Consider the following 57,671-nt stretch of genomic DNA (forward strand, 5'->3'; position numbering starts at 1 on the left):
GGGACACCCCGGGGGTGTTGTCCACGAAATTGGTGATCAGCCAGTTCAGGTTCTGTGCGGCCTGGCTCATCTGAGTCAACTCAACGCTCCTGGTGATCTGCGCCGTTGCCGTCGGTCCGGCCACCGAAACTATCGAATCCCGGCTGCTGGGCACCATGCGGGAAGCCCTGCTGGTTGGAGCCCTGTTCGGCCCCGGCCCGGCGGCCCTGCTGGATGCCGCGGCGCAGGTTGGTCAGCCGGCCGCGGACCTCCTCGGGGGCCCGGGAGACCTGGGGCCCGGTCAGCGGCGACGCCTCGGCGGTGCCGGAGACCAGGTTGGCCTGCGGGGTCCGCCGGGGCAGGCCCGACATGGTCACGCCGTTGGTCGAGGGCTCGCGCACCTGCTCGGCGCGGCGCCAGCGCTCGTCGTTCGCGGACGGGCGCCACGGCGCGTCGTCGGGGCTCGGCTGCTGCGGGGCCTGCGGCTGCTGCGGGGCCTGCTGCCGGGCGGCCTGCTGCTGCGGAGGCTGCTGGGCCTGGCCCTGCTCCTGGAGCTCCGGCGCGGAGGTACCCGGCCGGCGCGGCTGGTAGGAGCGCGGCCGCGCCTGCTGCTGGGCGTCGCCCTGCGGGTACCAGGCCTGCTGGTCGGCGGGCTGCTGGCCGGCGGCCGCGGACGGGCCGGTCGGCAGCGCCATCGGCTCCTGGTACGGCAGCGGCTGCGGCTGCTGCGGGGCCTGCTCCTGGCGCACCGGCTCCGGACGCGCCGGGTTCGGCACGTTCGGCAGCACCGGCTCGACCAGGCCGAGGCCCAGCGGGTCGCGCGGGTCGATCTGGCTGGCCTCGAAGCGCGGACGCGCGAACTGCTGGGTGCTCTCCACCGGCGCGGGCTCGGCCGACGGCAGCGGCTGGGGCTGGGGCTGGGGCTGGGACTGCTGCTGCGGCAGCTGCGGCTGACGGTCACGCTGCGGCGCGTCCGGGCCGGGGCGCTGCGGACGCCGCGGACCCTGGGCGGCGCCGGGCCGACCGGGGGCACCCGGGGCACCCGGGCCCTGACGGCCGGGGGCTCGCTGCGGCAGGCCGTCCTGCGGACGGTTGCCCGGACGGGCGCCCTGCTGCGGAGCACCGGGACCGCCGGGGCGGCCGTGCTGGGGCTGCTCGCCGGTCCGGGGGCCCGGACCGCCGTCGAACTCGCCACCGGGGCGCTGCCGTTCCTGGCCGGGCTGCTGCCGACCCGGCTGGGGCTGGCCGGCCTGGGGCTGGCTGGGCTGCTGCTGGCGGCCGCGCCGGGGCAGGCCGTTCGCGCCGGTCTGGCCGGTCTGGCCGGTCTGGCCGGTCTGCGGCGGACCCTGGCGGCCCGGGGTGCGCTGCGGCAGGCCGCCCTGCGGCGACTGCTGCTGGGGCTGCTGGGGAGCCTGCTGCTGGGGCTGCTGGGGCTGCTGCGGAGCCTGCTGGGCCTGCTGCGGCTGCGCGGGCTGTCGACCCTTGCCCTTGCCCTGCGGCATCGGGTTCTCGCGCAGGGCCTTGCCGACCTGGCGGGTCGGCAGACCACCGGCGCGGCCACCGGGCGCACCCGGACCGGCCTGCGCACCCGGGCCGCCGGGCGCACCCGGAGCACCGGGGGCACCCGGAGCACCCGGGCCCGCCGGACCGGCCGGACCGCCCTGGCCGAGCTGCGGACGGCCGCCCTGCGGGGCACCGCCGGCCGGACCCTGGCCGAGCGCGGCCGGACCGGCCTGGCGGCCGGGCGGCATCTGGCGCTGCTGACGCGGCGTCGGGGTGACCCCGCGCTGCTGCTTGCCCTGGGCGGAGCCGGGGCGGCCGGCGCCGCGGCGGTCGCCGGAGTTGGTGACGTCCACCGGGAGCATGACCAGCGCGGTGGTGCCGCCGGAGTCGCTGGGACGGAGCTGGATGCGGATGCCGTGACGCAGCGACAGACGGCCGACCACGAAGAGGCCCATGCGGCGGGAGACGGAGACGTCCACCGTCGGCGGGTTGGCGAGGCGCTCGTTGATCTCGGCGAGGTCGTCGGGGCTCAGGCCGATGCCGGTGTCGTGGATCTCGACCAGCACGCGGCCGTCCGGCAGCGCGTGGCCGGTGACCCGGACGCGGGTCTGCGGGCTGGAGAACGAGGTGGCGTTCTCCAGCAGCTCGGCGAGGAGGTGGACGAGGTCGTTGACGACGCGGCCGGCGACCTCGGCCGACGGGACGGCGGCCAGCTCGATGCGCTCGTACTGCTCCACCTCGGATGCGGCGGCGCGGAGCACGTCGACCAGCGGGACGGGGCGGGTCCAACGGCGGCCCGGGTCCTCACCGGCGAGGACGAGGAGGTTTTCGCCGTTGCGGCGCATGCGGGTCGCGAGGTGGTCCAGCTTGAAGAGGTTGGCGAGCTGGTCCGGGTCCGCCTCGCGGCTCTCCAGTTCGGAGATGAGCGACAGCTGGCGCTGGATGAGGCCCTGGCTGCGGCGCGAGAGGTTGGTGAACATCGCGTTGATGTTGCCGCGGAGGAGGGCCTGCTCGGCGGCCAGGCGGACGGCCTCGCTGTGCACCATGTCGAACGCGTGCGCCACGTGGCCGATCTCGTCGGTGGAGTCGACGGCGACCGGCTCGACCGTGGTGTCGACGTCGTGCGGGTCGCTCTCCGAGAGGGTCTTGACCAGCTCGGGCAGGCGGCGCTCGGCGACGTCCTCGGCCGCGGCCTGCAGACGGGTCAGCGAGCGCACCATCGAGCGGGCGATCAGACCGGCGCCACCGAGGGCGACGAGCATCACCAGGGCGACGGCGACACCGATGATCAGGGCGTCCGTGTCGGCCTGCGACTGCAGGTCCTGGGCCTTGCCGTCGAGGTTCTCGATGAGCTTGGACTCGATCCGGCGCTCAGCGGTGATCTTGGCGCTGGACTTCTCGTACCAGTCCTTGTAGCTGACCGCCTCGGTCTGGTGGATACCGCCCTGGATGAGGATCGTCTGGGCGTAGCGGTCGGCGTCGGCGACCACCGAGTTGTAGCTCAGCTGGCTGCGCAGGTTGTCCAGGTCGTGCGCGGTGTAGATGTTGTTGAAGCTGGCGACCGCGTTCTCGTACGAGAGGCGCAGGCGGATACCGAAGGACTCGTCGCTCAGGCTGAGGTCGGGTGCCTTGGGGTTGGCGAGCGCGGCGCTGATCAGGGCCCGCTGCTGCGAGGTCGCGTTCTTGGCGAGCGAGAACTGCTGCAGTGCGCGGGTGGAGACGACCAGGTCCTTGTTGTTCGACGCGAGCGCGATGTCCTGGGAGATGGACAGCAGGTCGCGGATGATCACGTCGTAGGCGGTGATCGTCGACTGGATGTTCTGGTTGTTCTGGTACGGCAGGCTGCGGGTGTCCGAGACCGAGTTCAGGTCGCGGCGGATCTGCAGCAGCAGCGCCTTTCCGCCGGACAGTTCGAGGTTCTCGAACTTGTCGGAGGACGCGGTGAAGGTGCGGCTCAGCTCGTCGGTGGCCTTGCGGGCGGCGACGATGTCGTCGTCCAGCTGGGCGTTCGGCTCGTGCGTCATCGGACCGGCGCTGATGTCGCGCTCGGTCTGCAGCGCGTCCGCGAGGTTGGTCGCCTTCTTGGCCAGGTCGGACAGGTTGGCCATCTGGGCGAGTTGCTGCGAGTTCTCCATCGAGCTCTGGATGCGCAGGCCACCGAGGACCAGCGAGACCAGGACGGGGAGGGCGAGCAGGGCGATCAGACGGGTGCGGATGCGCCAGTTGCGCATCGCGAGCCGGTTCAGACCGGTGGCCCGGCGTCGGGTCAGGGAGGTGCGGAGTTTGTCGCGGGTGGACTTCCGCTCCTGACCGTCCTCCTCCGGTCGGCCTACGCCCTCGGGCGTCATCGGATCGGCCGGGCCGCCCGGCGCCGCCGCCTGCTGGGGGGCTGCCACAGGCTCGCGCGACTCCGGGTTACCCGCGGCGCCGCTACCCCTTTTGAAACGTCCCTGCACTGGCGTCGCAACCTCTGGACCGGGCGTCCCGCCGCGTTGCCACGGCCTGGACGGTGTCGAGTTTCCATCCGCACCCCGGCCGGTCCGGGAGAGCGGGTCACCGGGGTGGACCACTCCCTACCCACGGTCCGTCGCATTCCAGCACAGCCGGGGAATCCCAACAAGGGCCGCAGGAACCGGGCGCCCGGCGCTACCGACCGCTTGCGGAATCTCACGGACTGTGCGGTAACCGGACCGGAATACCGCCTTTTTCGGACACTCGCCGGATACATGCCAACCCGACCGTAGATCGAAAAGAGTCACAGACCTTCCGGAATGCCCCTTATCGGCCGGATGTCGGAAAATTCCGGTACGGCGATATGTCGGATATCTGAGTTTTGCTCGATATATTGTGACCAAAATCACAGTCTAATGTGTAGCTTTGGTCACGGTCTCTATGGAAAGAGATCTCGTAACCTGGGCAGTCTCCGGAGCACGGCCCCGATCAGCCTGCCCAGAACCCCTCCGAATCAATCGGAATCACTCAGGCCGGTGCCGATCCGCCGCGGATCGCCCGGCCACGACCACGAGGTGCTCTCGATGTCCCAGGCGAAGAACGCCACCAAGTCCACGCTGTCCTGCCGCTCCACCGCGAACCCGCGCCGGACGACGCTGGCCTCGGTCGAGGACTTCAGCAAGATCCCCGGCGCCCGCAAGCCCGAGGACGTCGTGACCTACGGCGCCGAACTGCCGGCCAGCACCGCCAACCCGCGCCGCATCCAGCTGATGGTCGCCCCGGTCGTCGTCCTGGCGGACTGACCGCACGCGCGTACGCCGGAAGGCGCCGTCGCCACCGACGTGGCGGCGGCGCCTTCTGCTGTTCGCCTCCGGGGCGGGTGCACGTCCGCTCGCCGCTTTCGCCCCAACCGCGCTGAACAGGGGCAAAGCGGTCAGGCGGGGCCCCACGCGATAGCCTGGAGGCCGATTGACGGGGCCGCGCCCACCGTGGGCGGGGCGCCCACCAGCGCCCGGGCGCGCCCCGGGCGGCCGACGAAGCGAGGGGTATCCCAGCCGTGCGCATTGCCAGGTTTTCCGTCCGGGAAGGAAGCCCTGCCGCCGGCAGCGTCTCCTTCGGCGTGGTGGAGGGCGATCCTTCCCAGCCCGACTCGCTGGTCGTCCACGCGCTGGCCGGCCACCCGTTCGGCCAGCCCCAGCCCACCGGCGAGAGTTACCGCTTCCAGGACGTCCGGCTGCTCAGCCCGATGCTCCCCAACAAGATCGTGGCGGTCGGCCGCAACTACGCGGCGCACGCCGAGGAACTGGGCAACCGGGTCCCGGACGTCCCGCTGACCTTCTTCAAGCCGTCCACCGCGGTGATCGGCCCGACCGAGAGCATCGCGTACCCGCCGTTCTCCTCGGACGTCCAGTACGAGGCCGAACTCGCCGTGGTGATCGGCCGGATGTGTCGCGAGGTCCCGCTGGACCGGGTGCCCGAGGTGATCCTCGGCTACACCTGCGCCAACGACGTCACCGCCCGCGACGTGCAGCAGCGCGAGGGCCAGTGGGCCCGGGCCAAGGGCTTCGACACCTCCTGCCCGCTGGGTCCGTGGATCGAGACCGACCTCGACCCGGCCGACCTGGCCGTCACCTGCACGGTCAACGGCGAGCTCCGCCAGACCGGCCGCACCTCCCTGATGGTCCGCTCGGTCGCCGAGCTGATCGTCCACATCTCCGAGGCCATGACGCTGCTGCCCGGCGACGTCATCCTCACCGGCACACCCGCAGGGGTGGGCCCCCTCAACGTCGGCGACGAGGTCGCCGTCTCCATCGAAGGCATCGGCACTCTCGCCAACAAGGTGATCAAGCGTGGCTAACACTGACCCGGCCGTCCGGGTTCGCTTCTGTCCGTCCCCGACCGGCAACCCCCACGTGGGCCTGGTCCGCACCGCCCTCTTCAACTGGGCCTTCGCCCGCCACAACGGCGGCACGCTGGTCTTCCGGATCGAGGACACCGACTCCGCCCGCGACTCCGAGGAGTCGTACGGCCAGCTGCTCGACGCCATGCGCTGGCTCGGCTTCGACTGGGACGAGGGCCCGGAGGTCGGCGGCCCGCACGAGCCGTACCGCCAGTCGCAGCGGATGGACATCTACGCCGACGTCGCCCGGCGCCTGCACGAGGCCGGCCACGCGTACCACTGCTACTGCAGCACCGAGGAGCTGGACGCCCGCCGCGAGGCCGCCCGCGCGGCCGGCAAGCCGTCCGGCTACGACGGGCACTGCCGGGACCTGACCGACGACCAGGTCGCGGTCTACAAGCTGGAGAAGCGCGAGCCGATCCTGCGCTTCCGGATGCCCGACAAGACCATCTCCTTCGACGACCTGGTCCGCGGCACGCTCACCTTCGAGCCGGAGAACGTGCCGGACTACGGCATCGTCCGCGCCAACGGCGCCCCGCTGTACACCCTGGTCAACCCGGTGGACGACGCCCTGATGGGCATCACCCACGTGCTGCGCGGCGAGGACCTGCTGTCCTCCACCCCGCGGCAGGTCGCGCTGTACGCCGCGCTCGCCGAGATCGGCGTCGGCAGCGGCACCACCCCGCGCTTCGGCCACCTGCCGTACGTGATGGGCGAGGGCAACAAGAAGCTCTCCAAGCGCGACCCGCAGGCCTCGCTCAACCTGTACCGCGAGCGCGGCTTCATCCCCGAGGGCCTGCTCAACTACCTGTCGCTGCTGGGCTGGTCGCTGGCCGAGGACCGGGACCTCTTCGACATCGACGAGATGGTCGCCGCTTTCGACATCGCCAAGGTGAACGCCAACCCGGCCCGCTTCGACCTGAAGAAGTGCGAGGCGATCAACGCCGAGCACGTCCGCAAGCTGGCCCCGGAGGACTTCGCCGGGCGCCTGGTGCCGTTCCTGCAGGCCGCGGAGCTGCTGCCGGCCGAGCCGACCGCGGAGCAGCTGGACGTGCTCGCCAAGGTCGCGCCGCTCACCCAGGAGCGGATGGTCGTGCTGAGCGAGATCGTGAACATGGCCGGTTTCCTGTTCGTGGCGCCGGAGAAGTTCGCCGTCGACCCCGACGACGCCGCCAAGGTGCTGACCGCGGACGCCCGCCCGGTGCTGGAGGCCAGCATCAAGGCGCTGGAGGACCTCGCGGACTTCACCCCGGAGCCGATCCAGGCCGCGCTGCGCGCTGCGCTGGTGGACGGGCTGGGCATCAAGCCCAAGTTCGCCTTCACGCCGCTGCGGGTGGCCGTCACCGGCCGCCGGGTCTCGCCGCCGCTCTTCGAGTCCATGGAGCTCCTCGGCCGCCCCGAGACGCTGCGCCGCCTGCGCTCGTCCCTGGACGCCCTGCCGGCCGCCTGAGCGGGTGGCCGTGCAGGCCGCGGGCCCGGCTTCGTGCCGGGCCCGCGGCGCACCCGGAGGCCGTCCGCCGGCCTCCTGGCCGCTGCCTGGGGTTATCGATTTTGGAGCCAGGGCAGACGTCGGGTAATGTTCTTTCTGCGCCGCCCGGGAGGGAACGGACGAGGGAGCGAAAGCCCCCCGGCCGGGACCGAACGAGAGGCGCAACGCCTGAGAAGGGCCCGACGAGGGTTCAACTCTGGTGGGGTATGGTGTAATTGGCAGCACGAGTGATTCTGGTTCATTTAGTCTAGGTTCGAGTCCTGGTACCCCAGCGCAGTACCGCAGTAACAGCAGTACGGCAGTACAAATGAAGATCAAGCCCCCGTTGTGTAGCGGCCTAGCACGCTGCCCTCTCACGGCAGTAGCGCCGGTTCGAATCCGGTCGGGGGTACGGATCCCGCAAGGGATCACCTGGAAAGCCCCCGTTGTGTAGCGGCCTAGCACGCTGCCCTCTCACGGCAGTAGCGCCGGTTCGAATCCGGTCGGGGGTACGGATCCCGCAAGGGATCGCCAGGAAGCCCCCGTTGTGTAGCGGCCTAGCACGCTGCCCTCTCACGGCAGTAGCGCCGGTTCGAATCCGGTCGGGGGTACTCTCAGAGCAGGAAGCCGGTGGGCTCGCCCATCGGCCCTTGCTTTGTGTTGGGGTATGGTGTAATTGGCAGCACGAGTGATTCTGGTTCATTTAGTCTAGGTTCGAGTCCTGGTACCCCAGCCAGTCAGAGGAAGGCCCCGGTTTCCGGGGTCTTTTTTGTTTTCCGTGAGGAAAGCGCCGAAGGGCCCCGCTCGATTCGAGCGGGGCCCTTCCGGCTTTCGTGGGGGCGGTCGGTGGGGGGCGGGTGGGGGAACGCCGGGGCAGCGGGAGGGGGTCAGCTGCGGCGGAGGGCCTCGGTGAGCCGGTTCGCAGCCTCGATGATGGCCTGGGCGTGCAGGCGGCCGGGGTGGCGGGTCAGCCGCTCGATCGGGCCGGACACCGACACGGCGGCCACCACGCGGTTGGAGGGGCCGCGGACGGGCGCGGAGACCGACGCGACGCCGGGCTCGCGCTCGCCGATCGACTGGGCCCAGCCGCGCCGCCGGACGCCGCTCAGCGCGGTGGCGGTGAAGCGGGCGCCCTGCAGGCCGCGGTGGAGCCGCTCGGGCTCCTCCCAGGCGAGCAGGACCTGGGCGGCCGAGCCGGCCTTCATCGGCAGGGTGCTGCCGACCGGGACGGTGTCCCGGAGGCCGGAGAGCCGCTCGGCGGCGGCCACGCAGATCCGCATCTCGCCCTGGCGGCGGTAGAGCTGTGCGCTCTCGCCGGTGACATCGCGCAGGTGGGTCAGGACCGGGCCCGCGGTGGCGAGCAGCCGGTCCTCGCCCGCCGCGGCGGAGAGTTCGGACAGGCGGGGGCCGAGGATGAAGCGCCCCTGCATGTCCCTGGTGACCAGGCGGTGGTGTTCGAGTGCGACGGCGAGTCGGTGGGCCGTGGGGCGCGCCAGACCGGTGGCGGCGACCAGCCCCGCCAACGTGGCGGGGCCCGACTCCAGTGCGCTCAGCACCAGAGCGGCCTTGTCGAGAACGCCGACGCCGCTAGTGTTGTCCATGCCCTAAGACTGCAGTCTCATTCCGCGAGACGCAAGTTCAATCTTCCGGGAAAAGCGCCACTCTGGATGCAGCAGCCCGGGAGACATCCAGGATGTGGCCTCCTCCGAGTGTCCGCATCGTGGACAGCGATCCGGCGTGCAGGTCGCGCGAACGAGCCCCGCAGCGGGGGCGGAGCGCGCAGCGACCTCGACGACACGAGAAGGCCGGCAACGCGGCCGGCTGGAGGGAATCCGATGGGACGGACACTCGCAGAGAAGGTCTGGGACGACCACGTCGTGCGGCGTGCGGAGGGCGAGCCCGACCTCCTCTTCATCGACCTGCACCTGCTCCACGAGGTCACCAGCCCGCAGGCCTTCGACGGACTGCGACTGGCCGGGCGCGCGGTCCGCCGCACCGATCTGACGATCGCCACCGAGGACCACAACACCCCCACCCTGGACATCGACAAGCCGATCGCGGACCCGGTCTCCCGGGTGCAGCTGGAGACCCTGCGCCGCAACGCCGCCGAGTTCGGCGTCCGGATCCACTCGCTCGGCGATGTCGAGCAGGGCGTCGTGCACGTCGTCGGCCCGCAGCTCGGCCTGACCCAGCCCGGCATGACCGTGGTCTGCGGTGACTCCCACACCTCCACCCACGGCGCCTTCGGCGCACTGGCGTTCGGCATCGGCACCAGCCAGGTCGAGCACGTGCTGGCCACCCAGACCCTGCCGCTGGCCCCGTTCCGGACCATGGCGATCACCGTCGAGGGCGAACTGCCCGAAGGCGTCACCGCCAAGGACCTGATCCTGGCCGTGATCACGCGGATCGGCACCGGCGGCGGCCAGGGCTACGTCCTGGAGTACCGCGGTTCGGCGATCCGGGGCCTGTCCATGGAGGCCCGGATGACCATCTGCAACATGTCGATCGAGGCCGGCGCCCGGGCCGGCATGATCGCCCCGGACGAGACCACGTTCGACTACCTCCAGGGCCGTCCGCACGCCCCGCAGGGCGAGGACTGGGACGCCGCCGTCGAGTACTGGAAGACCCTGGTCACCGACGAGGACGCGGTCTTCGACCACGAGATCTTCATCGACGCGAGCGAGCTGAGCCCGTTCGTCACCTGGGGCACCAACCCCGGTCAGGGCGCCCCGCTGGGCTCGAACGTGCCGGACCCGGCGTCCTTCGCCGACCCGCAGGAGCGCGCGGCCGCCGAGAACGCCCTGGCGTACATGGGCCTGGAGGCCGGCACCCCGCTGCGCGAGGTGAAGGTCGACGCCGTGTTCGTCGGCTCCTGCACCAACGGCCGGATCGAGGACCTGCGGGCCGCCGCCGCCCTGCTGGAGGGCCGCCGGGTCGCCGACGGCGTGCGGATGCTGGTGGTCCCGGGCTCCGTCCGGGTCGCCCTGCAGGCCGTCGAGGAGGGCCTGGACAAGGTGTTCACCGCGGCCGGCGCCGAGTGGCGCCACGCGGGCTGCTCGATGTGCCTGGGTATGAACCCCGACCAGCTCGCCCCGGGGGAGCGCTGCGCCTCCACCTCGAACCGCAACTTCGAGGGCCGGCAGGGCAAGGGCGGCCGCACCCACCTGGTCTCCCCGCAGGTCGCCGCCGCGACCGCCGTGCTGGGCCGCCTCGCCGCCCCCGCGGACCTGCCCGCCGACACCCACTCCCCGAACCAGTACAGCGTGGAGGCCTGAGCCATGGAGAAGTTCACCACCCACACCGGCCGGGCCGTCCCGCTGCGCCGCAGCAACGTGGACACCGACCAGATCATCCCCGCCCACTGGCTCAAGAAGGTCACCCGATCCGGTTTCGAGGACGGGCTGTTCGAGGCCTGGCGCAAGGACGACTCGTTCATCCTCAACCGGCCCGAGCGCCGGGGCGCCACGGTCCTGGTGGCCGGCCCGGAGTTCGGCACCGGCTCCTCCCGCGAGCACGCCGTCTGGGCACTGCAGAACTACGGCTTCCACGCGGTCGTCTCGTCGCGCTTCGCCGACATCTTCCGGGGCAACTCCCTCAAGAACGGCCTGCTGACGGTCGTCCTGCCGCAGGAGACCGTGGAACGGCTCTGGGCGCTCACCGAGAGTGACCCTTCGGCCGAGATCACAGTTGACCTGGAGGCACGCGAAGTGCGCGCCGAGGGCATCACCGCGGCCTTCGAACTGGACGACAACGTCCGGTGGCGGCTGCTCAACGGGTTGGACGACATCAGCATCACGCTGCAGAACGAGGCCGACATCGCGGCCTTCGAGGCGACCCGTCCGGGCTTCAAGCCCCGTACTCTGCCGGTCGCCTGAGTTCCCCTCAGAACAAGCATTCTGACGATCCACCGGATGGCCCGCGCCCCCCTCGGGGGGGCCGGGCCATCCGTCGTTCCGGAGCGCGAGTTAGCGCCGCGGCCCGCCCCGGATTGCCCATTTGGCTTTGCGGAAGAGGGCCCCGCGCAAGTACAACTGCGGGTAGATGGCACAATCAGTACATGCACCGGCACCATGAACCTCCGTACGCGGGCGGCGAACCCGCGGCTGAGGACTCCATGGGCCGGCCATCCGAACGCCGAATTGACGACCGGCCGGACGTCACCTCCGCGCCAGCTGAGGGGCCGGACGACCAGGAAGTCGCAGCGCTCTACGCGCTCGTGGCCGAGCGGTTGAAGCAAGCTCACGCCCGCGTGCATGCGCTGAACGTGTCTGCCGATGCAAAGACCGCTCTCACTCGTCAACTCCTCATCGTCACCGAGACCGCCAAGCGCGATCTTCCGGAGGCGGCAAGGCGGTTGAGTCGCTTTGTACATGACCTCGACGAGGGGCGCCCGCCGCTCGGCTGAGGTCGCCGACGCGCAAATCCATTGCGACACTAGGGTGATTCGCGCGTTTGGTAATTGAAAGTCCGCAGATACATACCTAACGTGCGAAAAGAACGGATGGAATCATCCGGCGCCCGTTTCCGAAGGGGAAGACGTGAACAAGGCTCAGCTTGTCGAAGCGGTGGCCGAGCAGCTGGGCGGTCGCAAGGCTGCCGCAGAGGCCGTCGACGCAGTGCTCGACACCATGGTCCGTGCCGTCGTGGCCGGCGACCGGGTTTCGGTCACCGGTTTCGGCACCTTCGAGAAGGTGGAGCGCTCCGCGCGCTTCGCCCGCAACCCGCAGACCGGCGAGCGGGTCAAGGTCAAGAAGACCTCGGTGCCCCGCTTCCGTCCGGGCCAGGGCTTCAAGGACCTGGTCAGCGGCAGCAAGAAGCTGCCGAAGGAGGGCCCCTCGGTGAAGAAGGCCCCCAAGGGCTCGCTCACCCCGGGCAAGACCGGTGTGGCCGCCACCCCGGCCGCCAAGCGCGCCGCCACCAAGCGCGCCGCCACCGCTGCCGCCGCCGCTCCGGCCACCAAGAAGGCCGCCGCCAAGAAGACGGCCACCACGGCTGCCGCCAAGAAGACCACGGCCACCGCCGCGAAGAAGGCGACCACCGCCAAGAAGACCGCCGCCAAGACCACGGCCGCGAAGACCACGGCCGCCGCCAAGAAGACCACGGCGACCGCGACCAAGAAGACGGCCGCCGCCAAGAAGGCGACCACCACGGCTGCCGCCAAGAAGACCACGGCCACCGCCAAGAAGGCGACCGCCACGGCCAAGAAGACGGCTCCGGCGAAGAAGACCGCCACCCGCAAGACCACCGCGCGCAAGACCTCTGCCAAGTAAGTCCCGCGCGACCGTCCTCGGACGGCCTTCGGCCAAGAGCCGCGGCACCCTCCCGCGAATTCGCGGAGACCGGTCGCCGCGGCTCTTTCGATTTCCGGGCGCTTAGTCAGGATTCGACGGCGCAAGGCGGGACCGGATGGTCGGTGCCCGGAGGATTTCCGCGGACGGGCGCCGGTGCGGGCGTCAGCCCTCGGCGGGGTCGGGGAAGGTCTGCAGCGTCACGAAGACCACCCGGCGGGCCCCGCCGGTGCCCTCGGTGCGGATCCGCACCCGCTGTCCGGGCCGCAGCAGCCGCAGGCCGCCGGCGTCGAAGGCGGCCGCGTCGAACGGCACCGGGGTCCCGTCGTCGAGCAGCACGGAGCCGGCCCGGGTGGCGGGGTCGAAGGTGAACGCGGTGGCCTGCATGTCAGCAGCATAGCGAGCGGTCCGGGCCCACCCCGGGACCGGACCCGGGCCCCGAACCCGGTCAGGACGGGTTCAGACGGGCAAACAGCGCGCTGGTGTGCGGACCGAGGCCGAGCAACGCGGCCTGGCTGAGGTCGGCACCGGTGTCGACGTCCCGGCGCACCGACTCCACGTCCGCGAGGCGCAGTTCGAGCGCCCCGCCGGCCGCGTGCCGGGCCCGCGAGCCGTCCCCGAAGGCCGGGGACAGCGGACGCCCGGAGGTGCAGGCGAGCAGGGTGGTGCCGAGGCCGGGAGAGTCCGGCAGGAAGGCCCGGCCGTCCGGCGGCACCGAGCCGAGCACCCGGGCCAGTTCGGCCGGGCGCAGGGCCGGCAGGTCGGCCGAGAGCGCGGCCAGCGGGGCCGCCGGGGCGAGCGCCCGGGCGGCCGACGCGCCGTGCGCCAGCGCCCGGTTGAGACCGCCGCCGGGTTCGTCGGCGACCACCAGTGCGCCCAGCGCGGCCAGCCGGGCGCCGGCGACGGCGTCCGGGGTGACCACCAGGACCCGGGCGACGCCCGGGGTGGCCAGTGCCGCGGTGACGGTGTCCAGCGCGAAGGACAGTGCCAGGTCCGACCGGTGCGGTCCGGCGTACGGGGCGAGTCTGCTCTTCGCCAGGGGAAGCGGCTTGAGCGGAAGCACCAGCGACCAGCCGGCGGTGGGTGCGGCGGGCGCGGCGGGCCTGCTGGGGCGTACGGTGTCCTGGGTCATCGGCGTCATTGTGTCGCCGGTCCCGGAGCCCTCGCCAGGCCGTCCGAACTGTGCGGACGTGCGTTTGATCACGCCCGCCCGGCGGGCGGGCGCGGCCGCTCGACAGTCGGCGAGCGGGCGGGCGACACTGGTCCGCGCCCGTGGCCCGGGCACCACCGGCACCGGTGCGCGGCACCGGGAGGCCATGACCGCGGCACTCCACGTGCCGCCGCATCGGATGAGAAGGAGCTGGGGTGGCCCGCCGCTCGTACGCCAAGTTCGGCAACGCCGACTACGGCATCTGGTACCGCTTCGCGGCCGTGCTGGTGAAGCCGGTGACGACCGCCCTGGTGAAGCCCGACTGGCGGGGCTGGGAGCACATTCCCGAGCAAGGCGGCTTCATTGCCGCGGTGAACCACAATTCGATCATCGACCCGGTGATCTACGCGCACTGGCAGTACAACAGTGGTCGCCCGCCGCGCATTCTCGGCAAGTCCTCGTTGTTCTCCATTCCCTTCATCGGATTCATGCTGCGCAAGACCGGTCAGATTCCGGTGTTCCGCGAGTCGACCGATGCCGCGCAGGCGTTCCGGGCCGCGATCGACGCCGTCGACAGCGGCCAGTGCGTGCAGTTCTACCCGGAGGGAACGCTCACCCGCGACCCGGACCTGTGGCCGATGACCGGCAAGAGCGGTGTCGCCCGGGTCGCGCTGATGACCGGCGCGCCGGTCATCCCGGTCGCCCACTGGGGCGCGCACGAGATCATCCCGCCGTACGGCCGGTCCGGCTTCGGGAAGGGCAAGTTCAACCTCTTCCCGCGCCACCGCGTGACCGTCGCAGCCGGTCCGGCGGTCGACCTGAGCAAGTACCAGGGCCAGGAACTCACCGCCCAGGTGCTCTCCGACGCCACCGAGGACATCATGACCGCGATCACCGCCGTGCTGGCCGAAGTCCGCGGCGAGCAGCCGCCGGCCGAGCGCTACGACATGCGCAAGGCCGCCCGGGAGCGCGCCGCCACCGCGCTGGCCGAGCGCCGGCGCGCCAAGGGCGAGCGGGGCACGGGCACCGAGGAGGCCGGCAAGTGACCCGCTGCGCCGTGATGGGGACCGGTTCCTGGGGCACCGCGTTCGCGATGGTGCTCGCCGACGCCGGCTGCGAGGTCGTGCTCTGGGCCCGCCGCCAGGAACTGGTGGACGCCGTCAACTCCACCCACGAGAACCCGGACTACCTGCCGGGCGTCCGGCTGCCCGACACGGTGCGGGCCACCACCGACGCCGCCGAAGCGCTGGCCGGTGCCGACTTCGCGGTGCTGGTGGTGCCCTCGCAGACGCTGCGCGACAACCTGGCCGCCTGGACGCCGCTGATCGAGCCGCAGACCGTGCTGGTGAGCCTGATGAAGGGCATCGAACTCGGCACCGCCAAGCGGATGAGCGAGGTGATCGACGAGGTCACCAAGGTCGGCCCGGAGCGCGTCGCGGTGGTCAGCGGACCCAACCTGGCGAAGGAGATCGCCAACCGGCAGCCCGCGGCCAGTGTCGTCGCCTGCAGCGACGAGGCGGTCGCCAAGCGCCTCCAGGCGGCCTGCCACACACCGTACTTCCGGCCGTACACCAACACCGACGTGGTGGGCTGCGAACTCGGCGGCGCGGTCAAGAACGTGATCGGCCTCGCGGTCGGCATGGCGGCCGGCATGGGCCTGGGCGACAACACCAAGGCGACGCTGATCACCCGCGGACTGGCCGAGACCACCCGGCTCGGCGAGGTGCTGGGCGCCGACCCGCACACCTTCGCGGGGCTCGCCGGGATGGGCGACCTGGTCGCCACCTGCTCCTCGCCGCTGTCCCGCAACAACACCTTCGGCATGAACCTCGGCCGCGGCATGTCGCTCGCGGAGACCATCGCGGCCACCCGGCAGACCGCCGAGGGCGTCAAGTCCTGCGAGTCCGTGCTGGACCTGGCCCGGCGCAACGGCGTCGACATGCCGATCGTCGAAGCCGTGGTGGACGTCGTGCACAACGGGCGGCCGACCCAGGAGGCGCTGCAGACGCTGATGTCGCGCTCGGCGAAGGCGGAGCGGCGGCGCTGACCGGGGAGGCGCCCGGGCCGCCGCGACCCGGGCGAGCGGGGACACCGGGGCGGCTGACGTCCCGGAAACACGTCGCACGGTAGTCTCAAACCCGATATGAGCATCGAACAGTCCTCCCCGAATCCGTCCGCCCCGAAGCCGCGCGTCGCGCTGGTCTTCGGCGGGCGCAGCTCCGAGCACGCCATCTCGGTCTCCACCGCGGGCAGTGTGCTCAGGGCGATCGACCGCGACAAGTACGACGTGCTGCCGATCGGCATCACGCACGAGGGCCGCTGGGCGCTGACCAGCGACGAGCCGGCCCGGATGGCCATCACCGACGGCAAGCTGCCCGACGTGGCACACGTCGCCGAGTCCCTCGACGCGCAGGTCGCGCTGCCGGTCGCCCCGGGCAACCGGGAGGTGCTGCTGAGCGAGCCGGGGAGCGCCCCCAAGGCCCTCGGTGACGTCGACGTGGTGTTCCCGCTGCTGCACGGCCCGTGGGGCGAGGACGGCACCGTGCAGGGCCTGCTGGAGCTCTCGGGCGTCCCGTACGTCGGCAACGGCGTGCTGGCCAGCGCGGCCGGCATGGACAAGGAGTTCGCCAAGCGGATCCTGGCCTCGCACGGTCTGGGCGTCGGCCACTACACCATCGTGCGCCCGCGCGACTGGGAGACCGAGGCGGGCCGCGCCGCCGTGCGCGAGCGGGCCGCCGAGCTGGGCCTGCCGCTGTTCGTGAAGCCCTGCCGGGCCGGTTCCAGCATCGGCATCACCAAGGTGAAGGACCTGGCCGACCTCGACGCCGCGATCGAGGAGGCCCGCCGGCACGACCCCAAGCTGATCATCGAGGCCGGCGTGACCGGCCGCGAGATCGAGTGCGGCGTGCTGGAGTTCGAGGACGGCCCGCGGGCCAGCGTGGCCGGCGAGATCCTGGTCGGTGACGGCTTCGACTTCTACGACTTCGAGGCCAAGTACATCGACTCCTCCGACGTGCAGATCCCGGCGAAGCTCACGGCGGAGGAGACCGCCGAGATCCAGCGCCAGGCGATCGAGGCGTTCGAGGCGCTCGGCTGCGAGGGCCTGGCCCGGGTGGACTTCTTCCTGTTGGAGGACGGCACCTGGATGATCAACGAGATCAACACCATGCCCGGCTTCACCCCGATCTCGGCCTACCCGAAGATGTGGGAGGCCAGCGGCGTCTCGTACCCGGAGCTGATCGACCGGCTGCTGCAGACGGCGCTGCGGCGCTCGACCGGGCTGCGCTAGCGGTCCGTACGGCCGGAGGGCGGGCCGGGGTCTTCCCGGCCCGCCCCCAGTACGCCCTGTCCGGCGCTCCGCGCGTGCCGGCCGTCGTCGGTCCCGCCCGTCGCGTCCTGCTCCCCGGTTCAGCCGGGGACGTTGTCCCTGACCAGCGGGCTGAGCAGGGTGGCCGGGTCGAACGGGTTCTTCGCGGCCCCGGACGGAACGGTCAGCTCGACGTAGGCGGCGCGCATGGTCGTCACGAAGCGGTAGCCGCCGTCGTCGAGCTTCTGTGACCACCAGGTGACGTCGTCGACGGCCGGGGACAGGTCCGTGGCGTGCTCCCCGTCCAGTTCCTCCGGCCGGTCGACGCCGCAGCGCATGACCGTCCGGGGCGAACTGTCCCAGACGGCCACGTACGGCGAGGCGGGCGACGGGTCCTTGCGGGCGTGACCGAGCAGGTCCTGCGGCAGCGCGGCGGCCAGGGCCCTGCAGTACTCCGCTGCCTTGCCGCTCGGGCTCGGGACCTCGATCTTTCCGTCGTCCGAACCCCAGGCGCCGACCAGCACCACGACGGTGCAGGCCAGCGCGACGGGCAGGGCCAGCCACCGCACGGGCGCCGGCAGCGCGGTCAGTGCCCGGGGGAGGCGGGGTTCTCTGGTCACGCGCCGATGGTAGCCGGGACTTACAGGTGGACCACGGGACAGGTGAGGGTGCGGGTGATGCCCTCGACCTTCTGGACCTGGGCCACGACCATGCGGCCCAGGTCGTCGACCGTCTCGGCCTCGGCCTTGACGATCACGTCGTAGGGGCCCGTGACGTCCTCGGCGGTGAGCACGCCGGGGATCTCGGAGATCAGCTCGGCCACCGCGGTGGCCTTCCCTACTTCGGTCTGGATCAGGATGTATGCCTGTACCACGAGGACCTCCCGGCGGCCGGTTACGGGGATCGCCGCCGTGATCGCCCGGTCAGGCGTCGGGGGGTGGAACGGGCTCACCGGCAGTCTGATCACCACGCTACCGCGCAGCGGGCCGGGGAGGGGAGACTTCTGCACCCCCGAAGGGCGTACGCTGCGCGCGGGGGAGCGCGACGGGGACCGGATCGGATGAAAACGCGAGAGGACGGCAGATGCAGGGGACCGTGGGCGAACTCGGCGAGTTCGGCCTCATCAGGGAGCTGACCGCCCGGGTACCGCTCACCGATGCGGTCGACCTCGGCCCGGGTGACGACGCCGCGGTGGTGCGGGCTCCGGACGGCCGGGTGGTGGCGACCACGGACGTCCTGATCGAGAACCGGCACTTCCGCCGGGACTGGTCCACCGCGTACGACGTGGGCCGCAAGGCCGCCGCCCAGAACCTCGCCGACGTGGCCGCGATGGGGGCGGTGCCGACCGCGATACTGCTCGGTCTGGTCGCCCCCGCCGATCTGCCGACCACGTGGGCGACCGAGCTGATGGACGGGCTGCGCGACGAGTGCCAGGTCGCCGGGGCGACGGTGGTCGGCGGCGACGTGGTGCGCGGCGACACCGTCACGCTCGCCATCACGGCGCTCGGTGACCTGCAGGGGCGCGCGGCGGTGACGCGCTCCGGCGCGCAGGTCGGCGACGTGATCGCGGTGACCGGCTGGCTGGGCTGGTCGGCCGCCGGGCTGACCGTGCTGCAGCGCGGCTTCCGCTCCCCGCGCGCCTTCGTCGAGGCGCACCGCCGGCCCGAGCCGCCGTACCACGCGGGCCCGGCGGCGGCCGAGTTGGGCGCGACCTCGATGATCGACGTGAGCGACGGGCTGGTCGCCGACCTCGGCCACGTGGCCCGGGCCAGCGAGGTCGACATCGACCTGAAGGCCGCCGACTTCGACGTCCCGGCGCAGATGGCGGACATCGGCCAGGCGGTCGGGGTGGACCCGATGGTCTGGGTGCTCTCCGGCGGCGAGGACCACGCGATCGTGGCGACCTTCCCGCGCGGGGTCCAACTCCCGGCCCGCTGGCGGGTGGTGGGCGAGGTCACCGGCCGTCCGACGGGCAGCCGCAGCGGCCGGGTGACGGTGGACGGCGCGCCCTGGGACCGGGTCGGCGGCTGGGACCACTTCGCCGAATGACCTACGGCGTACGGCCGATGGGCACTGGACGCCGGTGCGTCGGATGACGCTCCGGGCGTGCGGCGGACGGGATTCGGGGGTGCGTTTTGCGTAGGCTTGCGGCATCCGAGCCCGCCCGCCCGTCCGGCGCGGGCGGCCCGAACCACTGCGAGCGGGAGCACACCTGACATGCGCATCGGTGTACTGACCAGCGGCGGCGACTGCCCCGGCCTCAACGCGGTGATCCGTTCGGTGGTGCACCGGGGCACGGACGTCCACGGCGACGAGATCGTCGGCATCCTGGACGGATTCCTCGGCCTGATCGAGGGCCGCACCCGGACGGTCTCGCACGACGACGTCACCGGTCTGCTCACCCTCGGCGGCACCGTCCTGGGCTCGGCCAGGGTGCGGCGCGACCGGATCGACTGGGCGGTGGAGAACGCCGAGGTGCTGGCCAGGGACATCGGCATCGACGCGCTGATCGCGATCGGTGGCGAGGGGACGATGACCGCCGCCAAGCTGTTCAGCGACGCCGGACTGCCGGTGGTCGGGGTGCCCAAGACCATCGACAACGACATCGACGCCACCGACGTCACCTTCGGCTTCGACACCGCGGTGCACGTCGCGACCGAGGCGATCGACCGGCTGAAGACCACCGCCGAGTCCCACCAGCGCGTCATGGTGGTCGAGTTGATGGGGCGTCACACGGGCTGGATCACCCTCACCGCGGGCATGGCCGGCGGTGCGCACGGCATCCTGATCCCGGAGAAGCCCTTCGACATCGAGGGGGTGGCCCGGATGGTCGAGGACCGCTTCTCCCGCGGCAAGAAGTTCGCCATCATCGCCGTCGCCGAGGGCGCGACCCCGATGCCCGGCACCATGCGCTTCGACCACGGCGCCGTCGACCAGTACGGCCACCGGACCTTCGGCGGGATCGGCAACCGGCTCGCCCACGAGCTGGAGGACCTGCTCGGCAAGGAGGCCCGCCCGGTCATCCTCGGCCACACCCAGCGCGGCGGCACCCCGACCGCCTACGACCGGGTGCTCGCCACCCGCTTCGGCTGGCACGCGGTGGAGGCCGTCCACCGGGGCGCGTTCGGGCACTTCACCGCGCTGCGCCGGACCGGGATCGAACTGCTGCCGATCGCCGCCGCGGTGACCCGGCTGAAGACGGTGCCGGAAGACCGCTGGGTGGAGTCCGAAGCCGTGCTGTGAACCGGCGCGGGTAGGTTGGGGGCATGGTCCACCCGTCTCCCGCCCCCGCCGCCGGCCGGCCCGCTCCGCACGGCCCCTCCGGTGCTCCTCCCCGCGTGCTCACCGTCGCCGGCTCCGACTCCGGCGGCGGCGCCGGCATCCAGGCCGACCTCAAGGCGATGCTCGCCCTCGGCGTCCACGGCATGAGCGTGGTCACCGCCGTCACCGCGCAGAACTCGCTCGGCGTCCAGGGCTACTGGGAACTGCCCGCCGAAGCCGTCCGGGCGCAGTTCCGCAGCGTGGTGGACGACATCGGGGTGCAGGCCGTGAAGACCGGCATGCTCGCCTCGATCGAACTGGTCGAGACCGTCTCGGAGCTGCTGGCCGACGTGGACGCCCCGGTGGTGGTCGACCCGGTCGGTGTCTCCAAGCACGGGGACGCGCTGCTGGCCGCAGAGGCCGTCGGCACCGTCCGCGAGAAGCTGCTGCCGGTCGCCACCCTGGCCACCCCCAACCTGCACGAGGTGACGCAGCTCACCGGACGGACCGTCGAGGACGAGGGGCAGATGCTGGACGCCGCCAAGGCGCTGCTCGACCTCGGACCGCGCTGGGTGCTGGTCAAGGGCGGCCACCTGGAGGGCGAGGCCGCCGACCTGCTGTACGGCGGGCCGGGGGAGGAGCACTGGTACCGGGCGCCGCGCTACGACAACCGGCACACCCACGGCACCGGCTGCACCCTGGCGAGCTCGATCGCGGCCGGCCTGGCCAAGGGCGAGCCGCTGCCGGAGGCGGTGGGCTCGGCCAAGGAGTACATCACCGGCGCGATCGCCGGGGGCTTCGCGCTGGGCGCCGGGATCGGGCCGGTCGACCACGCCTGGCGCTGGCGCTGAGGGCCGGGACGGAAACGACCCCGGACGGAAACGACCCCGGACGGAAACGAGCCCGGACGGAAACGAGCCCGGACGGGAACGGACGCACCCGGACGGAAGCACCGACCGGACGAAAACACTGGTGGGCGGGTCCCCGAAGGAGCCCGCCCACCAGTGGTGAGTCCGGAATCGGCGTAGCCGGTCATGGAAACAGCGAAGCCGGTCCATCCGGGGATGAACCGACTCACTGGAGGACCGGCATGCCGGTCTGCGCGTCAGCGCGAGACCTTACCGGCCTTGATGCACGAGGTGCAGACGTTGAGCCGCTTCGGCGTCCGCCCAATCACAGCGCGCACCGTCTGGATGTTGGGGTTCCAACGACGGGGGGTACGGCGGTGAGAGTGGGAGATGCTGTTGCCGAAGCCCGGCCCCTTGCCGCAGACGTCGCAGTTGGCAGCCACAGGAGTCACTCCAAGACTTCAGATCAGATACTTTCGAAAACCCCGCTCACCCACCGGAGCACTCGCGTGAACCAGACCGGACAAGGGGGTGAGCCTGGACGGTTCCAGGCAACCGGAAGAGCATACAACGCTTGCTTCCGTCCCACGAAACTACCATGACCGGCTGAGTGATCGCTCCGGTCGCCGGGTCCGGACGGCCCTCCCCGCACCCCGATAACCTGCCGGTATCACCCCTCGCCGCAGCCGTGACCGTGCTGCCGCCCCACAGGCCATCGCGGCCCACCCGGAGGAGCCCTGGTGCTGCACACGCTCGACGCCCCGGCCGTGCGCACCTGGTGCCAGCTCGCGCTGCGCGCGCTCGGCCAGGCCCGCGAGGAGATCGACGCGCTCAACGTCTACCCGGTCCCGGACGGCGACACCGGCACCAACCTCTACCTGACCGTCGAGTCCGCCGCCGCCGAGGTGGAGAGCCGTTTCGCCGACCCCGCCGCCGAGCCGGCCCCCGGACTGGCCGACGCGGTCCGCGCGATGGCCCGCGGCGCGCTGGTCGGCGCCCGCGGCAACTCCGGCGTGATCCTCGCCCAGTGGCTGCGCGGCACCGCCGAGACGCTGGCCGAGGGCGGCGGCGCCGACCAGCTGCGGGCCGCCCTCCAGCGGGCCGCCGACTCCGCCTACCAGGCCGTCGCGGAGCCCGTCGAGGGCACGCTGCTGACCGTCGCCCGGGTCGCCGCCCGGGAGGCCGTCCGGGCCGGGGACGGCCTCTCGCAGGTCGCCGACACCGCGTACCGGGCCGCCCGGGACGCCCTGCGGCACACCCCCGAGCAGCTCGCCGTGCTGGCCGAGAACGGCGTCGTGGACGCGGGCGGGCGCGGCCTGGTGGCCGTCCTCGGGGCGCTCGCCGACGCCGTCGCCGGGCAGCAGCCGATGGGGCCGGTCGCGCTGCGCGGGGACGTCCGGGCCGTCGAGAGCTGCGAGGTGCACGTCCGGCCGCCGGGTCCCGGGCACCCCGCTTTCGAGGTCATCTACCTGCTGGACGCGCCCGACGAGGCGCTGCCCGAGCTGCGCGGGCGGCTCGCCGGGCTCGGCGACTCGCTGGTGATCGGCGGCGGCGACGGCCTGTGGAACGTGCACGTCCACGTGGACGACGCGGGCGCCGCGGTGGAGGCCGGGGTCGGGGCCGGGCGACCGCACCAGATCCGGATCACGCACTTCGCCGAGGCCGCCGCCCGGGCCGGCAGTACCGCGCCCGAGCACGGCGAGCGCGAGGAGCGGGCCCGCGCGGTGCTCTCCGTGGTCTCCGGCGGGGGCCTGGCCGAGCTGTGCGAGCAGGCCGGCGCCGTAGTCCTGCACGCCGACCCGGACCGCCCGCCGGCCAGCGCCGAACTCGCCGCCGCCGTGCGCCGCTCGGCCGCCCGCGAGGTCGTCCTGCTGCTCAACGACCCGGAACTGCGCGCCGCCGCCGGGGCTGCCGCCGACCAGCTGCGCGAGGAGGGCGTGAGGATCGCCGTCCTGCCCACCCGCTCGCCGGTGCAGGGGCTGGCGGCGCTCGCGGTGCACGAGGGCGGCCGCCGCTTCGACGAGGACGTGGTCGCCATGACCTCCGCCGCCGGGGCCACCCGCTACGCCGAACTCGCCGTCGCCGAGGGGGAGTCCTGGACGATGGCCGGGGTCTGCCAGGCCGGGGACGTGCTCGGGCTGATCGACGGCGACGTCGCGGTGATCGGCGGCGGACTGGAGGAGGTCGGCGAGAGCGTGCTGGACCGGATGCTCGGCGCGGGCGGCGAACTCGTCACCCTGATCCTCGGCGAGGGCACCGACGAGGCGCTCGCCGACCGGCTGGTCGCGCACGTGCGGCACCGGCGGCCCGAGGTGGACGCGGTGGTCTTCCACGGAGGACAGGAACCGGCACCACTGCTCATCGGCGTGGAGTAGCGCGGCGGCACGTCGCCCGGGCGGGGCGGCGGGCGGCGGGAGGCCCGGTTTGTCGGTCCCGTGGTGTAAACAGGGCGCTGATGGGCGCTCTCGATGAACCACTGACCAAACTCGTCGGCGACCGCACCGCGAAGGTGCTCGCCGACAGCCTCAAGCTGCGCACGGTCGGGGACCTGCTGCACCACTACCCGCGCCGCTACGTCGAACGCGGCCAGCTCACCAGCCTGGACGAGCTGGACGTCGACGAGCACGTCACGGTGCTGGCCCGGATCGAGAAGGTCACCCTGATCCCGTTCCGGGGCCGCAAGGGCGACCGCCTGGAGGTCGTCGTCACCGACGGCCGCAGCCGGCTCTCGCTGGTCTTCTTCAACCAGGGCTGGCGGCAGAAGGAGCTCAAGGCCGGCGCCCAGGGCCTGTTCGCGGGCAAGGTCGGCGTCTTCAACCGCTCCCGCCAGCTGGTCTCCCCGGACTACCAGCTCCTCGACGAGGACACCGGGTCGGACGCCGCGCGGCAGTTCGCCGGTCGGCTCATCCCGGTGTACGGGGCCAGCGCGCAGATGCCCAGCTGGAAGCTGTCGATCTGCATCGAGACCGCGCTCACCAAACACCTCGGCGACGTCGGGGAGCCGCTGCCCGCCGAACTGCGCGAGCGGCACGACCTGGTCCCGCTGCCCGAGGCGCTGGAGCTGATCCACCGACCGCGCAGCCAGGCCGACCGCGAGCGGGCCCAGAGCCGGCTGCGCTGGGACGAGGCCTTCGTGCTCCAGGTCGCCCTGGCGCAGCGCCGGGCCGCCGACTCCGCGCTGCCCGCCAAGCCGCGCCCGGCCCGCGCGGGCGGCCTGCTGGACGCCTTCGACGCCCGGCTGCCGTTCACCCTCACCGAGGGCCAGCAGAAGGTCTCCGCCGAGATCGCCGCCGACCTGGCGACCGAGCACCCGATGCACCGGCTGCTCCAGGGCGAGGTCGGCTCCGGCAAGACCCTGGTCGCGCTGCGCGCCATGCTCGCCGTGGTGGACGCGGGCGGCCAGGCCGTCCTGCTGGCACCCACCGAGGTGCTCGCGCAGCAGCACCACCGCTCGATCGTCGAGATGATGGGGGACCTGGCCGAGGGCGGCATGCTCGGCGGCTCCGACCACGGCACCCGGGTGGTGCTGCTGACCGGCTCGATGGGTGTCGCCGCCCGCCGTCAGGCGCTGCTCGACATGGCCTGCGGCGACGCCGGCCTCGCCATCGGCACCCACGCGCTGATCGAGGACAAGGTCCAGTTCCAGGACCTCGGCCTGGTCGTGGTCGACGAGCAGCACCGCTTCGGCGTCGAGCAGCGGGACGCGCTGCGCGCCAAGGGGGAGCAGCCGCCGCACCTGCTGGTGATGACCGCGACGCCGATCCCGCGCACCGTCGCGATGACCGTCTTCGGGGACCTGGAGACCTCCGTCCTGGACCAGCTGCCGGCCGGCCGCTCGCCGATCTCCACCCACGTCGTCCCGGCGCTGGAGAAGCCCAACTTCCTCACCCGGGCCTGGGAGCGGGTCCGCGAGGAGGTCGGCAAGGGCCACCAGGCGTACGTGGTGTGCCCCCGGATCGGGGACGACGAGGAGCCCGCGGCCCCGGCCAGGGGCGACGCGAAGAAGAAGCGGAAGCCGGCCGAGGAGGACTTCGAGGAGGTCGCCGACCTCGGCGCCGCGAGCGACGAACGACGGCCCCCGCTCTCGGTGGTGGAGACGGCCCGGAAGCTGGTCGAGGGCCCGCTCTCCGGGCTGCGGGTGGAGATCCTGCACGGGCGGCTCGCACCGGAGGCCAAGGACGACGTGATGCGCCGGTTCTCGGCCGGCGAGGTGGACGTCCTGGTCGCCACCACCGTCATCGAAGTCGGCGTCAACGTCCCCAACTCGACCGCGATGGTCATCATGGACGCCGACCGCTTCGGCGTCTCCCAGCTCCACCAGCTGCGCGGCCGGGTCGGCCGCGGCAGCGCGGCGGGCCTGTGCCTCCTGGTCAGCGAGATGCCCGGGGGCAGCGCCGCCCGGGCCCGGCTGGACGCGGTGGCGGGCACCCTGGACGGCTTCGAGCTGTCCCGGATCGACCTCGAACAGCGCCGCGAGGGCGACGTGCTGGGCCAGGCGCAGTCCGGGGTGAAGTCCTCGCTCAAGGTGCTCTCGGTGCTGGAGGACGAGGAGGTCATCCTCACCGCGCGGACCGAGGCCACCCGGCTGGTCGCCGAGGACCCGGAGCTGGCCGCCCACCCGGAGCTGCGCACGGTGCTGGAGAGCCTGATCGACGAGGACCGGGCGGCCTACATGGAGAAGGGCTGAGCCGGTCCGGTCGCACCCGTCCGGCCCGGGAATTGTCAGACCCCCGCGAGAGAATGAAGGTGTTCAGGACGCACCCTCAAGGTGCGCACCTGGCACGACACTTGGGGGTCATGCCATGGCATTCCGTCATCTCAACGAGCTCCCGCTGGGCGACAAGGTCTTCCGGATCGAACTCGCCAGCGACGACGACCGCGAGGTCACCCTCACCCTGACCGGCTGGCGCGAGGGGGCGGCCGCCGCACCGCTCGCCTCGGGCAAGCTCCGCCTGCCGGTCGAGGACGTCGCCTCGCTGCGGATCGCGCTCAACCGCGCGCTGCGGGCGCTGGCGATCGTCGCCGACGTCTCCGAGCCCATCCCCGACCGTGACGTGCTGCGCGAGCTGTACCCCGGCCACGGTGCCCCCTGGGTGCCGCAGCACGAGGAGGAGCTGGTCCGGCGCTTCCACGACGGCGAGACCGTCGCCCGGATCGCCGCCCGCTTCGGCCGCACGCCCGACTCCGTCCGGACCAAGCTGCGCGAGCTCGGGCACGACCCTCGCCGCCCCGAGTTCTGCCCGCCCGACGGCTGCCTGTCCTGGTCCCGCTACGCCTCGCCGGCCCTGCTCGGTGCGACCGTTCCGGCCCAGTCGGCGGGCTCCGAGGCGAGCTGACCGTCCGGGTGTGCGGGCGCGGACCGGCGGGCGCACCCCGCCGGGCCGCGCCCGTTCGGCGTGAGCGCGGTGATCGGGTCGGCGGTGGTCGGGATAGCGTGGTCGGGCAGCGACGAAAGGACCTCCCACCACCATGACCCGCGTGATCGCCGGGGCGGCCGGCGGCCGCCGACTGGCCGTACCGCCCGGCCGGGGCACCCGACCGACCTCCGACAAGGCCCGCGAGGCGATGTTCTCCACGCTGGAGGCACTGCGCGGCACCCTGCACGGGGCCCGGATGCTGGACCTGTTCGGCGGATCGGGCGCGGTCGGTCTGGAGGCGCTGTCGCGCGGCGCCGAGCACGTCCTGCTGGTCGAGGCGGACGGCCAGGCGGCCAGGGTGATCCGGGAGAACGTCCGCACGATCGGCCTGCCGGGCGCCGAGGTGCGGGCCTCGAAGGCGGAGAAGGTGGTCGTCGGCCCGCCCCCGCAGAGCCCGTACGACCTGGTGTTCCTCGACCCGCCGTACGCCGTGACGGACGAGGAGCTCCGGGAGATGCTGATCACACTCCTGGCCGGGGGGTGGCTCGCGGAGGACACACTCGTCACCGTGGAGCGCAGCACCCGCGGCGGCGAGTTCGGCTGGCCCGAGGGCTTCGAGGGCCTGCGCTCCCGTCGCTACGGCGAGGGCACGCTCTGGTACGGTCGCGCCGCCGCGGCCGACCCACAGGAGTAGCGGGCCGCGGGCCCGCACGAGCCGTCACCCCACGAGGGAGCACACACGCCATGCGCCGAGCCGTCTGCCCCGGATCGTTCGACCCGATCACCAACGGTCACCTCGACATCATCGAGCGGGCCTCGAAGCTCTACGACGTGGTGCATGTCGCGGTCCTGATCAACCGGAACAAGCAGGGCATGTTCACCGTCGAGGAGCGGATCGGCCTGATCGAGGAGGTCACCGCGGGCTTCGGCAACGTGGTGGTCGAGTCGCACCACGGCCTGCTGGTGGACTTCTGCCGGGAGCGCGGCATCCCCGCGATCATCAAGGGCCTGCGGGCGGTCAGCGACTTCGACTACGAGCTGCAGATGGCCCAGATGAACCACGGCCTGACCGGCGTGGAGACGCTGTTCGTGCCGACCTCGCCGACGTACAGCTTCCTCTCCTCGACGCTGGTCAAGGAGGTCGCCTCGTACGGCGGCGACGTCTCGCACCTGCTGCCCGAGATGGTGCACCGCCGGCTGGTCGAGCGGATCGCGGAGCGCAAGGCCGAGCAGTAGGCGGCCGGTTGTCCTTTTCTGCCGGTTCGTCACGCCTTGTCCTTCGGCCCGGAGGCCCGTTCGGCTCGGGCGTTGTGACCCGGCCCCGGGGTGGCCGTACAGTCTGTATTCCTGCCCTGCGGTGAGGTCCACCGCGCCGGGCCTGCCTCCGCCGGACCGTCGGCGGCACACGGAAAGACGAAGCCCCGTGGACGTGCAGAACAAGGTCGACGAGATCGTGGCGGCAGTGGAGAACGCCCGCTCGATGCCGATGTCGGCCTCCTGCGTGGTGAACCGGGCCGAGCTGATCGGCCTGCTCAACGACCTCAAGGCGGCCCTGCCCGCCGAACTGGCCCAGGCCCAGTCGGTGATGGCCGACCACGAGCAGGTGGTGGCCGGCGCCCAGGCCGAGGCCGACCGGATCATCCAGGGGGCGCACAGCGAGCGCGGCTCGCTGATCTCGGACACCGAGGTGGTCCGCCAGGCGCAGTCCCAGGCCGACCGGATCCTCGCCGAGGCGCGCTCCGAGGTCGACGCCAAGCGAGCCGAGGCCGACGACTACGTGGACAGCAAGCTCGCCAACTTCGAGGTCGTGCTGACCAAGACCCTCGGCGCGGTCGGCCGCGGCCGCAGCAAGCTGCGCGGCGACACCGGCGTCTTCGAGGCCGAGCACGACGGCGAGGGCGACGGCGAGGAGTTCCGGCCGCAGCGGCTCAGCCCGAGCCCCGAGGTGGACGAGTACGTCGACGTGAAGCTCGCCACCCTGGAGGGCGTGCTCGGCGCGACCCTGGAGGCGGTCGGCAAGGGCCGCGACAAGCTGCTCGGCAAGCGGCCGATCGACGAGCTGGGCGCCTACCTGGCCGCCGCGGACGAGGCCCAGCAGGCCAAGGAGCGGGCCGAGGCGGTGGCGGCGGGCTTCGCCGCGGACGCCGACGGCGAGGACATCGCCTGGTACCGAGAGGACGTCCCGCAGCAGCAGACCTGGCCCGAGCAGACCCCGGCCGCGGCCGGCTGGCAGACCCCCGGGTCCGATCAGTACGCGGCCGCCCAGCAGCAGGGCGGGCAGTACGCCGAGGTGTACGGGGGCGGCTACGACCCGGCCGGCCAGGGTGACCCGTACAACACCCAGTGGGGCCAGCAGCAGACCGGCGACTACCAGCAGCACGGCTACCCGGCCCAGCAGCAGGACGGCTACGGCTACCAGCAGCAGCAGCCCCAGCAGGGATACGGCGCGCAGTCGTACGACGGCTACGACTATCCGCAGCCGCCCGCCGCCCCGCCGGCCGTGCCGCAGCAGCAGCAGGGCCTGGACGAGACCAGCTTCTTCGACACCAGCATGATCGACATGACCAGGCTGCGGGAGCTCGGCGGCCGCTGAGCGGACCCGCGCGACCGCTCGGCGGACCTGCGCGGAGCCTCCCGCCGGGACCGAAGTTGGGCCTGGCGGGAGACTCCGGTAGTCTGACCACTCCGGCATCCCCATGTCCGGCTTTTCGCTTGCCCGCGCGACGCCGACGTGATGGAGACGCCACCGATCACTCAATCCGATGGAAGTCAGGACACCGTGAACCGCCTCGACCACCGCGACCCCCTCGTGTTCGACACGCACGAGCTCGGCCGTCGTCCGGGTGCGATGCGCAAGGTGAGCCGGACTCTGGAGGCCCCCGAGGGCTTCGGGATCATCGACGTGATCGCCGTCCCGGAGAAGAGCCCGATCGAGCTGGAGCTCCGCCTGGAGTCCGTGGTCGAGGGCGTGCTGGTCACCGGCACCGCCGGGGCCCACGTCGAGGGCGAGTGCGTCCGGTGCCTGGAGCCCGTCGACTTCGACATCGACGTGGACTTCCAGGAGCTGTACTACTACCCGGAGTCCGACGAGCGCCACCGCGCCCGGACCACCGGGACCGAGGACCTCGACGAGGACTCGGAAGAAGAGACTTACCGTCTGGAGGGCGATTTCTTCGACCTCCAGCCGGTGCTGCGTGACGCGGTGGTGCTCGCACTGCCGCTGCAGCCGGTGTGCCAGGAAGACTGCCTGGGCCTGTGCTCCGAGTGCGGAGCGCGCCTGAGTGACGACCCGGCGCACCACCACGATGCCGCCGACCCCCGGTGGGCGGCACTGCAGGGACTCTCCGCCGCCCCCGGCGACGAGGGTGACGGAACCAAGACCAGCGACACCCGTGAGGGTCTCGCCGAGAACCAGGAGAAGTAGCCGTGGCTGTTCCGAAGCGGAAGATGTCGCGCAGCAACACGCGCCACCGTCGGTCCAACTGGAAGGCCGTCGTCCCGGCCCTCGTGGCGTGCGACCGCTGCCACGAGCCGAAGCTGGGCCACATCGCGTGCCCGAGCTGCGGCACGTACAACCGTCGCCAGGTCCTCTCGGTCTGATCGGCGGGGTGCACGGATCGATGTCGGACGGTAACTCCACTCGCAAGGCGTCCACCGCCCCGAAGGTCTCTTCGGGCGGAGGCAAGGCCGGCGGGCCGGCTTCGACCGAATACGACGTCCTGGAAGGGCGCCTCGGGTACACGCTCGAGCGCGCCCTTCTGGTGCGTGCCCTGACTCACCGCTCGTACGCGTACGAGAACGGGGGTCTGCCCACCAACGAGCGCCTGGAGTTCCTCGGCGACTCGGTGCTGGGCCTGGTGGTGACCGACACCCTCTACCGCGTCCACCCGGACGTGCCGGAGGGCACGCTCGCCAAGCTGCGCGCCGCGGTGGTCAACTCCCGCGCGCTCGCGGACGTCGGCCGCGGCCTGGAGCTCGGCACGTTCATCCGCCTCGGCAAGGGCGAGGAGGGCACCGGCGGCCGCGACAAGTCGTCGATCCTCGCCGACACCGTCGAGGCCGTGATCGGCGCCGTCTACCTGGACCGGGGTCTCGACGCCGCCACCGAGTTCGTCCACCGCCTGTTCGACCCGCTGATCGAGGAGTCCTCTCAGCTGGGCGCCGGACTGGACTGGAAGACCAGCCTCCAGGAGCTCACCGCCTCGGTGGGCATCGGGGTTCCCGAGTACGTGGTCATGGAGTCCGGTCCGGACCACGAGAAGACCTTCACCGCGGCGGCCCGGGTGGCCGGCGAGGACTTCGGCAGCGGCGTCGGCCGCTCGAAGAAGGAAGCCGAGCAGAAGGCCGCCGAGAGCGCGTGGCGCGCGATCAAGGAGAAGTACGCCGACCGCCTGCCGGCCGGCGCCCAGGGCTAGCACAGCGGGCGGCCGACCGGTGGCCGCCTGAAGTAGCCTTCTCCTGCTGATCGTTCCTGCAGGAGGCGTTTCCCGTGCCCGAACTCCCCGAGGTCGAGGTCGTCCGACGTGGTCTGGCCCGCTGGGTCGCCGGGCGGACCGTCGCCGACGTCCAGGTGCTGCACCCGCGCGCGGTGCGCCGCCAGCCGGCCGGTGCGGTCGACTTCACGGCCCGACTGACCGGCACCACCCTCGGCACCGCGCAACGGCGCGGCAAGTACCTGTGGGTGCCGCTCGCCGGTGGCACCGGCGCGGGCTTCTCACTGATCGGCCACCTCGGGATGAGCGGCCAACTCCTCGTCCAGGACCCGTCGGTGCCGGACGAGACGCACCTGCGCGTCCGGCTGCGCTTCACCGACGGCGGCCGCGAACTGCGCTTCGTCGACCAGCGGACCTTCGGCGGTCTGGCCGTCGAGGAGGCCGAGGACGGCGACCCCGAGGGCACGCCCGTCTCCATCGCGCACATCGCCCGCGACCCGCTCGACCCGCGCTTCGACGACGGGGCCTTCGTGACCGCGCTACGCGCCAAGCGCACCACCGTCAAGCGCGCGCTGCTCGACCAGACCCTGATCAGCGGCGTCGGCAACATCTACGCCGACGAGGCGCTGTGGCGCTCCAGGCTGCACTACGACCGTCCGACCGCGACGCTGACCCGCCCGCAGGGCGCCCTGCTGCTGGCCAACGCCCGGGACGTGATGACGGCGGCGCTCGCCGTCGGCGGCACCAGCTTCGACAGCCTCTACGTCAATGTGAACGGCGAGAGCGGCTACTTCTCCCGGGACCTCGACGCCTACGGCCGCGAGCACGAACCCTGCCGCCGGTGCGGCACCGCGATCCGGCGGGCGGCCTGGATGAACCGCTCCAGCTACTTCTGCCCCCGCTGCCAGCGCGTGCCGCGGGCCCGCAGCGGGGACTGAGTCGACGCTAGGCCCTGTTCCGGCCAGCGAGTTCGGGCTGCTCGGCGCCGGTGTCGCCGGGCGTGCCGTGGGTGTCCTGGCCGAAGTAGGCGACCCCGACCGCGGACACCACCGCGAGCAGGAAGCCCAACACGCCGAGCCAGCCCAGGCCGGCCTTGGAGGAGTCGCCGAGCCAGATCACGCCGACCGCGCCGGGCAGCACCGTCTCGCCGACCACCAGTGCGGCCGTCGCCCCGTTCACCGAGCCGATCTGCAGCGCCACCGTGTGGATGTACATGCCGCCGAGGCCGCCGACCAGGATCGCGTACAGCGCCGGGTCGGAGAGCAGTGAGCCGAGGTCGAACGGCTGGACGCCGTTCAGGATGCGCACACCGACGCCCAGGGCGCCGAAGCCGAGGCCGGAGAGCAGACCGGCGACGATCGCGCCGCTCGCGCCCATCCGCCGCACCAGCAGACTGCCGCCGACCAGCAGCACGGTGGTGATGATCAGCAGCCACCAGTGGAAGGACATGGCCGCGTGGTGGCCGCCCTCCGGGCCCGCCGAGACGGCCAGCAGCACCAGCGCCGAGCAGAGCACCCCGATCGAGGCCCACTCCAGCTGCTTGAGCCGCAGGCCCAGCAGCTTGATGCTGAGCAGTGCGGTGATCACCAGGTTGGCGCTGATGATGGTCTGGGAGAGGAACAGCGGCAGCAGCCGTGCGGCCAGCGCGCCGAGTCCGAAGCCGATCAGGTCGAGCACCGTGCCGAGGATGAACTCCCAGGTGACGGCGGCTTTCGCGGTCGAGGACAGGCTCGGTCCGCCGTGCTCGGTGGTCGAGGTGGTGGCGCCCCTGGCGGCTTCCTCGCGGGCGGAACGGCGGGATCCGACGGCCTGCAGGACCGAGCCGGTGCCGTAGCAGGCGGATGCCGCCACTGCCGTGACGAGGCCGATGATCACCAGGTGCTCCGATCGGGAGTTGGGTCAAGAACAGGTCATGGGACCGGCGGTCCGGCACCACTATGCCCGTCCGCGCGGTACGGTCGGCACGCCCCCCGGAGCGCCCCGGAATCGGGCCGGACCCGCCGGGACGTACGTGCGGGCGCCTCCTGCGGTTCCCGCGCCCCGTCCGCCTCAGGGTCGGTCGGGGGAAACATCATCCCCGAGAAGGGGAGCGGCCCCGGCGGACGGCGGGGAGCCTTGTCATAACCAGTATGCGAAGGGTATGGCGTGCTCCGGCGCCGCTCACGGTAGCGTCGGGGGCATGAGAACCCTTGCACGACCTTCCCGGGGCGCCGGGCCGCTTGCCCTGGTGGTGGCGCTGCTCGGGCTGTTGCTCCTGCTGGCGCCGGCCGCGTCGGCCGCCGGCGGACTGAGCGACGCCTCCGCCACCCTGAAGAAGGGCAAGGTCTATGTCGACCCGGCGATGGCCGACCGCTTCAGCCAGGACCAGGCCGACGCCCTGACCAAGAAGATCGACAAGGCCGACAAGCCGATCTTCATCGCCGTCGTCCCGGACTCGCCGGCCTACGGCAAGGACACCGTCTTCAAGGACCTGCGCACCATGGTGGGCGTCGACGGCGTATACGGGATCTGGCGCGGCAACCAGTTCGCGGCCCGGGCGGACCGCGGCGCACTGGGCGCCGGCCTCCCGGAGCGGATCTCCGGCGCGGCCTTCCGCTCCCACAACGGCGACATCGACGCCACCCTGAACGACTTCGTGGACCAGGCCGCCCCGCAGACCAAGGGCGAGGGCGTCAACCACAGCACCTCGATCGCCTGGGTGGTCATCCCGCTCGTGCTGGTGGCGCTGGCCGGGGCCGGCGTCTTCCTCCTCTTCCGCCGTGCCAAGAAGCGCAAGGAGGAGCAGGCCCGCGCCGAGCTGGACCAGCTGCGCCGGGTGGTCGACGAGGACATCACCGCCTTCGGCGAGGAGCTGGACCGGCTCGACTTCAACCCCGCCGCGGCCGACGCCGACGACGCCCAGCGCACCGACTACACCCACGCCCTGGACTCCTACGAGAAGTCCAAGCGCCTGATGGACGAGGCCAAGCGGCCGGAGGACGTCAAGCAGGTCACCGAGGCGATCGAGGACGGCCGCTTCGCGCTCGCCACCCTGAGCGCCCGGCGGGACAAGCGTCCGCTGCCCGAGCGCCGTCCCCCGTGCTTCATGGACCCGCGCCACGGCCCGTCCGTCAAGGACGTCGACTGGGCCCCGGCCGGCGGCTCCCCCCGTTCCGTCCCGGTCTGCCAGGCCGACGCGGACCGGGTGGCGGCCGGCCTCGACCCGGCCGTCCGCACGGTCGACACCGACCAGGGCCCGCAGCCGTACTGGAACGCCGGCCCGGCGTACGCCCCGTACGCGGGCGGCTACTACAGCAGCTTCGGCGGCGGCCTGCTGCCCGGCCTGCTGGTCGGCACCATGCTCGGCTCGATGATGAGCTCCCCGGCCTACGCCGCGGCGCCCATGATGGACGGCGGCCACCACGGCTACCAGGACCAGCACGAGGGCGGCGACTACACCGGCGCCGACTTCAACGGCGGTGACTTCGGCGGCTTCGGCGGAGGTGACTTCGGCGGCGGCGGTGGCGACTTCGGCGGTGGCGGTGACTTCGGCGGCGGCGGGGACTGGTAGCCCGACCCGAGCGCCCCACCCCGTGCGGCCCCGCCGGTCCTTCCGGCGGGGCCGCACCCGTGTCCGGGCCCGCACACCCCGGCCCGCGCGCCCGGGCCCGAGCTGTGGCCGGACACCCGGGCCGCTAGGGTCGGGGCATGCACGGTCGCGACGCCCACAGTGAGGAACCGGTCCGGGTCACCGCCTGGGTGCGGGGGAAGGTCCAGGAGGTCGGGTTCCGCTGGTGGACCAGGGCACGGGCGCTGGAGATCGGCTTGACCGGCTACGCCGGGAACCTCGGCGACGGCCGGGTCCAGGTGGTCGCCGAGGGGCTCGCACCCGACTGCGAGCAGCTGCTGGCCCTGCTGCGAGGCCCCGGAACCCCGGGCAGAGTGAGTGGTGTGACCGAGATCTGGACGGCCGTCGGCCCTGGTTACGCGGGTTTCGAGATCCGCTGAGCCGCCCCCCGGAGGACCACCGCCGGAGCGCCCGGGAAAAGATCCGGAACTGTCGGTGTCACGAGGTTGCCATCCGGGCAGACTCGTGGTTGACTCCGCATCGAACGATGATCCACGAGCACCAGGTGGACCCGTCCCGAAGGCCCCCAGGCGTGACCACACCGCCGGGCAGGTGACACGGGCGCGGTAGCGTGCGGTGATCGTGTTGACCCTTTCCGTCTTTGGTGAGACGCTGGAAACCCGCGCACACGACCGCGTTTATCCGGCAGGCGCATGCCCTCGTGAGCCCAGCTCACGGTGGTTGTGCCGTAGTGCCCAGCCAGCACTTCCGGTGGCGCGCCGCGCGTGCGTCCCCCTTCCCCCTAGACCTGGACCGTTCCGGTTCGGTCACTCAGCGTGGAGGACCATTCATCATGGCAAAGGCGCTTCTCGGGTACGTCGGCGGCCCCGACCCGCGAATGCTCTCCGAGATGCGACGGCTTCAGCAGCGCGTCCAGGACCTCGAAGCCGAGCTTCTTCGGATTCAGGCCGAGAACGACGCTCTCACCGCTGTCGCTGACGAGCACTCGCTGCTCAACAGCATCGATCTGGATCAGCGGGAGCCGGCTCTCACCTGAGTCCCGCCCGGTCCTCGCAGATCGACGCCGCTGTGCACTGAGCCGCCCCGAAAGGGACGCAGCTTGCAAGGGACGCCCTGATGTGGCGTCCCTTCGTCGTGTCCGGCTCCGGATACAGTCGCACGCTGGGGCCCTGGCGAGCGACGAGGAGACCGGCCGCGTGCACCTGAAGAGTCTGACGCTGCGCGGGTTCAAGTCCTTCGCCTCCAGCACCACGCTGCGCTTCGAACCGGGCATCACCTGCGTGGTCGGCCCGAACGGCTCCGGCAAGTCGAACGTGGTCGACGCGCTGTCCTGGGTCATGGGCGAGCAGGGGGCCAAGTCGCTGCGCGGCGGCAAGATGGAGGACGTCATCTTCGCCGGGACCAGCGGGCGCGCCCCGCTCGGCCGCGCCGAGGTCAGCCTCACCGTTGACAACACCGACGGAGCCCTGCCGATCGACTACTCCGAGGTGACCATCACCCGGACCATGTTCCGCAACGGCGGCAGCGAGTACGCGCTGAACGGCGAGACCTGCCGCCTGCTGGACATCCAGGAACTGCTCTCCGACTCCGGCATCGGCCGCGAGATGCACGTCATCGTCGGGCAGGGCCGGCTCGACTCCGTCCTGCACGCCGACCCGATGGGCCGCCGCGCCTTCATCGAGGAGGCGGCCGGCGTCCTCAAGCACCGCAAGCGCAAGGAACGGGCGCTGCGGAAGCTGGACGCCATGCAGGCCAACCTCAACCGGGTCCAGGACCTGGTGGCCGAACTGCGCCGCCAGCTCGGCCCGCTCGGCCGGCAGGCCCGGATCGCCCGCCGGGCCGCCGGGATCCAGGCCGACCTGCGCGACGCCCGGCTGCGGCTGCTCGCCGACGACCTGTCCACGCTCCGCCGGGCTGTCGAGGCCGAGGTCGCGGACGAACTCGCGCTGCGGCTGCGCCGCACCACCGTCGAGCAGGAACTGGCCCGCGCCGTCCAGCGCGAACGCCTCCTGGAGGCCCAGGTCCAGCAGCTCGGACCGAGCCTGGAGACCGCTCGGCAGACCTGGTACCGGCTCTCCGCACTCGCCGAACGCACCCGCGGCACCATCGGCCTGGCCGGGGCCCGGGCCCGGCACGCCACCGCCGGGGGCCAGGTCGAGGAGCGGCGCGGCCGCGACCCGGAGGAGCTGGAACGGGAGGCGGAACGGGTCCGCGAGGAGGAGGCCGCGCTGGCCGAGGCGCTGGAGGAGGCGCAGTATTCGCTGGCCGAGGCCGTCGAACGCAAGGGCGAGCTGGAACGGGCGCTGACCGCCGAGGAGCGCCGGTTGCGGGACGCCGCCCGGGCCATCGCCGACCGCCGGGAGGGACTGGCCCGACTGCAGGGACAGGCCGGCGCCGCCCGCTCCAAGGCCGCCGCCGCACAGGCCGAGATCGGGCGGCTCACCGAGGCGAGGGACGACGCGCTGCTGCGCGCCGAGGCCGCGCAGGGCGAACTGGACGCGCTCCAGCAGCAGGTCGACGGGGCGGCCGGGGACCACGACCGGGCCGAATCCGGCTACCGGGAGGCCCGCGAGCGGCTGGCCACCGTCGAACGGGAGCTCACCGCCGCCCGGGAGGCGGCCGGCGCCGCCGAGCGCGAGCGGGCCGGGCTCACCGCGCGGCACGAGGCGCTCGCGCTCGGACTGCGCCGCAAGGACGGCACCGGCGCGCTGCTGGCGGCGGGGGAGCGGCTGGGCGGACTGCTCGGCCCGGCGGCCGCGCTGCTGCGGATCGAGGCCGGGTACGAGGTGCCGGTGGCCGCGGCGCTCGGCGCGGCGGCCGACGCGGTCGCCGTCGACTCGCCGTCCGCCGCCGCCGAGGCGCTGCGGCTGCTGCGGGCGGACGACGCCGGGCGGGCCGCGCTGCTGATCGCCGGTGCGGCCGACGGGCCCGACGGGACCGCGGAGTTGCCGGAAGGGGCCCGCTGGGCCGCCGAACTGGTAGACGGCCCGGCCGAGTTGCTCGCCGCCGTCCGGCAGCTGCTGGCCGGGGTGGTGGTGGTCGCCGACCTGGACGCGGCGCTGCGGCTGGTCACCGCGCACCCCGGGCCGTCGGCCGGGGGCCCCGGGCTGTCCGCCGTCACCGCCGACGGGGACCGACTGGGCGCCGGCTTCGCGCACGGCGGCTCCGCCGGAGCGCCGAGCCTGCTGGAGACCCAGGCGGCCGTGGCCGAAACGGCCCGGGCGATCGAGCAACTCACCGTCCGCTGCGCCGAGTCGTCCGGGCTGCTGGCCGAACTCACCGCGCGCCGACGGGAGTCGGCCGCCGAGGTGGATCGGCTCGGCGAGCTGCGGCGGCAGGCGGAGAAAGGGCGGGCCGAGGTCGCGGGAGCGCTCGGCCGCCTCGGCGGGCAGGCCCGCGCCGTGGCCGGGGAGGCCGAACGGCTGTCGGCCGCCGCCGCGCGCGCCGACCAGGGCCTCGCCGATCTGCTGGACACCGCGCAGGAGTTGTCGCAGCGGCTGGCCGCGGCCGAGGAGTCGGCGGACGCGGGGGAGGACGAACCGGACACCGCGGAGCAGCAGCGGCTCGCGGAGGCCGCGAGCACGTCCCGGCAGGCCGAACTGGAGGCCAGGCTCGCGGTGCGCACCCACGAGGAGCGGGTCCGCGCGCTGACCGGACGTGCCGACCAGCTGGACCGGGCCGCCCGTGCCGAGCGTGAGGCGCGCGCCCGGGCCGCCGAGCGCCGCCGGCGGGCCGAGCACGACGCCGGGGTGGCGAACGCCGTCGCGGCGGGTGCCCGGCAGCTGCTGGCCTGTCTGGAGGTGTCGCTGGCGCGCGCGGACGCCGGGCGGGCGGCCGCCGAACGGGCGCGCGCCGAGCGCGAGGAGGAGCTGCGCGAGCACCGCGAGCACGGCCGCGGCCTCAAGGAGGAGCTGGACAAGCTGGTCGACGCCGGGCACCGGGACGAGGTGCTGCGGGCGGAGAAGCGGCTGCGGATCGAACAGCTGGAGTCCCGGGCCCTGGAGGAGTTCGGCATCGACGGCGGCGAACTGCTCGCCGCGTACGGACCGGACACTCCCGTCCTGCCCGCGACGCCCGAGGAGGGGCAGGAGCCGGGGGAGCCGTACCCGTACGTGCGGGCCGAGCAGGAGAAGCGGCTGAGGGCCGCCGAGAAGGCGTACCAGCAACTCGGCAAGGTCAATCCGCTGGCGCTGGAGGAGTTCACCGCGCTGGAGGAACGGCACAGGTTCCTCGGAGAGCAGCTGGACGACCTCAAGCGCAGCCGGCGCGACCTGCTGGACATCGTCCGGGACGTGGATCAGCGGGTCGAGCAGCTGTTCACCGCGGCGTACCACGACACCGCCGCCCAGTTCGAGGGCGTCTTCGCCCGGCTCTTCCCGGGCGGGGAGGGCCGGCTGGTGCTGACCGACCCGGACGACATGCTCGCCACCGGGGTCGAGGTGGAGGCCCGCCCGCCCGGCAAGAAGGTCAAGCGGCTGTCGCTGCTGTCCGGCGGCGAGCGCTCGCTGACCGCGGTCGCGCTGCTGGTGGCGATCTTCAAGGCCAGACCCAGCCCGTTCTACGTGATGGACGAGGTGGAGGCGGCGCTGGACGAGACCAACCTGCGCCGGCTGGTCGGCATCATGGAGGAGCTGCGGGAGAGCTCCCAGCTGATCGTGATCACCCACCAGAAGCTGACCATGGAGTCCGCCGACGCGCTCTACGGGGTGACGATGAAGGGCGACGGCATCTCGCAGGTGATCAGCCAGCGGCTGCGCCCGGGAGCCGGTCCGGGGCGACGGTCCGACGGGGAGCGCCGGGAGCCGCCGACAGGGGTACGCACCGCGTCGGTGTAGGGCGGATGCGGTCCATCCGGGCTCCGGTCGCGGATACTGGAGCGGTTATGGAATACGTGATCCTTGCCGTAGTCATCGCCGTGATCGCCGTCGGCGCGATCGCGGGCCTCGTCGTTTCCGGCAGACGACGCCAGCAGCTGCCCCCGAAGTCGCAGGCGCCGGTCATCACGGCGCCGAAGCCCACTCCGCAGGAGCCCCAGGTCGGCGAGGAGTCCGCGCCGCCGACCGAGGAGCCCCGCCGCACCGTCGAGGAGGTGGAACTCCCGGCGGAGCCCGAGGCCCCGGAGGCCCCCGAGGTCGTCGAGGTCGAGCCCGCCGAGGCCGAGGCGGTTCCCGCCGTCGAGGTCCCAGAGCCCACCGCCGGCCGGCTGGTCCGGCTGCGCTCGCGGCTCTCCCGCTCGCAGAACTCGCTCGGCAAGGGCCTGCTCTCGCTGCTCTCCCGGGAGCACCTGGACGAGGACACCTGGGAGGAGATCGAGGACACCCTGCTCACCGCCGACGTCGGCGTGGCCCCCACCCAGGAGCTCGTCGAGCGGCTGCGCACCCGGGTGAAGGTGCTCGGCACCCGTACGCCCGAGGAACTGCGCGCCCTGCTGCGCGAGGAGCTGGTCGAGCTGATCGGCAGCGACTCCGACCGCACCGTGCGCTCCACCAAGCACGAGGAGGGCCCGGCCGTGGTCCTGGTCGTCGGCGTCAACGGCGTCGGCAAGACCACCACCACCGGCAAGCTGGCCCGCGTTCTGGTTGCCGACGGCCGCAGCGTGGTGCTCGGCGCCGCCGACACCTTCCGCGCCGCCGCCGCCGACCAGCTGCAGACCTGGGGCGAGCGGGTCGGTGCGCGCACCGTGCGCGGCCCGGAGGGCGGGGACCCGGCCTCGATCGCGTTCGACGCGGTGAAGGAGGGCATCGCCGAGGGCGTGGACACCGTGCTGATCGACACCGCGGGCCGACTGCACACCAAGACCGGTCTGATGGACGAGTTGGGCAAGGTCAAGCGGGTCGTCGAGAAGCACGGCCCGGTGGACGAGGTGCTGCTGGTGCTGGACGCCACCACCGGCCAGAACGGCCTGATCCAGGCCCGGGTGTTCGCCGAGGTGGTCGACATCACCGGCATCGTGCTGACCAAGCTGGACGGCACGGCCAAGGGCGGCATCGTGGTCGCGGTCCAGCGCGAGCTGGGCGTGCCGGTCAAGCTGATCGGTCTGGGCGAGGGCGCCGACGACCTGGCGCCGTTCGAGCCGGGCGCGTTCGTGGACGCGCTGATCGGGGACTGAGGTTCCCCGGCGGCCCCCCGGGGCCGCTCCGGGCCCGTCGGGTCCGGCCGTACGAAGGGTCCGCTCCGCTCGGGGCGGGCCCTTCGGCGTCGGATCAGGGCTGCCCGGGGGCGAACGGGCGGGTCAGGAGGCGATCCAGGCCGGTTCGGCGGTGCGCTCGCGGCCGCGGTGGCAGGCGTAGGCGAGGGTGCCGAGCAGCAGCCGGGCCTCGGGCGGGCAGCCGGCGTTGTCGCGGGTGGGGCGGCGCAGCCAGCGGACCGGGCCGAGGCCGCCGAGGACGGTGGGCGGCGCGGCGACGTAGCCGCCCTCGCCGTGGCAGGTGAGGTCGAGCGCGGCGTCGTCCCAGCCCATCCGGTACAGCAGGTCGGGGAGCCGGCGGGCGGTGCCGGCGGCGACCAGGAACTGAAGGCGGCCGGTGGGGGCGGTGAGCACCGGGCCGACCTGGGTGCCCATCCGCTCCAGGCGGACCAGCGCCTGCAGACCGGCCTGCTCGGGGACGTCCAGGACGTCGAACGCGCGGCCGGTGGCGAACAGCACCGAGCCCTCGGCGCGGCCGGCGCGGGCCCGGGCCCCGCTGCCCGGCACCGGGTGCAGGCCGGGTGCGCCGCAGCGGGCGGCGCCGCAGGGACAGCGGGTCGGGGCGGTGGCGGCGTCGGCCGGTTCGCCGGTGGCGACCGCCCAGCCCCAGCGGCCGGTGTACTCCGCGGCGGCCTGGGACGCGCTGACCTTGGTGCGGCGGCGCGCGCCCAGCGGTGCCAGCCGCAGGTGCCCCAGTCGAAGTTCGCCGAACAGGTTGTCCATGCCTCCCCCAACAGGTTCTCGTTGCCGATGGTTACGCGATGGTGACTGTGTGTCGATTGTCAGCTGCGTGGTGCGTAGTGCGGTGGCGGCGCGCAGCGCGTGGCGTGCGCCTGTTCCGGTGGTGCGCTTCGGGCGCCGCCTTGTGGGGGCGGCGCGGATGCCGGATCGTCATGTGCGCGAGACTGTTGCCGCCCGGAGTGGGTGGTGAACTCCCCTGTGACTGCGGTGGATTGCGAGTGCTGCCGGGTCTTCCGGGGTGGTCCGGGCGACTTGGCGGCCCGCATATGCCGGACCGTCGGGACTACCCAGTGAAGCGTGTGCCCCCTGACTTCGGTTCACTCCTGGGGGTGGCGAAAGGTGGCGTTTCGCCAGGGTCGCTCCCGCGGGCACCTCGTGGGGCATTACGTTCAGCAGGCGGATGTCCGCCAGCGCCCGCTCCGGGCCGCCGGAGAACGGGAGTTGGGAATCTGACGGGTCGTCCGCGACGATGGCACACCAGTGCGAGGGCGCGGCGCGGCACCACCTCAGGCACGGCACGTCTGGTAAGAGCCCGCAACCGTCGGGCGGTCACGATCGGGGGCCCCGCGAGGGGCCGGGCGGGATGGGGCGTTCCCATGGCAGAGAAGCAACCCAATGAGAAGCTGACCACGTGGTTCGCCCGCAGCGGCTGGTCCAAGGGAGAGCTGGCCCGCCAGGTCAACCGGCGGGCCCGGCAGATCGGCGCCCACCACGTGTCCACCGACACCTCCCGGGTGCGCCGCTGGCTCGACGGCGAGCAGCCCCGGGAGCCGATCCCCAAGATCATGTCGGAGCTCTTCTCCGAGCGCTTCGGCTCGGTGGTCTCGATCGAGGACCTCGGCCTGCGCGCCGCGATCCCGGTCTCCACCGTGGGCGGCGGCGTCGACCTGCCATGGAGCGGCCCGCAGACCGTCCAGCTGATCAGTGACTACTCCCGCAGCGACCTGATGCTCAACCGCCGGGGCTTCCTCGGCACCTCGCTGGCGCTGACCGCCGGCGCCGCGCTGATCGAGCCGATGCAGCGCTGGCTGACCCCCGGCCCGACCGGCATCCCCACCCCGATCCTCACCGCGGCCAACGGCGGCGAGGCGTTCACCGGCCGGCTCTCCGAGCCCGAGCTGGAACTGCTCGAGCAGACCACGGTCATATTCCGCCAGTGGGACGCGCAGAACGGCGGCGGGCTGCGCCGCAAGGCCGTCGTCGGCCAACTTCACGAGGTCACCGACCTCCTCCAGGAGACGTACAGCGAGGACACCACCCGGCGGCTGTTCCGGCTCACCGCCGAACTCGCCCACCTGGCCGGGTGGATGTCGTACGACGTCGGGATGCACCCGAGCGCGCAGAAGTACTACGTGCTGGCCCTGCACGCCGCCAAGGAGGCCGGTGACCGCCCGTTCGGCGCGCTGATCCTCACCGACATGAGCCGCCAGATGATCCACCTCAACCGGGGCGAGGACGCCCTGGAGCTGATCCACCTGGCGCAGTACGGCAGCCGGGACACCGCCACCCCGCGCCAGCAGTCCCTGCTGTACGCGATGGAGGCGCGCGCCTACGCCACCATCGGGGAGATCAACCGCTGCGCGCGGGCGATCCGGCTCTCCGAGGACACCTTCACCGACATCCGCGAGGGGGACGACGAGCCGGACTGGCTGAAGTTCTTCTCGCCCGCGGAGCTGAACGCCGAGAACGCGCACTCCTTCCGCGACCTCGCCTACCACTCCGACAACGCCCAGCTGTACGCCTCGCTGTCGGCGCCGGTCATGGAGCGCGCGGTGGACCTGTTCCGCCAGGACGGCGACCACGTGCGCTCGTACGCCTTCAACCTGATCGGCATGGCCAGCGTGCACCTGCTGCAGAAGGAGGCGGAGCAGGCGGCGGTGATGGCCGAGCAGGCGGTGGACATCGCGACCAAGGTGCGCTCGGAGCGGCTGAACTCCCGGGTGCGCAAGACAACGGAGGCCGCGGCGGCCCGGTTCAAGGGCGTGGACGCGGTGAGCCGGCTCAAGGAGCGGGTCGTCCAGGACATCCCGGAGTACGTCTCGGTGGTCTGAGCACGGGCTCGGCCCCGGACTCCACCGACCGTGGCGGCCGCCGCCGTCACGGTCGGTGGCATGTCGCCACGACCGTCACGGTCGGTGGTGCGGGCCCGCCGGGGGCGCGCCAGGGGCCGGCCGCGCCGGCGCACGGTAGCCCGTCCGGGTGGCCGCAGGGCTGCGGTTCACGCAGCCGTAACCCGCACGTCGCACGCGTCACGGTGGCGAAACAACCGGCCGCACTGGCCGAAACCAGCCTTCGGCACTCTCCTCTTCATCGCCGACACCCCGGGTGGCACGGGACAGGTACCCGGGTGCGGATCGGCTTGGACGCAGAGGAGACGCCGATGCCGGACGGCTTCAGCGCGGGCGACACCGCCTTCGTGCTCATCAGTGCGGCCCTGGTCATGCTCATGACCCCGGGGCTCGCCTTCTTCTACGGGGGCATGGTCAGGGCGAAGAGCACACTGAACATGCTGGCGATGAGCTTCCTCTCGCTCGGCATCGTCACCGTGCTCTGGGTCCTCTACGGGTACTCGCTCAGCTTCGGGCCGGACGCCTTCGCCGGTCTGATCGGCAACCTGGACTTCCTCGGGATGCGCGGCATCGGGCTGAACGAGCTCACCGGGACCATCCCGGTCACCGCCTTCGCGGTCTTCCAGCTGATGTTCGCGATCATCACCCCGGCGCTGATCAGCGGCGCCGTCGCGGACCGGGCCAAGTTCGCCGCCTGGGGCCTGTTCATCGCGCTCTGGGTGACGATCGTCTACTTCCCGGTCGCGCACTGGGTCTTCTTCTTCGACGGCGGCCACGGCGGCTGGCTGGGCGACAGAAACGGCGTGATCGACTTCGCCGGCGGAACGGCCGTGCACATCAACGCCGGCGTCGCCGGCCTCGCGCTCTGCCTGGTGCTGGGCAAGCGGGTCGGCTTCAAGAAGGACCCGATGCGCCCGCACAGCCTGCCGCTGGTGATGCTCGGCTCCGGGCTGCTGTGGTTCGGCTGGTTCGGCTTCAACGCGGGCTCGGCGCTGGCCGCCAACGGGGTCGCCGCGATGGCGATGGTCAACACCCAGGTCGCCACCGGCGCCGCGCTGGTCGGCTGGCTGGTCTACGAGAAGCTCAAGCACGGCGCGTTCACCACGCTGGGCGCCGCCTCCGGCGCGGTGGCCGGACTGGTCGCGATCACCCCGGCCTGCGGCTCGGTCAGCCCGCTCGGCGCGGTGGCGATCGGCCTGGTCGCGGGCGCGGTCTGCGCCGCCGCCGTCTCGCTCAAGTACCGCTGGGGCTTCGACGACTCGCTCGACGTGGTGGGCGTGCACGCGGTGGGCGGGGCGATCGGCTCGCTACTGGTCGGCCTGTTCGCCACCGGAGGGGTCGGCCAGACCGCCAAGGGCCTGTTCTACGGCGGCGGGATCGGGCAACTCGGCAAGCAGGCGATGGGCGTGGCCGTGGTCGCCGCGTACTCCTTCGTCCTCTCCTGGCTGCTCGCCAAGGCGGTCGACAGGCTGGTCGGCTTCCGGGTCGCCGAGGAGGTCGAGGTGGCCGGCATCGACCAGGCCGAACACGCCGAGTCCGCCTACGATTTCAGCGCCGTCGGGGCGGGCCTGGCCCGGGCCCTGCCGGGTCTGGCCGCGGCCGTCGCGCCGGGCGGTCCGTCCGTCGCGAAGCCTGCGGCGAAGGCCGCCGAGAAGCCCACCGAGAAGGCCGCCGACGAGGCTGCCGAGAAGACCGAGGTCGACGCCTGATGAAGCTCATCACCGCCGTGATCAAGCCGTACCGCCTGGACGAGGTGAAGGCCGCCCTGCAGGCCTTCGGGGTCCACGGCCTGACCGTCACCGAGGCCAGCGGTTACGGCCGCCAGCGCGGCCACACCGAGGTGTACCGGGGCGCCGAGTACACCGTGGACCTGGTGCCGAAGGTCAGGATCGAGGTCCTGGCCGAGGACGAGGACGCCGACGACCTGATCGAGGTCCTGGTGAAGGCCGCCAGGACCGGCAAGATCGGCGACGGCAAGGTCTGGAGCGTCCCGGTCGACACCGCCGTGCGGGTCCGCACCGGCGAGCGCGGCCCGGACGCCCTGTAGCCCCCACCGCCGGCGGGCCCGCACCCCCTCGGGAGCGCGGGCCCGCCGACGGCGTACCCCGCTCGGCCGAACCGGGGGCGCCGCATCCGCGGCGCACCCGGCACGGCTCAGCCGCACGACGGACGGGACCCAGCGCATGACCACCGAGACCAGGCCTTCCGACCCCGCCGACCCCGCCGCCGCCCGGGCCGCGCTGATCGCCGACCCCGGCCCGGTGGGCCGCCCGCGCCGGGAGGAACTCGCCCGGCTCACCGACGACTGGCTGTCCGGGCTGCTCGACGCCGCCGGCGCCCCGCCCGGCGTCGCGCTGGTCGCCGTCGGCGGGTACGGGCGCGGCGAGCTGTCCCCGCGCAGCGACCTGGACGTCCTGCTGCTGCACGACGGCCCGATCACCCGCGAACTGCCCGAGCGGATCTGGTACCCGGTCTGGGACGCGGGCGCCAAGCTCGACCACTCGGTGCGCACCGTGGCCGAGGCCAGGAAGGTCGCCGCCGCCGACCTCAAGGCCCAGCTCGGCCTGCTGGACGCCCGCCACCTCGCCGGCGACCCGGCGCTCACCGCGGAGCTGCGCGCCGCGGTGTTCACCGACTGGCGCGCGAGCGCCCCCGCACGCCTGCCCGAGCTGCGCGAGCTGGGCCGCGAGCGGGCCGAACGGCACGGCGAGCTGTCCTTCCTGCTGGAACCCGACCTCAAGGAGGCCCGGGGCGGCCTGCGCGACGTGGTCGCGCTCGACGCCGTCGCCGCCACCTGGCTGGCCGACGCGCCCCGGGACGGCCTGGACGCCGCCGCGCTGCGGCTCTCCGACGTGCGCGACGCGCTGCACCTGGTCACCGGCCGGGCCACCGAGCGGCTCAGCCTCCAGGACCAGGACCAGGTCGCCGAGCGGCTCGGCGTGCTGGACGCCGACACCCTGCTGCGCCAGGTCTACGAGGCCGCCCGGACCATCGCGTACGCGAGCGACGTCACCTGGCGGGCGGTGGACCGGGTACTCGCCGCCCGGACCGGCCGGGGACGCCGGCCGGCGCGCCGCGCCTTCCCGTTCACCGGGCCCTTCACCGCCCCGTTCACCGGAGCCGGCCGCGGCACGGGCGCGGTGGCCCGGGGAACGGTCGAGCGCCGCCCGCTCGCCGACGGCGTGGTCGAGCAGGACGGCGAGGCGGTGCTGGCCCAGGGCGCCCGCCCGGCCGCCGACCCCGTGCTGCCGCTGCGCGCCGCGGCCGCCGCCGCGCAGAACGGACTGACCGTCTCGTACGCGACCGTGCGCCGGCTGGCGGCCGAGTGCCGTCCGCTGCCGGTGCCCTGGCCGGACGAGGCGCGCGAGCAGCTGGTCACCCTGATGGGCGCGGGGGAGGCGGCCGTCCCGGTGTGGGAGGCGCTGGAAGCGGAGGGGCTGGTCACCCGGCTGCTGCCGGACTGGGAGCGGGTGCGCTGCCGTCCGCAGCGCAACGCCGTGCACCGCTGGACGGTCGACCGGCACCTGGTCGAGACGGCGGTGCGGGCCGCCGCGATGACCCGCCGGGTGGCCCGGCCGGACCTGCTGCTGGTCGCCGCGCTGCTGCACGACATCGGCAAGGGCTGGCCCGGGGACCACAGCGAGGCCGGCGAGGTGATCGTCCGCGACCTCGCCCCCCGGATGGGCTTCGGCCCCGAGGACACCGAGACCCTGGCGGTACTGGTCCGCCACCACCTGACCCTGGTCGACACCGCGACCCGGCGCGACCCGGACGACCCGGCCACCGTCGAGGCGATCACCAAGGCGGTCACCACCCTGCCGGAACTGGAGCTGCTGCACGCGCTCACCGAAGCGGACGCACTGGCCACCGGCCCGGCCGCGTGGAGCGGCTGGCGGGCCTCACTGGTGGACGGGCTGGTGGCCCGGGCGGCCGACCGGCTGGCCGGGGCGGCCACGGCACCGGTGGAGGCGGCGCCGACCGCCGAGCAGGAGCGCCTCGCCGTCGAGGCCGCCCGCACCGGTGAGCCGGCGCTGTCGCTGCGCGCCCAGGCCGCCGGGACGGACCCGGGCACCGAGCCGATGGGCGTCGAGCTGACCCTGGCCGTCCCGGACCGCCCGGGGCTGCTCGGCACCGCCGCCGGGGTGCTCGCCCTGCACCGGCTGACCGTCCGCTCGGCCGGGCTGCGCGAGCTGGACCCGGTCGGTGCCGGTCCGGTCCTGCTGCTGTCCTGGCGGGTGGCCGCCGAGTTCGGCGAGCTGCCGGAGGCGGCCCGGCTGCGGGCCGACCTGCGCCGGGCGCTGGACGGCTCGCTGGACGTCGAGCGGCGCCTCGCCGAACGGGACGCCGCCGCCCCGCGCCGCAAGGGCATCCCGACCCCGCCGCCGGTGGTCGCGGTGGCGCCGGCGGTGGCCTCGGCGACCGCGACCGTGCTGGAGGTCCGCGCGCACGACGCCCCCGGCCTGCTGCACCGGATCGGCCGGGCGCTGGACGGGGCGGGCGTGCGGGTGCGCACCGCGCACGTCTCCACCCTGGGCGCGGAGGCCGTCGACTCCTTCTACCTGACCGACACGCACGGCCGTCCGCTGGACGCCGGGCGGGCCCGGGAGGTGGCGGCCGCGGTCCGGGCGGCGCTGGGCTGAACGACCCCGGGAGCGGGGCCGGGAGCGCCGCGACCAGGGGCGGAGGGCGCCGCGACCAGGAGCGGAGGGCTCCGGGGCGCAGGGGCGGAGGGGCTCCCGGCGCAGGGGTGGAGGAGCTTCGGGCGCAGGGGTGGAGACCTTACCCGGGGCGGCCGGATACCCTGGGGGACGACGACCGTACCGATACCGATGCCGCAGAGGACCCGCGACGACGTGTTCGACACCCTTTCCGATCGCCTCGCAGCGACGTTCAAGAACCTTCGGGGCAAGGGCCGCCTGAGCGAGGCGGACATCGACGCCACGGCCCGCGAGATCCGCATCGCGCTGCTGGAGGCGGATGTCGCGCTGCCGGTCGTCCGGGCCTTCATCAAGCAGGTCAAGGAGCGGGCGCTCGGGATCGAGGTCTCCGGCGCGCTGAACCCGGCGCAGCAGATCATCAAGATCGTCAACGAGGAGCTCATCGCGATCCTCGGTGGCGAGACCCGTCGGGTGCGGTTCGCCAAGAACGGCCCGACGGTCATCATGCTCGCCGGTCTGCAGGGTGCCGGTAAGACCACCCTCGCGGGCAAGCTCGGCCACTGGCTGAAGAAGCAGAAGCACACGCCGCTGCTGGTCGCCTGCGACCTCCAGCGCCCCAACGCGGTCAACCAGCTCCAGGTGGTCGCCGAGCGTGCCGGCGTGGCCTTCTACGGCCCCCAGCCGGGCAACGGCGTCGGCGACCCGGTGCAGGTGGCCGAGGACTCGATCGAGTACGCCAAGCAGAAGCAGTACGACGTCGTCATCGTCGACACCGCCGGCCGCCTGGGCATCGACTCCGAGCTGATGCAGCAGGCCGCCGACATCCGCGCCGCGGTGAACCCGGACGAGGTCCTGTTCGTCGTCGACGCGATGATCGGCCAGGACGCGGTCACCACCGCGCAGGCCTTCCTCGACGGCGTGGACTTCACCGGCGTCGTGCTCTCCAAGCTCGACGGCGACGCCCGCGGCGGTGCCGCACTCTCGGTCGCGCACGTCACCGGCCGGCAGATCATGTTCGCCTCCAACGGCGAGAAGGTCGACGACTTCGACGCCTTCCACCCGGACCGGATGGCCTCGCGCATCCTCGGCATGGGTGACGTCCTCTCGCTGATCGAGAAGGCCGAGCAGACCTTCTCGCAGGCCGAGGCGGAGAAGATCGCCGCCAAGCTGCGCGGCGGCCCGAAGCAGTTCACGCTGGACGACTTCCTGTCGCAGCTGGAGCAGGTCCAGAAGATGGGCTCGATCTCCAAGCTGCTCGGCATGCTGCCCGGCATGGGCCAGATCCGCGAGCAGATCAACAACATCGACGACAAGGACGTCAACCGGGTCGGCGCGATCATCAAGTCGATGACCCCGGCCGAGCGCGCCGAGCCGGAGCTGATCAACGGCTCCCGCCGGGCCCGCATCGCCAAGGGCTCCGGCGTCCAGGTCGGCGAGGTCAAGAACCTGGTCGAGCGGTTCTTCGACGCCCGCAAGATGATGTCCGCGATGGCCTCCGGCAAGGGCATGCCCGGCATGCCGGGGATCCCCGGCATGGGCGGCGGCTCGAAGAAGTCCGGCAAGAAGGCCCCGCAGGCCAAGGGCAAGCGCAAGAGCGGCAACCCGCTGAAGCGGGCGCAGGAGGAGGCCGCGGCCGCCGAGCGCCGCGCGCTCGGCCCCGGCGCCGGTCAGGACGCGGCGGACGGCGGGGCGTTCGGCCTCGGCGCGGGCAAGGGCCCGGCCGACTTCGAACTGCCCAAGGAGTTCAAGGACCTGCTGTAGTCCTCGGCCGTCGCGCCCGGTCGCGGTGCTCGTCGGCCGCCGTCCGGTTGCGGTGCCCGACGGCGCCCGGTCGCGGTGTCCCGGGTGCCCGTTCGTCCGGTCCCCGCTCGGGGACCGTCCGCGACCCGCTTGACCGATGTCGGTCGGCCCGTCGTCCGGTGTTTCCGGGCGGCGGGCCGATCGCGTGTCCGATGATGGGGGCATGCGAGTGATGATCAGGGCCCCGAGGACCGAGGACGCGGTCGCGTACGCCGAGGCGGTACGGCGGTCCGCCGACCACATCGGACGGTGGAACCCGGTCGAGCCCGACGGGCTGCCCGAGCTGCTGGAGCGCCAGGGCGCCGGCCTGCGCACCTTCCTGATCCTCGACGGGAAGACCGGCGGGCTGGTCGGCAAGGTGAACGTCGCCAACATCGTGATGAGCCGGTTCTGCAACGCGACGCTGGGCTACGACGCGTACCTGCCGTTCGCCGGAACCGGGCGGATGACCGAGGGCATGCGGCTGGTCCTGGACCGCTGCTTCGCCCCGCAGTCGGCCGGCGGCCTGGGGCTGCACCGGCTGGAGATCAACGTGCAGCCGGACAACGAGCGCTCGGTCGCGATGGCCAAGCGACTGGGCTTCCGGCACGAGGGCTTCTCGCCGCGGATGCTGTTCCTGCAGGGCGACTGGCGCGACCACGAGCGGTTCGCCCTGACCGCCGAGGAGTGGCCCGGCGCTTCGGCATAGCCGCTGGTGGGAGGCGTCCGGCGGGGCCGTACGGGTGTCCGGGCGCGGCGTTGCGGTTGGCCCGCCCGAGCACCTGTCCGTATCGTCCGACGCGTGACCGAACCCGTGCCGCCGCGTCAGACCCCCGACCAGCCCTGGCGTTCCGAGGGTGCCCCGCCCCCGACACCGCCCCGCCGTCGGATGCCCGGCGGCTGGACCGGTCTCGTCCTCACCGCCCTCGTGGTGTTCCTGATCTCCGACGTGCTGCTGTCCTTCTTCGGCAACGAGGGCGCCACCACGATCTCGTACACCGAGTTCAACAACCAGCTGAACAAGGGCAACATCACCAAGATCTACGCCAAGGGCGACGCGATCGAGGGCACCCTCAAGACCGCCCAGCCCAAACCGGACGGCGGCAAGGGCGACTACACCGAGTTCGACACCCAGCGCCCCTCCTTCGCGAACGACAACCTGTGGGCCACGCTGCAGCAGCAGGGCGTCGAGGTCACCGCGACCTCGCCGGTCCAGCAGCGCAGCTTCCTCACCAACCTGCTGCTGTCGCTCGCCCCGATGCTGCTGCTGATCTTCATCTGGGTGCTGCTCGCCCGCCGGATGGCCGGCGGCCTCGGCGCCGGGCCGCTGGGACGCAAGACGCCGCCCAAGCCGGTCACCGCCGACCAGGGCAAGCGCACCACCTTCGCCGACGTGGCCGGCATCGACGAGGTCGAGGCCGAACTCACCGAGGTCGTCGACTACTTGAAGAACCCCGACCGGTACCGCAGGCTCGGCGCCAAGATGCCGCGAGGCGTGCTGCTGAGCGGGCCGCCCGGCACCGGCAAGACCCTGCTGGCCCGGGCCGTGGCCGGCGAGGCGGACGTGCCGTTCTTCTCCGCCTCCGCCTCCGAGTTCATCGAGATGATCGTCGGCGTCGGCGCCAGCCGGGTCCGCGAGCTGTTCGCCGAGGCCCGCAAGGTCGCCCCGGCGATCATCTTCATCGACGAGATCGACACCATCGGACGCCAGCGCGGCGCGGGCGGCGGCATGGGCGGCCACGACGAGCGCGAGCAGACGCTCAACCAGATCCTCACCGAGATGGACGGCTTCTCCGGCTCCGAGGGCGTCATCGTGATCGCCGCGACCAACCGGTCGGACGTGCTCGACCCGGCGCTGCTGCGCCCCGGCCGCTTCGACCGGCGGATCACCGTCAGCCCGCCCGATCGGGAGGGCCGCGCCGCGATCCTGGGCATCCACACCCGCACCGTCCCGCTCGCCGGGGGCACCGACCTCCGGCAGCTGGCCAAGGTCACCCCGGGGATGACCGGCGCCGAACTCGCCAACCTGGTCAACGAGGCCGCCCTGCTGGCGGTCAAGCGCGACCAGGACGCGGTCAACGAGCGGGACCTCTCGGACGCCCTGGAGAAGGTCCAGCTGGGCGCCGTGCGGCCCCTGGTCATGCCGCAGGAGGAGCGCGAGCGAACCGCGTACCACGAGAGCGGGCACGCGCTGCTGGGCATGCTGCAGCCCGGCGCGGACCCGGTCCGCAAGATCACCATCGTGCCGCGCGGCCGGGCACTCGGCGTCACCCTCTCCACGCCCGAGAACGACCGCTACTCGTACACCGAGCCCTACCTGCGCGGCCGGATCATCGGCGCGCTCGGCGGCATGGCGGCCGAGCAGGTGGTCTACGGGGTGATCACCACCGGCGCGGAGAGCGACCTGGAGCAGGTCACCAACATCGCCCGCGGGATGGCCGGACGCTGGGGGATGAGCGAGCGGGTCGGGCGGCTCACCGCGGTGCCCTCCGACCCGCAGGGCGCGTACGGGCTCTCCGCCGCGCCGACCACGCTGGACGCGGTGGACGAGGAGGCCCGGCGGATCGTCTCCGAGTGCTACGACGACGCCGTGCGGCTGCTGACCGAGCAGCGGCACCGGCTGGACGCGCTGGCGGCGGCGCTGCTGGAGGCGGAGACGCTGGACGAGGAGCAGGCGTACCGGGCGGCGGGGGTGCCGCGCGAGGGTGCCGCCGAGGAGGCCGCCGGGGGCGCTTCCGGGGGCGCTTCCGGGGGTTCCGACGGGTCCGGTGCGCCCGGCGGCTCCAAGGGCGGTCCGGGTGGTCGGGGCGCTGCGGCTGGTCCGGGTGGTCCGGCCGGTCCGGCCGGTTCGGAGGACGGCCCGGGAGGGAAGCCGCTCGACCAGGCGTGAACCCGTCGCCGGGGGCGCCCGCCACAGTGGCGGGCGCCCCCGGTCGGCGTTTCTAGCGCGGCCGCTCGGCGACCAGGTAGCGGAACAGGTTCTCCATCCGCACCGAGCCGTCCGCGCGCAGGTACGGCTGCAGCGCCTCCTCCAGTTCCTTGGCCACCAGCGAGGCGCCGGAGAACTCCTCGGCCGCCTCGAACAGGCCGGTGGAGAGCAGGCCGCGCACCGCGCTGTCGAGGTCCGCGTACGCGAACGGGCAGCTCACCCGGCCGCTGCCGGCCGGGCGTAGGCCGGCCGGGCCGAGCAGGTCCTCCAGCGCTCCCGGTGCGCTCAGCTCGAACGGGTCGCGCGCGGTCGTGCGGCCCGCCATCCGCCGGGCCACGTCCAGCACCGCGGCGCTCTCGCAGCGTTCCGGCGGTCCCCAGGCGGCGAGCACCACGTGCCCGCCCGGGAGGGTCAGCCGGGCCGCCTCGGCCACCACCCGGCCGGGATCGGCGGCACCGGGCAACTGCTCGAAAACCGTCACCAGCGAATGGGCCGACCGGGGGACGGCCGCCGTCGGCCGGGACCCGGCGCACACCCGCAGCCGACGGCCGCGGGCCAGCTCGCGCAGTTCGTCCCGCGGCTCCTGCCCGGCGACCTGTGCGCCCCGCCCGGCGGCGAGCAGCAGCGCCAGCCCGGACCGGCAGCCCAGGCCGAGCACGCTGCTCGCCGGGCCGACCTCCAGCCGGTCGTGGACCGCCTCGTAGAGCGGCACCAGCATGCGTTCCTGGATCTCCGCCCAGTCGCGCGCCCGCGCGGGACCGTCGGCCCCTGCCTGCGGGTGGTGCGCGCGTGCGCCGGTCGGTCGTACGGTCGTGCCGGTCGTCCGAGCTGAAGCCATCGCGGCCTCCCATCCGGTCCTTCGGTGTGCTGCTACGGCTCCCCCAAAGTCCCGCCCCACTCCAGCGAACAGCGGGTCGGGCCCGGCGTCCAGAGGGGTGCAGGGTGGTGCGCGCGTGTCGCGGTGGTGCGCCCCCCGTCCCGCGGCCCGTCCGGCACCCGCCGAGGGTGTGATACCGATTCGAAGTCAGGGGGTCGCTCCCCGTACCATTCGCCCCATGGCTAAGGCACCCGTTCTCACCCCTCAGGCGGAAGACTTCCCGCGCTGGTACCAGGACCTCATCAACAAGGCCGAGCTGGCCGACAACGGTCCGGTGCGCGGCACCATGGTCATCCGACCGTACGGCTACGGCCTGTGGGAGCGGATGCAGCAGGAGATGGACGCCCGGATCAAGAAGGCCGGCGCGCAGAACGCCTACTTCCCGATGTTCATCCCGCAGTCCTACCTGACCAAGGAAGCGGAGCACGTCGAGGGCTTCGCACCCGAACTCGCGGTGGTCACCCACGGCGGCGGCAAGCAGCTGGAGGAGCCGGTCGTCGTCCGGCCCACCTCCGAGACGATCATCAACGAGTACTTCTCGAAGTGGGTGCAGAGCCACCGCGACCTGCCCCTGCTGATCAACCAGTGGGCCAACGTGGTCCGTTGGGAGCTCCGCCCGCGCGTCTTCCTGCGCACCACCGAGTTCCTCTGGCAGGAGGGCCACACCGCCCACGCCACGTACGAGGACGCCCGTGACTACGCGTCGATGATCCACACCCAGGTCTACGGCGACTTCATGACCAACGTGCTCGGCATCGACGTCGTGCTCGGCCGCAAGACCGCCAAGGAGCGCTTCGCCGGCGCCATCAACACCCTCACCCTTGAGGCCATGATGGGCGACGGCAAGGCGCTGCAGATGGGCACCAGTCACGAGCTGGGCCAGAACTTCGCCAAGGCGTTCAACACCACCTACCAGCTGCAGGGCGCCGAGCGCGAGCACGTCTGGCAGACCTCCTGGGGCGTCTCGACCCGCATGGTCGGCGGCCTGATCATGTCCCACGGCGACGACAACGGCCTGCGGGTCCCCCCGCGCCTGGCCGCCGTCCAGGCCGTCGTGCTCGCGATCAAGGGCGACGACGCGGTCATCGCCAAGGTCCGCGAGATCGGCGCCCGGCTGGAGGCCGTCGGCATCCGCGTCGTGGTCGACGACCGCACCGAGACCCCGTTCGGCCGTCGTGCCGTCGACTGGGAGCTCAAGGGCGTTCCGCTGCGCATCGAGGTCGGCCCGCGCGACCTGGAGAACGGCACCGCGATGCTGGCCCGCCGCATCCCGGGCGGCAAGGAGCCGGTCGCCATCGACGCCCTGGCCGAGCTGCTCCCGGGCGTCCTGGAGGAGGACCAGGCGCTGCTGCTGCGCCAGTCCCGCGAGCGCCGCGAGTCCCGCACGGTCGACGTCAAGACCCTCGACGAGGCCGTCGAGGCCGCCGCGACCGGCTGGGGCCGGATCTCCTGGGCCGACCTCGGCGCCGAGGGCGAGGCCAAGCTGGCCGAGCAGGGCGTCACGGTGCGCTGCATCGTCGCGGCCGACGGTTCGGTACCGGCGACGGACGACCAGGACGGCAACATCGCGATCGTCGCCCGCGCGTACTGACGTCGGCTCCCGGCGGGTCGGGGGCGGTTCCGGGCTTCCCGGACCGGTCCCCGGCCCGTTCCGGTGCATGGTCGCGGGGTGGGCCCCGGGGCGGTCGCGGAACCCGTTCAGGGTCGTTCCGGGGCGTTCAGGGTCGTTTCGGGTCGGGGTCCGAGCGTGTTTCGCGGCTCTTCCGCGATCCGGGGATGTCCGCCGGTTGTCTGTTACCTGCAGGTAATGACCGTTGGCGGCGACATTTGCCCGGAATGCGGATGGGTAAGAATCCGGTAACTCTTCCGGGGGGCTCCCGGACGCGGACATCCCTACTGGCCGGTCAACTCCCGGTATTAACGGAATAGCGGTACGGTGTACGGCCCGTGGCCCTGTCAATCAGGCGGGACCTCGGGCCGTACGTCCTGGGGGCGACAGCCCGCCCCCCGGGGGCGGAATTCACCAGGCCCGCCGACTCTGCGACGGGCCGAAACCGGCAGGGGGTTGGTCTTGCGTCAGATCCGGAGCGTGCAATTCGTGCGCTGCCTCGCATTCCTGGGAGTTCCCTGTGAATTCCCGGAGAACGGAAACATGCGGAACATCGGCTCGCACTCCATCGTTGGTCTAGCGTGAGCACGACACAGCCCCTCGTCCTCGCGGCCGAACTGGCCGCCGCCTGGAGCGACATCCAGGCCTACCACCAGGACCTCCCCGACCTGGCCTCGCCCGAGGCACTGATCGGCGAATCCTCCTCGGCCTGTGGCACGCGGCTCGGTTTCGAGCGGCTCCTCCACGAGGCTGCCCACGGTCTGGCCGCGGCCCGGGACATCCGGGACACCTCGCGGGCCGGCCGCTACCACAACCGGCGCTTCCTGATGCTCGCCTCCGAGCTCGGTCTGGCGCACCCGGTCGAACCGCACGCCAGCAGCGGCTTCTCCCAGGTGACCATGCTCAAGGAGACCCAGGAGCGTTACGCCGGGACCATCGAGCGTCTGGACCGCGCCCTTGGGGCGCACCAGGAAGCGGTGGCCGGCGACGGTGCGACGCGCGCCTTCCGCGGCCCGGCCGCCCGGCACGGCTCCTCCGGGGGCGGCGTCCGGGTCAAGGCGGTCTGCGGCTGCGGACGCAACGTCCGGGTCGTGCCGTCGGTCCTCGCGCAGGCGTCCATCGTCTGCGGCGCGTGCCAGCAGCCGTTCAAGATCGCGTAAGTGGTCGGCGACCGGCGGGCTGCTGTGCGGGCAGCGGTCCGGCCGGAGCGGGCGGTACGACAGGCGCGTGAGCGCGTACGCGCCGTGCGGCGGGACGGTCGCACGGCGGAGCAGGGCAACGGCACAGTGGTGACGGCGTCACGGGCACCCCTGGCGCCACGGGTGCCACGAGCGTCCTCGGCGCCACGAGTGTCACGGGGGCCACGGGGGCGCCCCGGGCGCCCCGGGCGGGACAACGACAGAGCGGTACAGCGGTGAGTCCGTGGCTGGACCGGGAGCGGGGGCTCCCGGTCGAGCCCTGATCGGCTCCCGGGCCCGTGTTCAGGCGGTTCTCGCCGGTGTGGCAGAATGGACAGCTGAGTACTCGGCAGCCGGGCAGGACCCCTCTCTCCTACGGCTGGCGTGTCCCTTGAACGGTCCACCCCGCAACCCCACGCGATGGCAGGGCCGCTCACCCACGTCAACTCCAGGAGAATCCACTCCCGTGGCAGTCAAGATCAAGCTGAAGCGTCTCGGCAAGATTCGCTCCCCGCACTACCGCATCGTCGTCGCCGACTCGCGCACCAAGCGTGACGGTCGCGCGATCGAGGAGATCGGCATCTACCAGCCGACCTACAACCCCTCGAAGATCGAGGTCGACACCGACCGCGCCCAGTACTGGCTGTCCGTCGGCGCCCAGCCGACCGAGCCGGTGCTCGCCATCCTCAAGCTGACCGGCGACTGGCAGAAGTTCAAGGGCCTGCCGGCTCCGGCGCCGCTGAAGGTCGCGGAGCCGAAGGTCGAGGACTTCTCGCACCTGTTCGCCAAGGCCGTCGCCGGCTTCGAGGACGCCACCACCGGTGTCGCCATCACCCCGAAGGCCAAGAAGTCGGACAAGGCCGAGGCCGAGGCCGACGCCGCCGCCGAGGCCTGAGCGTGATCGAGGACGCCCTCGACCACTTGGTGAAGGGCATCGTCGAGCACCCCGACGAGGTGCAGGTGCGTTCGCGCAACCTGCGTCGGGGCAACACCATCGAGGTGCGAGTGCACCCCGATGACCTCGGCAAGGTGATCGGCCGGGGCGGCCGCACGGCGCGCGCTCTGCGCACCGTGGTCGGCGCCCTCGGCGGTCGCAACGTCCGGGTCGACCTGGTCGACGTGGACAACATT

The 57,671-nt window shown here is 72.8% G+C and carries 49 protein-coding genes, 5 tRNA genes and 1 pseudogene (1 of these 55 running past the window's edge); 44 read left to right on the top strand and 11 right to left on the bottom strand.

The window, feature by feature from the left end:
* Both AB0D10_RS29620 and AB0D10_RS29625 read right to left on the bottom strand, forming a co-directional pair.
* A pseudogene (locus tag AB0D10_RS29620) lies at positions 1-70 on the bottom strand (roadblock/LC7 domain-containing protein); the annotation flags it as partial.
* 10 nt (positions 71-80) lie between these two features.
* Positions 81-3,878, bottom strand: coding sequence for a nitrate- and nitrite sensing domain-containing protein (locus AB0D10_RS29625; RefSeq protein WP_360262020.1), 3,798 nt, complete (start codon positions 3,876-3,878; stop codon positions 81-83).
* 591 nt (positions 3,879-4,469) lie between these two features.
* On the opposite strand from AB0D10_RS29625, the gene AB0D10_RS29630 reads away from it, so the two are divergent.
* From AB0D10_RS29630 to AB0D10_RS29665, 8 genes are all read left to right on the top strand, one after another.
* Positions 4,470-4,736 (top strand): hypothetical protein, encoded by a 267-nt coding sequence (locus AB0D10_RS29630; RefSeq protein WP_360262021.1) that lies wholly within the window; start codon positions 4,470-4,472, stop codon positions 4,734-4,736.
* 254 nt (positions 4,737-4,990) lie between these two features.
* On the top strand, positions 4,991-5,791 hold the full coding sequence (locus tag AB0D10_RS29635) for a fumarylacetoacetate hydrolase family protein (RefSeq protein ID WP_360262022.1): 801 nt from the start codon (positions 4,991-4,993) through the stop codon (positions 5,789-5,791).
* Positions 5,784-7,283 (top strand): glutamate--tRNA ligase, encoded by a 1,500-nt coding sequence (gltX, locus tag AB0D10_RS29640; RefSeq protein WP_360262023.1) that lies wholly within the window; start codon positions 5,784-5,786, stop codon positions 7,281-7,283. Before AB0D10_RS29635 ends, gltX begins: the two co-directional genes overlap by 8 nt.
* A gap of 239 nt (positions 7,284-7,522) precedes the next feature.
* Positions 7,523-7,594: transfer RNA gene (locus tag AB0D10_RS29645), tRNA-Gln, on the top strand.
* Positions 7,595-7,640: 46 nt separating this feature from the next.
* Positions 7,641-7,713, top strand: a tRNA-Glu gene (locus tag AB0D10_RS29650).
* 27 nt (positions 7,714-7,740) lie between these two features.
* Positions 7,741-7,813: transfer RNA gene (locus tag AB0D10_RS29655), tRNA-Glu, on the top strand.
* Between the two features lie 26 nt (positions 7,814-7,839).
* Positions 7,840-7,912, top strand: a tRNA-Glu gene (locus tag AB0D10_RS29660).
* Positions 7,913-7,962: 50 nt separating this feature from the next.
* Positions 7,963-8,037: transfer RNA gene (locus tag AB0D10_RS29665), tRNA-Gln, on the top strand.
* 151 nt (positions 8,038-8,188) lie between these two features.
* Here the strand turns inward: AB0D10_RS29665 and AB0D10_RS29670 are convergent.
* Positions 8,189-8,902, bottom strand: coding sequence for an IclR family transcriptional regulator (locus tag AB0D10_RS29670; RefSeq protein WP_030246527.1), 714 nt, complete (start codon positions 8,900-8,902; stop codon positions 8,189-8,191).
* Positions 8,903-9,136: 234 nt separating this feature from the next.
* Here AB0D10_RS29670 and leuC point away from each other — a divergent pair, with 234 nt between their 5' ends.
* The 4 genes from leuC to AB0D10_RS29690 all read left to right on the top strand — a co-directional run bounded on the left by leuC (position 9,137) and on the right by AB0D10_RS29690 (position 12,571).
* Positions 9,137-10,576 carry a 3-isopropylmalate dehydratase large subunit gene (leuC, locus tag AB0D10_RS29675; protein ID WP_360262024.1) on the top strand — a complete coding sequence of 480 codons (1,440 nt, stop codon included), beginning with the start codon at positions 9,137-9,139 and terminating at the stop codon, positions 10,574-10,576.
* Positions 10,577-10,579: 3 nt separating this feature from the next.
* Positions 10,580-11,176 (top strand): 3-isopropylmalate dehydratase small subunit, encoded by a 597-nt coding sequence (gene leuD, locus AB0D10_RS29680; protein ID WP_360262025.1) that lies wholly within the window; start codon positions 10,580-10,582, stop codon positions 11,174-11,176.
* Between the two features lie 341 nt (positions 11,177-11,517).
* Entirely contained in the window at positions 11,518-11,706 is a 189-nt protein-coding gene (locus AB0D10_RS29685; protein WP_051830052.1) for a hypothetical protein, read from the top strand.
* 133 nt (positions 11,707-11,839) lie between these two features.
* Complete coding sequence (locus AB0D10_RS29690; RefSeq protein ID WP_360262026.1) at positions 11,840-12,571, top strand: HU family DNA-binding protein; 732 nt, start codon at positions 11,840-11,842, stop codon at positions 12,569-12,571.
* Positions 12,572-12,754: 183 nt separating this feature from the next.
* Here AB0D10_RS29690 and AB0D10_RS29695 read toward each other — a convergent pair whose 3' ends face one another.
* Together AB0D10_RS29695 and cofC are read right to left on the bottom strand one after the other, a co-directional pair.
* On the bottom strand, positions 12,755-12,976 hold the full coding sequence (locus AB0D10_RS29695; protein ID WP_360262027.1) for a hypothetical protein: 222 nt from the start codon (positions 12,974-12,976) through the stop codon (positions 12,755-12,757).
* 61 nt (positions 12,977-13,037) lie between these two features.
* The gene (gene cofC, locus AB0D10_RS29700; protein ID WP_360262028.1) at positions 13,038-13,721 is read right to left on the bottom strand and encodes a 2-phospho-L-lactate guanylyltransferase; all 684 of its coding nucleotides are present in this window, start codon (positions 13,719-13,721) and stop codon (positions 13,038-13,040) included.
* Positions 13,722-13,954: 233 nt separating this feature from the next.
* Here cofC and AB0D10_RS29705 point away from each other — a divergent pair, with 233 nt between their 5' ends.
* The 3 genes from AB0D10_RS29705 (at position 13,955) to AB0D10_RS29715 (ending at position 17,028) form a co-directional block, all read left to right on the top strand.
* A complete protein-coding gene (locus AB0D10_RS29705) occupies positions 13,955-14,785 on the top strand; it encodes a lysophospholipid acyltransferase family protein (RefSeq protein ID WP_360262029.1) in 831 nt (276 codons plus the stop codon).
* Positions 14,782-15,786 carry an NAD(P)H-dependent glycerol-3-phosphate dehydrogenase gene (locus AB0D10_RS29710; RefSeq protein ID WP_360262030.1) on the top strand — a complete coding sequence of 335 codons (1,005 nt, stop codon included), beginning with the start codon at positions 14,782-14,784 and terminating at the stop codon, positions 15,784-15,786. The genes AB0D10_RS29705 and AB0D10_RS29710 overlap by 4 nt, the downstream gene beginning before the upstream one ends.
* Before the next feature lie 96 nt (positions 15,787-15,882).
* Positions 15,883-17,028 (top strand): D-alanine--D-alanine ligase family protein, encoded by a 1,146-nt coding sequence (locus AB0D10_RS29715; protein WP_360262031.1) that lies wholly within the window; start codon positions 15,883-15,885, stop codon positions 17,026-17,028.
* 119 nt (positions 17,029-17,147) lie between these two features.
* Here AB0D10_RS29715 and AB0D10_RS29720 read toward each other — a convergent pair whose 3' ends face one another.
* Together AB0D10_RS29720 and AB0D10_RS29725 are read right to left on the bottom strand one after the other, a co-directional pair.
* Positions 17,148-17,666 (bottom strand): DUF3515 domain-containing protein, encoded by a 519-nt coding sequence (locus tag AB0D10_RS29720; protein ID WP_360262032.1) that lies wholly within the window; start codon positions 17,664-17,666, stop codon positions 17,148-17,150.
* 20 nt (positions 17,667-17,686) lie between these two features.
* Complete coding sequence (locus tag AB0D10_RS29725; RefSeq protein ID WP_360262033.1) at positions 17,687-17,920, bottom strand: Lrp/AsnC ligand binding domain-containing protein; 234 nt, start codon at positions 17,918-17,920, stop codon at positions 17,687-17,689.
* Between the two features lie 209 nt (positions 17,921-18,129).
* Between AB0D10_RS29725 and AB0D10_RS29730 the strand changes: the two genes are divergently transcribed.
* The 3 genes from AB0D10_RS29730 (at position 18,130) to thiD (ending at position 21,158) form a co-directional block, all read left to right on the top strand.
* Entirely contained in the window at positions 18,130-19,095 is a 966-nt protein-coding gene (locus tag AB0D10_RS29730) for a thiamine-phosphate kinase (protein ID WP_360262034.1), read from the top strand.
* Positions 19,096-19,263: 168 nt separating this feature from the next.
* Positions 19,264-20,289, top strand: a complete 1,026-nt coding sequence (locus AB0D10_RS29735) for an ATP-dependent 6-phosphofructokinase (protein WP_360262035.1) — start codon at positions 19,264-19,266, stop codon at positions 20,287-20,289.
* Positions 20,290-20,312: 23 nt separating this feature from the next.
* Positions 20,313-21,158 carry a bifunctional hydroxymethylpyrimidine kinase/phosphomethylpyrimidine kinase gene (gene thiD / locus AB0D10_RS29740; protein WP_360262036.1) on the top strand — a complete coding sequence of 282 codons (846 nt, stop codon included), beginning with the start codon at positions 20,313-20,315 and terminating at the stop codon, positions 21,156-21,158.
* 254 nt (positions 21,159-21,412) lie between these two features.
* Here the strand turns inward: thiD and rpmB are convergent, their stop codons facing one another.
* The gene (gene rpmB, locus AB0D10_RS29745) at positions 21,413-21,598 is read right to left on the bottom strand and encodes a 50S ribosomal protein L28 (RefSeq protein WP_014138233.1); all 186 of its coding nucleotides are present in this window, start codon (positions 21,596-21,598) and stop codon (positions 21,413-21,415) included.
* 297 nt (positions 21,599-21,895) lie between these two features.
* Between rpmB and AB0D10_RS29750 the strand changes: the two genes are divergently transcribed.
* The 10 genes from AB0D10_RS29750 to mutM all read left to right on the top strand — a co-directional run bounded on the left by AB0D10_RS29750 (position 21,896) and on the right by mutM (position 31,883).
* Positions 21,896-23,530 carry a DAK2 domain-containing protein gene (locus AB0D10_RS29750; RefSeq protein ID WP_360262037.1) on the top strand — a complete coding sequence of 545 codons (1,635 nt, stop codon included), beginning with the start codon at positions 21,896-21,898 and terminating at the stop codon, positions 23,528-23,530.
* A gap of 80 nt (positions 23,531-23,610) precedes the next feature.
* Entirely contained in the window at positions 23,611-25,842 is a 2,232-nt protein-coding gene (recG, locus tag AB0D10_RS29755; RefSeq protein ID WP_360262038.1) for an ATP-dependent DNA helicase RecG, read from the top strand.
* A gap of 115 nt (positions 25,843-25,957) precedes the next feature.
* On the top strand, positions 25,958-26,491 hold the full coding sequence (locus AB0D10_RS29760; protein WP_360262039.1) for a hypothetical protein: 534 nt from the start codon (positions 25,958-25,960) through the stop codon (positions 26,489-26,491).
* Between the two features lie 133 nt (positions 26,492-26,624).
* Positions 26,625-27,206: a 16S rRNA (guanine(966)-N(2))-methyltransferase RsmD gene (gene rsmD / locus AB0D10_RS29765; RefSeq protein WP_360262040.1), complete on the top strand. Its 582-nt coding sequence runs from the start codon at positions 26,625-26,627 to the stop codon at positions 27,204-27,206.
* 50 nt (positions 27,207-27,256) lie between these two features.
* On the top strand, positions 27,257-27,748 hold the full coding sequence (coaD, locus tag AB0D10_RS29770; RefSeq protein WP_360262041.1) for a pantetheine-phosphate adenylyltransferase: 492 nt from the start codon (positions 27,257-27,259) through the stop codon (positions 27,746-27,748).
* 187 nt (positions 27,749-27,935) lie between these two features.
* Positions 27,936-29,105, top strand: coding sequence for an ATP synthase F0 subunit B (locus tag AB0D10_RS29775; protein ID WP_360262042.1), 1,170 nt, complete (start codon positions 27,936-27,938; stop codon positions 29,103-29,105).
* A gap of 186 nt (positions 29,106-29,291) precedes the next feature.
* Positions 29,292-29,936, top strand: coding sequence for a DUF177 domain-containing protein (locus AB0D10_RS29780; RefSeq protein WP_360262043.1), 645 nt, complete (start codon positions 29,292-29,294; stop codon positions 29,934-29,936).
* Between the two features lie 2 nt (positions 29,937-29,938).
* Positions 29,939-30,112, top strand: coding sequence for a 50S ribosomal protein L32 (gene rpmF / locus AB0D10_RS29785; protein WP_030056747.1), 174 nt, complete (start codon positions 29,939-29,941; stop codon positions 30,110-30,112).
* A gap of 20 nt (positions 30,113-30,132) precedes the next feature.
* On the top strand, positions 30,133-30,927 hold the full coding sequence (gene rnc, locus AB0D10_RS29790) for a ribonuclease III (RefSeq protein ID WP_360262044.1): 795 nt from the start codon (positions 30,133-30,135) through the stop codon (positions 30,925-30,927).
* A gap of 74 nt (positions 30,928-31,001) precedes the next feature.
* Positions 31,002-31,883, top strand: a complete 882-nt coding sequence (mutM, locus tag AB0D10_RS29795) for a bifunctional DNA-formamidopyrimidine glycosylase/DNA-(apurinic or apyrimidinic site) lyase (RefSeq protein WP_360262045.1) — start codon at positions 31,002-31,004, stop codon at positions 31,881-31,883.
* 7 nt (positions 31,884-31,890) lie between these two features.
* On the opposite strand, the gene AB0D10_RS29800 is transcribed toward mutM, so the two are convergent.
* Positions 31,891-32,820 (bottom strand): hypothetical protein, encoded by a 930-nt coding sequence (locus AB0D10_RS29800; RefSeq protein WP_360262046.1) that lies wholly within the window; start codon positions 32,818-32,820, stop codon positions 31,891-31,893.
* A gap of 304 nt (positions 32,821-33,124) precedes the next feature.
* Here AB0D10_RS29800 and AB0D10_RS29805 point away from each other — a divergent pair, with 304 nt between their 5' ends.
* From AB0D10_RS29805 to ftsY, 5 genes are all read left to right on the top strand, one after another.
* Entirely contained in the window at positions 33,125-34,495 is a 1,371-nt protein-coding gene (locus tag AB0D10_RS29805; protein ID WP_360262047.1) for a hypothetical protein, read from the top strand.
* Between the two features lie 137 nt (positions 34,496-34,632).
* Complete coding sequence (locus AB0D10_RS29810; RefSeq protein WP_360262048.1) at positions 34,633-34,932, top strand: acylphosphatase; 300 nt, start codon at positions 34,633-34,635, stop codon at positions 34,930-34,932.
* Positions 34,933-35,345: 413 nt separating this feature from the next.
* Complete coding sequence (locus AB0D10_RS29815) at positions 35,346-35,549, top strand: hypothetical protein (protein ID WP_360262049.1); 204 nt, start codon at positions 35,346-35,348, stop codon at positions 35,547-35,549.
* 160 nt (positions 35,550-35,709) lie between these two features.
* Entirely contained in the window at positions 35,710-39,348 is a 3,639-nt protein-coding gene (smc, locus tag AB0D10_RS29820; protein ID WP_360262050.1) for a chromosome segregation protein SMC, read from the top strand.
* Between the two features lie 47 nt (positions 39,349-39,395).
* On the top strand, positions 39,396-40,622 hold the full coding sequence (ftsY, locus tag AB0D10_RS29825) for a signal recognition particle-docking protein FtsY (RefSeq protein WP_360262051.1): 1,227 nt from the start codon (positions 39,396-39,398) through the stop codon (positions 40,620-40,622).
* Between the two features lie 123 nt (positions 40,623-40,745).
* Here the strand turns inward: ftsY and AB0D10_RS29830 are convergent, their stop codons facing one another.
* On the bottom strand, positions 40,746-41,423 hold the full coding sequence (locus AB0D10_RS29830) for a bifunctional DNA primase/polymerase (protein ID WP_360262052.1): 678 nt from the start codon (positions 41,421-41,423) through the stop codon (positions 40,746-40,748).
* Between the two features lie 614 nt (positions 41,424-42,037).
* On the opposite strand from AB0D10_RS29830, the gene AB0D10_RS29835 reads away from it, so the two are divergent.
* The 7 genes from AB0D10_RS29835 (at position 42,038) to ftsH (ending at position 52,837) form a co-directional block, all read left to right on the top strand.
* Positions 42,038-43,492: a hypothetical protein gene (locus AB0D10_RS29835; RefSeq protein WP_360262053.1), complete on the top strand. Its 1,455-nt coding sequence runs from the start codon at positions 42,038-42,040 to the stop codon at positions 43,490-43,492.
* Positions 43,493-43,821: 329 nt separating this feature from the next.
* Positions 43,822-45,219 carry an ammonium transporter gene (locus AB0D10_RS29840; protein WP_360262054.1) on the top strand — a complete coding sequence of 466 codons (1,398 nt, stop codon included), beginning with the start codon at positions 43,822-43,824 and terminating at the stop codon, positions 45,217-45,219.
* On the top strand, positions 45,219-45,557 hold the full coding sequence (locus AB0D10_RS29845; protein WP_360262055.1) for a P-II family nitrogen regulator: 339 nt from the start codon (positions 45,219-45,221) through the stop codon (positions 45,555-45,557). Before AB0D10_RS29840 ends, AB0D10_RS29845 begins: the two co-directional genes overlap by 1 nt.
* Positions 45,558-45,693: 136 nt before the next feature.
* Positions 45,694-48,150, top strand: a complete 2,457-nt coding sequence (locus AB0D10_RS29850) for a [protein-PII] uridylyltransferase (RefSeq protein WP_360262056.1) — start codon at positions 45,694-45,696, stop codon at positions 48,148-48,150.
* 213 nt (positions 48,151-48,363) lie between these two features.
* The gene (ffh, locus tag AB0D10_RS29855; RefSeq protein ID WP_360262093.1) at positions 48,364-49,929 is read left to right on the top strand and encodes a signal recognition particle protein; all 1,566 of its coding nucleotides are present in this window, start codon (positions 48,364-48,366) and stop codon (positions 49,927-49,929) included.
* 202 nt (positions 49,930-50,131) lie between these two features.
* A complete protein-coding gene (locus AB0D10_RS29860) occupies positions 50,132-50,656 on the top strand; it encodes a GNAT family protein (protein ID WP_360262057.1) in 525 nt (174 codons plus the stop codon).
* A 93-nt stretch (positions 50,657-50,749) separates the two neighbouring features.
* Positions 50,750-52,837: an ATP-dependent zinc metalloprotease FtsH gene (gene ftsH / locus AB0D10_RS29865; RefSeq protein WP_360262058.1), complete on the top strand. Its 2,088-nt coding sequence runs from the start codon at positions 50,750-50,752 to the stop codon at positions 52,835-52,837.
* Positions 52,838-52,889: 52 nt separating this feature from the next.
* Here the strand turns inward: ftsH and AB0D10_RS29870 are convergent, their stop codons facing one another.
* Positions 52,890-53,714 (bottom strand): methyltransferase domain-containing protein, encoded by an 825-nt coding sequence (locus tag AB0D10_RS29870; protein ID WP_360262059.1) that lies wholly within the window; start codon positions 53,712-53,714, stop codon positions 52,890-52,892.
* Between the two features lie 217 nt (positions 53,715-53,931).
* Between AB0D10_RS29870 and proS the strand changes: the two genes are divergently transcribed.
* The 4 genes from proS to AB0D10_RS29890 all read left to right on the top strand — a co-directional run.
* Positions 53,932-55,344, top strand: a complete 1,413-nt coding sequence (gene proS / locus AB0D10_RS29875; RefSeq protein ID WP_360262060.1) for a proline--tRNA ligase — start codon at positions 53,932-53,934, stop codon at positions 55,342-55,344.
* A 599-nt stretch (positions 55,345-55,943) separates the two neighbouring features.
* Positions 55,944-56,522: a hypothetical protein gene (locus AB0D10_RS29880; protein WP_189923538.1), complete on the top strand. Its 579-nt coding sequence runs from the start codon at positions 55,944-55,946 to the stop codon at positions 56,520-56,522.
* A gap of 484 nt (positions 56,523-57,006) precedes the next feature.
* Complete coding sequence (gene rpsP / locus AB0D10_RS29885; protein ID WP_360262061.1) at positions 57,007-57,435, top strand: 30S ribosomal protein S16; 429 nt, start codon at positions 57,007-57,009, stop codon at positions 57,433-57,435.
* Between the two features lie 2 nt (positions 57,436-57,437).
* A protein-coding gene (locus tag AB0D10_RS29890; RefSeq protein WP_030056773.1) for an RNA-binding protein crosses the window boundary here: on the top strand, positions 57,438-57,671 show its 5' portion. 6 nt of this gene lie beyond the right edge of the window; only the first 234 of its 240 coding nucleotides appear in the window; its start codon is at positions 57,438-57,440; its stop codon lies beyond the right edge, outside the window.

The sequence above is a fragment of the Kitasatospora sp. NPDC048545 genome (assembly GCF_040651155.1).
Classification (GTDB): domain Bacteria; phylum Actinomycetota; class Actinomycetes; order Streptomycetales; family Streptomycetaceae; genus Kitasatospora.

Excerpts from the sequence above, each read along its gene's own strand:
- leuC (WP_360262024.1), top strand. The coding sequence starts at position 9,137 with ATGGGACGGACACTCGCAGAGAAGGTCTGGGACGACCACGTCGTGCGG.
- AB0D10_RS29730 (WP_360262034.1), top strand. The coding sequence starts at position 18,130 with ATGCAGGGGACCGTGGGCGAACTCGGCGAGTTCGGCCTCATCAGGGAG.
- AB0D10_RS29860 (WP_360262057.1), top strand. The coding sequence starts at position 50,132 with ATGCGAGTGATGATCAGGGCCCCGAGGACCGAGGACGCGGTCGCGTAC.
- AB0D10_RS29850 (WP_360262056.1), top strand. The coding sequence starts at position 45,694 with ATGACCACCGAGACCAGGCCTTCCGACCCCGCCGACCCCGCCGCCGCC.
- cofC (WP_360262028.1), bottom strand. The coding sequence starts at position 13,721 with ATGACCCAGGACACCGTACGCCCCAGCAGGCCCGCCGCGCCCGCCGCA.
- AB0D10_RS29830 (WP_360262052.1), bottom strand. The coding sequence starts at position 41,423 with ATGGACAACCTGTTCGGCGAACTTCGACTGGGGCACCTGCGGCTGGCA.
- ftsY (WP_360262051.1), top strand. The coding sequence starts at position 39,396 with ATGGAATACGTGATCCTTGCCGTAGTCATCGCCGTGATCGCCGTCGGC.
- AB0D10_RS29760 (WP_360262039.1), top strand. The coding sequence starts at position 25,958 with ATGGCATTCCGTCATCTCAACGAGCTCCCGCTGGGCGACAAGGTCTTC.
- AB0D10_RS29840 (WP_360262054.1), top strand. The coding sequence starts at position 43,822 with ATGCCGGACGGCTTCAGCGCGGGCGACACCGCCTTCGTGCTCATCAGT.
- AB0D10_RS29815 (WP_360262049.1), top strand. The coding sequence starts at position 35,346 with ATGGCAAAGGCGCTTCTCGGGTACGTCGGCGGCCCCGACCCGCGAATG.
- proS (WP_360262060.1), top strand. The coding sequence starts at position 53,932 with ATGGCTAAGGCACCCGTTCTCACCCCTCAGGCGGAAGACTTCCCGCGC.
- leuD (WP_360262025.1), top strand. The coding sequence starts at position 10,580 with ATGGAGAAGTTCACCACCCACACCGGCCGGGCCGTCCCGCTGCGCCGC.
- rsmD (WP_360262040.1), top strand. The coding sequence starts at position 26,625 with ATGACCCGCGTGATCGCCGGGGCGGCCGGCGGCCGCCGACTGGCCGTA.
- AB0D10_RS29870 (WP_360262059.1), bottom strand. The coding sequence starts at position 53,714 with ATGGCTTCAGCTCGGACGACCGGCACGACCGTACGACCGACCGGCGCA.
- AB0D10_RS29735 (WP_360262035.1), top strand. The coding sequence starts at position 19,264 with ATGCGCATCGGTGTACTGACCAGCGGCGGCGACTGCCCCGGCCTCAAC.
- rnc (WP_360262044.1), top strand. The coding sequence starts at position 30,133 with ATGTCGGACGGTAACTCCACTCGCAAGGCGTCCACCGCCCCGAAGGTC.
- thiD (WP_360262036.1), top strand. The coding sequence starts at position 20,313 with ATGGTCCACCCGTCTCCCGCCCCCGCCGCCGGCCGGCCCGCTCCGCAC.
- AB0D10_RS29805 (WP_360262047.1), top strand. The coding sequence starts at position 33,125 with ATGAGAACCCTTGCACGACCTTCCCGGGGCGCCGGGCCGCTTGCCCTG.
- recG (WP_360262038.1), top strand. The coding sequence starts at position 23,611 with ATGGGCGCTCTCGATGAACCACTGACCAAACTCGTCGGCGACCGCACC.
- AB0D10_RS29670 (WP_030246527.1), bottom strand. The coding sequence starts at position 8,902 with ATGGACAACACTAGCGGCGTCGGCGTTCTCGACAAGGCCGCTCTGGTG.
- AB0D10_RS29695 (WP_360262027.1), bottom strand. The coding sequence starts at position 12,976 with ATGCAGGCCACCGCGTTCACCTTCGACCCCGCCACCCGGGCCGGCTCC.
- AB0D10_RS29715 (WP_360262031.1), top strand. The coding sequence starts at position 15,883 with ATGAGCATCGAACAGTCCTCCCCGAATCCGTCCGCCCCGAAGCCGCGC.
- AB0D10_RS29810 (WP_360262048.1), top strand. The coding sequence starts at position 34,633 with ATGCACGGTCGCGACGCCCACAGTGAGGAACCGGTCCGGGTCACCGCC.
- AB0D10_RS29845 (WP_360262055.1), top strand. The coding sequence starts at position 45,219 with ATGAAGCTCATCACCGCCGTGATCAAGCCGTACCGCCTGGACGAGGTG.
- AB0D10_RS29835 (WP_360262053.1), top strand. The coding sequence starts at position 42,038 with ATGGCAGAGAAGCAACCCAATGAGAAGCTGACCACGTGGTTCGCCCGC.
- coaD (WP_360262041.1), top strand. The coding sequence starts at position 27,257 with ATGCGCCGAGCCGTCTGCCCCGGATCGTTCGACCCGATCACCAACGGT.